General features: G+C 35.2%; 49 protein-coding genes (1 of these 49 cut by a window edge). 21 read left to right on the forward strand and 28 right to left on the reverse strand.

The genetic code is table 11. The features are described from left to right. From ACM55F_RS07255 to ACM55F_RS07265, 3 genes are all read left to right on the forward strand, one after another. Window positions 1-421: the 3' portion of an aminopeptidase P family protein gene (locus ACM55F_RS07255; protein ID WP_416853135.1), read on the forward strand. Its footprint begins 872 nt before the window's first position; only the last 421 of its 1,293 coding nucleotides appear in the window; the start codon falls outside the window, past its left edge; its stop codon occupies window positions 419-421. A gap of 458 nt (window positions 422-879) precedes the next feature. Further along, window positions 880-1,344 carry a 6-pyruvoyl trahydropterin synthase family protein gene (locus tag ACM55F_RS07260; RefSeq protein WP_314897899.1) on the forward strand — a complete coding sequence of 155 codons (465 nt, stop codon included), beginning with the start codon at window positions 880-882 and terminating at the stop codon, window positions 1,342-1,344. A gap of 4 nt (window positions 1,345-1,348) precedes the next feature. Beyond that, window positions 1,349-2,107 carry a UDP-2,3-diacylglucosamine diphosphatase gene (locus tag ACM55F_RS07265; protein WP_416853136.1) on the forward strand — a complete coding sequence of 253 codons (759 nt, stop codon included), beginning with the start codon at window positions 1,349-1,351 and terminating at the stop codon, window positions 2,105-2,107. On the opposite strand, the gene ACM55F_RS07270 is transcribed toward ACM55F_RS07265, so the two are convergent. The 6 genes from ACM55F_RS07270 to ACM55F_RS07295 all read right to left on the reverse strand — a co-directional run bounded on the left by ACM55F_RS07270 (window position 2,104) and on the right by ACM55F_RS07295 (window position 7,865). Further along, complete coding sequence (locus ACM55F_RS07270; protein WP_416853137.1) at window positions 2,104-2,460, reverse strand: hypothetical protein; 357 nt, start codon at window positions 2,458-2,460, stop codon at window positions 2,104-2,106. The two genes, ACM55F_RS07265 and ACM55F_RS07270, sit on opposite strands and share 4 nt — an antisense overlap. Window positions 2,461-2,602: 142 nt before the next feature. Beyond that, entirely contained in the window at window positions 2,603-3,871 is a 1,269-nt protein-coding gene (locus ACM55F_RS07275; RefSeq protein ID WP_416853139.1) for an MFS transporter, read from the reverse strand. A 14-nt stretch (window positions 3,872-3,885) separates the two neighbouring features. Continuing rightward, window positions 3,886-5,574, reverse strand: a complete 1,689-nt coding sequence (gene recJ / locus ACM55F_RS07280; RefSeq protein WP_416853141.1) for a single-stranded-DNA-specific exonuclease RecJ — start codon at window positions 5,572-5,574, stop codon at window positions 3,886-3,888. A 101-nt stretch (window positions 5,575-5,675) separates the two neighbouring features. After that, a complete protein-coding gene (locus ACM55F_RS07285; protein WP_416853142.1) occupies window positions 5,676-6,029 on the reverse strand; it encodes a HopJ type III effector protein in 354 nt (117 codons plus the stop codon). Between the two features lie 7 nt (window positions 6,030-6,036). Next, complete coding sequence (gene rsmI / locus ACM55F_RS07290) at window positions 6,037-6,750, reverse strand: 16S rRNA (cytidine(1402)-2'-O)-methyltransferase (protein WP_039108596.1); 714 nt, start codon at window positions 6,748-6,750, stop codon at window positions 6,037-6,039. Window positions 6,751-6,884: 134 nt separating this feature from the next. Beyond that, window positions 6,885-7,865 carry a hypothetical protein gene (locus ACM55F_RS07295; RefSeq protein ID WP_416853143.1) on the reverse strand — a complete coding sequence of 327 codons (981 nt, stop codon included), beginning with the start codon at window positions 7,863-7,865 and terminating at the stop codon, window positions 6,885-6,887. A gap of 246 nt (window positions 7,866-8,111) precedes the next feature. Between ACM55F_RS07295 and ACM55F_RS07300 the strand changes: the two genes are divergently transcribed. Further along, entirely contained in the window at window positions 8,112-8,702 is a 591-nt protein-coding gene (locus ACM55F_RS07300; protein WP_039108599.1) for a thymidine kinase, read from the forward strand. 138 nt (window positions 8,703-8,840) lie between these two features. Here ACM55F_RS07300 and ACM55F_RS07305 read toward each other — a convergent pair whose 3' ends face one another. The 5 genes from ACM55F_RS07305 to asnS all read right to left on the reverse strand — a co-directional run bounded on the left by ACM55F_RS07305 (window position 8,841) and on the right by asnS (window position 13,852). Beyond that, window positions 8,841-9,131 (reverse strand): helix-turn-helix domain-containing protein, encoded by a 291-nt coding sequence (locus ACM55F_RS07305; protein ID WP_416853144.1) that lies wholly within the window; start codon window positions 9,129-9,131, stop codon window positions 8,841-8,843. Further along, entirely contained in the window at window positions 9,121-9,474 is a 354-nt protein-coding gene (locus tag ACM55F_RS07310) for a type II toxin-antitoxin system RelE/ParE family toxin (protein WP_416853146.1), read from the reverse strand. Before ACM55F_RS07310 ends, ACM55F_RS07305 begins: the two co-directional genes overlap by 11 nt. Before the next feature lie 240 nt (window positions 9,475-9,714). Continuing rightward, window positions 9,715-11,181 carry an RNA polymerase factor sigma-54 gene (gene rpoN, locus ACM55F_RS07315; RefSeq protein ID WP_416853148.1) on the reverse strand — a complete coding sequence of 489 codons (1,467 nt, stop codon included), beginning with the start codon at window positions 11,179-11,181 and terminating at the stop codon, window positions 9,715-9,717. Between the two features lie 361 nt (window positions 11,182-11,542). After that, window positions 11,543-11,938: a GxxExxY protein gene (locus tag ACM55F_RS07320; protein ID WP_416853150.1), complete on the reverse strand. Its 396-nt coding sequence runs from the start codon at window positions 11,936-11,938 to the stop codon at window positions 11,543-11,545. A gap of 477 nt (window positions 11,939-12,415) precedes the next feature. Further along, window positions 12,416-13,852, reverse strand: a complete 1,437-nt coding sequence (gene asnS / locus ACM55F_RS07325; RefSeq protein ID WP_416853151.1) for an asparagine--tRNA ligase — start codon at window positions 13,850-13,852, stop codon at window positions 12,416-12,418. 397 nt (window positions 13,853-14,249) lie between these two features. On the opposite strand from asnS, the gene ACM55F_RS07330 reads away from it, so the two are divergent. From ACM55F_RS07330 to ACM55F_RS07350, 5 genes are all read left to right on the forward strand, one after another. Continuing rightward, window positions 14,250-14,471 carry a helix-turn-helix domain-containing protein gene (locus ACM55F_RS07330; RefSeq protein WP_314897909.1) on the forward strand — a complete coding sequence of 74 codons (222 nt, stop codon included), beginning with the start codon at window positions 14,250-14,252 and terminating at the stop codon, window positions 14,469-14,471. Then, window positions 14,468-15,709 carry a DNA (cytosine-5-)-methyltransferase gene (gene dcm, locus ACM55F_RS07335; RefSeq protein WP_416853152.1) on the forward strand — a complete coding sequence of 414 codons (1,242 nt, stop codon included), beginning with the start codon at window positions 14,468-14,470 and terminating at the stop codon, window positions 15,707-15,709. Before ACM55F_RS07330 ends, dcm begins: the two co-directional genes overlap by 4 nt. Next, entirely contained in the window at window positions 15,672-16,979 is a 1,308-nt protein-coding gene (locus ACM55F_RS07340; protein WP_416853153.1) for an MvaI/BcnI family restriction endonuclease, read from the forward strand. Before dcm ends, ACM55F_RS07340 begins: the two co-directional genes overlap by 38 nt. Before the next feature lie 10 nt (window positions 16,980-16,989). Next, window positions 16,990-17,424: a very short patch repair endonuclease gene (locus tag ACM55F_RS07345; RefSeq protein WP_416853154.1), complete on the forward strand. Its 435-nt coding sequence runs from the start codon at window positions 16,990-16,992 to the stop codon at window positions 17,422-17,424. Window positions 17,425-17,558: 134 nt separating this feature from the next. Further along, entirely contained in the window at window positions 17,559-17,873 is a 315-nt protein-coding gene (locus ACM55F_RS07350) for an HPF/RaiA family ribosome-associated protein (protein ID WP_416853155.1), read from the forward strand. Window positions 17,874-17,979: 106 nt separating this feature from the next. Here the strand turns inward: ACM55F_RS07350 and ACM55F_RS07355 are convergent, their stop codons facing one another. Continuing rightward, complete coding sequence (locus tag ACM55F_RS07355) at window positions 17,980-19,554, reverse strand: L,D-transpeptidase family protein (protein ID WP_416853157.1); 1,575 nt, start codon at window positions 19,552-19,554, stop codon at window positions 17,980-17,982. Window positions 19,555-19,797: 243 nt separating this feature from the next. Between ACM55F_RS07355 and ACM55F_RS07360 the strand changes: the two genes are divergently transcribed. From ACM55F_RS07360 to ACM55F_RS07370, 3 genes are all read left to right on the forward strand, one after another. After that, window positions 19,798-20,307 (forward strand): nuclear transport factor 2 family protein, encoded by a 510-nt coding sequence (locus ACM55F_RS07360; protein WP_416853158.1) that lies wholly within the window; start codon window positions 19,798-19,800, stop codon window positions 20,305-20,307. 224 nt (window positions 20,308-20,531) lie between these two features. Continuing rightward, on the forward strand, window positions 20,532-21,914 hold the full coding sequence (locus ACM55F_RS07365) for an ammonium transporter (protein ID WP_416853159.1): 1,383 nt from the start codon (window positions 20,532-20,534) through the stop codon (window positions 21,912-21,914). A gap of 153 nt (window positions 21,915-22,067) precedes the next feature. Then, on the forward strand, window positions 22,068-24,551 hold the full coding sequence (locus tag ACM55F_RS07370) for an AsmA family protein (RefSeq protein WP_416853160.1): 2,484 nt from the start codon (window positions 22,068-22,070) through the stop codon (window positions 24,549-24,551). Between the two features lie 36 nt (window positions 24,552-24,587). Here the strand turns inward: ACM55F_RS07370 and ACM55F_RS07375 are convergent, their stop codons facing one another. Beyond that, window positions 24,588-26,204, reverse strand: a complete 1,617-nt coding sequence (locus ACM55F_RS07375) for a L,D-transpeptidase family protein (RefSeq protein ID WP_416853161.1) — start codon at window positions 26,202-26,204, stop codon at window positions 24,588-24,590. Window positions 26,205-26,448: 244 nt separating this feature from the next. Here ACM55F_RS07375 and trmB point away from each other — a divergent pair, with 244 nt between their 5' ends. The 3 genes from trmB to ACM55F_RS07390 are packed head-to-tail and all read left to right on the forward strand — an operon-like array spanning window position 26,449 to window position 28,197. Next, window positions 26,449-27,126: a tRNA (guanosine(46)-N7)-methyltransferase TrmB gene (trmB, locus tag ACM55F_RS07380; protein WP_416853182.1), complete on the forward strand. Its 678-nt coding sequence runs from the start codon at window positions 26,449-26,451 to the stop codon at window positions 27,124-27,126. Between the two features lie 53 nt (window positions 27,127-27,179). After that, a complete protein-coding gene (locus tag ACM55F_RS07385; protein WP_416853162.1) occupies window positions 27,180-27,815 on the forward strand; it encodes a LysE family transporter in 636 nt (211 codons plus the stop codon). 52 nt (window positions 27,816-27,867) lie between these two features. After that, a complete protein-coding gene (locus ACM55F_RS07390; protein WP_416853164.1) occupies window positions 27,868-28,197 on the forward strand; it encodes an MGMT family protein in 330 nt (109 codons plus the stop codon). A gap of 37 nt (window positions 28,198-28,234) precedes the next feature. Here ACM55F_RS07390 and ACM55F_RS07395 read toward each other — a convergent pair whose 3' ends face one another. Beyond that, a complete protein-coding gene (locus ACM55F_RS07395; RefSeq protein WP_416853165.1) occupies window positions 28,235-28,768 on the reverse strand; it encodes a hypothetical protein in 534 nt (177 codons plus the stop codon). A gap of 527 nt (window positions 28,769-29,295) precedes the next feature. Here ACM55F_RS07395 and ACM55F_RS07400 point away from each other — a divergent pair. From ACM55F_RS07400 to ACM55F_RS07410, 3 genes are all read left to right on the forward strand, one after another. Beyond that, window positions 29,296-30,423: an Mrp/NBP35 family ATP-binding protein gene (locus ACM55F_RS07400; RefSeq protein WP_416853166.1), complete on the forward strand. Its 1,128-nt coding sequence runs from the start codon at window positions 29,296-29,298 to the stop codon at window positions 30,421-30,423. Window positions 30,424-30,481: 58 nt separating this feature from the next. Then, on the forward strand, window positions 30,482-30,721 hold the full coding sequence (locus ACM55F_RS07405; protein WP_035668624.1) for a NifU family protein: 240 nt from the start codon (window positions 30,482-30,484) through the stop codon (window positions 30,719-30,721). 220 nt (window positions 30,722-30,941) lie between these two features. Continuing rightward, window positions 30,942-31,259, forward strand: a complete 318-nt coding sequence (locus ACM55F_RS07410) for a 2Fe-2S iron-sulfur cluster-binding family protein (protein ID WP_035668621.1) — start codon at window positions 30,942-30,944, stop codon at window positions 31,257-31,259. A 31-nt stretch (window positions 31,260-31,290) separates the two neighbouring features. On the opposite strand, the gene ACM55F_RS07415 is transcribed toward ACM55F_RS07410, so the two are convergent. From ACM55F_RS07415 to ACM55F_RS07450, 8 genes are all read right to left on the reverse strand, one after another. Continuing rightward, window positions 31,291-32,187: a serine/threonine protein phosphatase gene (locus tag ACM55F_RS07415; RefSeq protein WP_416853167.1), complete on the reverse strand. Its 897-nt coding sequence runs from the start codon at window positions 32,185-32,187 to the stop codon at window positions 31,291-31,293. Between the two features lie 81 nt (window positions 32,188-32,268). Then, the gene (locus ACM55F_RS07420; protein ID WP_416853169.1) at window positions 32,269-33,042 is read right to left on the reverse strand and encodes an SGNH/GDSL hydrolase family protein; all 774 of its coding nucleotides are present in this window, start codon (window positions 33,040-33,042) and stop codon (window positions 32,269-32,271) included. Window positions 33,043-33,111: 69 nt separating this feature from the next. Beyond that, window positions 33,112-33,894: a DUF3050 domain-containing protein gene (locus ACM55F_RS07425; RefSeq protein ID WP_416853170.1), complete on the reverse strand. Its 783-nt coding sequence runs from the start codon at window positions 33,892-33,894 to the stop codon at window positions 33,112-33,114. Between the two features lie 91 nt (window positions 33,895-33,985). Continuing rightward, window positions 33,986-35,164: an acyl-CoA dehydrogenase family protein gene (locus ACM55F_RS07430; RefSeq protein WP_416847771.1), complete on the reverse strand. Its 1,179-nt coding sequence runs from the start codon at window positions 35,162-35,164 to the stop codon at window positions 33,986-33,988. A gap of 239 nt (window positions 35,165-35,403) precedes the next feature. Further along, window positions 35,404-36,111: a tRNA1(Val) (adenine(37)-N6)-methyltransferase gene (locus tag ACM55F_RS07435; RefSeq protein ID WP_416853171.1), complete on the reverse strand. Its 708-nt coding sequence runs from the start codon at window positions 36,109-36,111 to the stop codon at window positions 35,404-35,406. A 71-nt stretch (window positions 36,112-36,182) separates the two neighbouring features. Then, window positions 36,183-36,533, reverse strand: a complete 351-nt coding sequence (locus tag ACM55F_RS07440; protein ID WP_416853173.1) for a four helix bundle protein — start codon at window positions 36,531-36,533, stop codon at window positions 36,183-36,185. 197 nt (window positions 36,534-36,730) lie between these two features. Further along, on the reverse strand, window positions 36,731-37,255 hold the full coding sequence (gene rimM / locus ACM55F_RS07445; protein WP_143387899.1) for a ribosome maturation factor RimM: 525 nt from the start codon (window positions 37,253-37,255) through the stop codon (window positions 36,731-36,733). Between the two features lie 15 nt (window positions 37,256-37,270). Further along, window positions 37,271-37,831, reverse strand: a complete 561-nt coding sequence (locus tag ACM55F_RS07450) for a 30S ribosomal protein S16 (protein WP_416853174.1) — start codon at window positions 37,829-37,831, stop codon at window positions 37,271-37,273. Between the two features lie 199 nt (window positions 37,832-38,030). Between ACM55F_RS07450 and ACM55F_RS07455 the strand changes: the two genes are divergently transcribed. Together ACM55F_RS07455 and ACM55F_RS07460 are read left to right on the forward strand one after the other, a co-directional pair. After that, complete coding sequence (locus ACM55F_RS07455; RefSeq protein ID WP_416853175.1) at window positions 38,031-38,531, forward strand: DUF6252 domain-containing protein; 501 nt, start codon at window positions 38,031-38,033, stop codon at window positions 38,529-38,531. A 166-nt stretch (window positions 38,532-38,697) separates the two neighbouring features. Continuing rightward, a complete protein-coding gene (locus ACM55F_RS07460) occupies window positions 38,698-39,060 on the forward strand; it encodes an RNA recognition motif domain-containing protein (RefSeq protein WP_035668600.1) in 363 nt (120 codons plus the stop codon). A gap of 109 nt (window positions 39,061-39,169) precedes the next feature. Here the strand turns inward: ACM55F_RS07460 and leuB are convergent, their stop codons facing one another. The 6 genes from leuB to leuC all read right to left on the reverse strand — a co-directional run bounded on the left by leuB (window position 39,170) and on the right by leuC (window position 45,247). Beyond that, window positions 39,170-40,231 carry a 3-isopropylmalate dehydrogenase gene (gene leuB, locus ACM55F_RS07465; RefSeq protein ID WP_035668598.1) on the reverse strand — a complete coding sequence of 354 codons (1,062 nt, stop codon included), beginning with the start codon at window positions 40,229-40,231 and terminating at the stop codon, window positions 39,170-39,172. A gap of 35 nt (window positions 40,232-40,266) precedes the next feature. Continuing rightward, window positions 40,267-41,793, reverse strand: coding sequence for an alpha-isopropylmalate synthase regulatory domain-containing protein (locus tag ACM55F_RS07470; RefSeq protein ID WP_416853176.1), 1,527 nt, complete (start codon window positions 41,791-41,793; stop codon window positions 40,267-40,269). 129 nt (window positions 41,794-41,922) lie between these two features. After that, window positions 41,923-42,714, reverse strand: coding sequence for a methyltransferase domain-containing protein (locus tag ACM55F_RS07475; RefSeq protein ID WP_416853177.1), 792 nt, complete (start codon window positions 42,712-42,714; stop codon window positions 41,923-41,925). A 31-nt stretch (window positions 42,715-42,745) separates the two neighbouring features. After that, complete coding sequence (locus ACM55F_RS07480) at window positions 42,746-43,048, reverse strand: antibiotic biosynthesis monooxygenase family protein (protein ID WP_416853178.1); 303 nt, start codon at window positions 43,046-43,048, stop codon at window positions 42,746-42,748. 74 nt (window positions 43,049-43,122) lie between these two features. Next, window positions 43,123-43,719, reverse strand: a complete 597-nt coding sequence (leuD, locus tag ACM55F_RS07485; protein WP_039110349.1) for a 3-isopropylmalate dehydratase small subunit — start codon at window positions 43,717-43,719, stop codon at window positions 43,123-43,125. A 133-nt stretch (window positions 43,720-43,852) separates the two neighbouring features. Continuing rightward, a complete protein-coding gene (gene leuC, locus ACM55F_RS07490) occupies window positions 43,853-45,247 on the reverse strand; it encodes a 3-isopropylmalate dehydratase large subunit (RefSeq protein ID WP_416853179.1) in 1,395 nt (464 codons plus the stop codon). 665 nt (window positions 45,248-45,912) lie between these two features. Here leuC and dnaE point away from each other — a divergent pair. Then, complete coding sequence (gene dnaE / locus ACM55F_RS07495) at window positions 45,913-50,457, forward strand: DNA polymerase III subunit alpha (protein WP_416853180.1); 4,545 nt, start codon at window positions 45,913-45,915, stop codon at window positions 50,455-50,457. The last annotated feature ends 622 nt before the right edge of the window (window positions 50,458-51,079 follow it).

Below are 51,079 nucleotides of genomic sequence, written 5' to 3' on the forward strand. Positions count from 1 at the left end.
AGTGTACAACGCGGTATTGCGTGTTAAAAATGAAGCGACCAAAATGTTGACAACAGGAACACTTTGGAAACAATACCATATCGAAGTAGGGAAATTAATGACTTCAGAATTGCTAGGTTTGGGTCTTATTGACAAAGCCGATGTGCAAAACGAAAACCCGGAATGGCCCGCTTATAAAAAATATTTCATGCACGGAACATCGCACCACATGGGATTGGATACGCACGATTACGGAATCCTGACCGAGCCAATGCAAGCCAATATGGTGTTCACCGTGGAACCGGGAATTTACATTCCTGCTGAAGGTTTCGGGATCCGTCTGGAAGACAACATTATCGTTCAGGAAAGCGGCGAACCATTCAACATGATGCGCAACATCCCAATTGAAGTAGACGAAATCGAAGAATTAATGAACAGTTAATTTCTTTGAAACACATACAACCATAACGGCTTACAGTAATGTAGGCCGTTTTTTATTGGGGCGCAACCCAGCCTCCGTAAACTCCGGCAGCGTCGGGCTATCCGCTATATGTCCTCGCGCCGCAAAAAAAATGCGCCGCTGTGGGCTTTTCGCTGCTATCCCTTGCGCGCTTGAACCAGAAAATCTATAATTCCATAATGAAGCTGTAACTTTCCTGTTCCGCTTTCTTCTTATTTAAAAAGTTCATCATACTAAATGTTTTGTAACACATATTCTTCATATAATTTGAATCATTAAGAAATTAAGTTTAAATCTTAATGGTTAATTAATGAAATTTTTGTGCTTATTCCTATATCCTTTGTGAAACTTCGTGTAATAATTCCTTAAAAGCGTTTGACCGACATTTACATCTTATTTCTCATATCAATTTGCTAAATTTGCATTAAAATTAAACTCCGATGAGCAATATCAGAATTACAAAACAATTTGGTTTCGAAACAGGTCACGCCTTATACGGTTACGACGGGAAATGTAAAAATGTTCACGGGCATAGTTATAAATTGTCAGTAACCGTAATAGGGAAGCCAATCGAAAACCGTAACGACGTGAAGTTTGGAATGGTTATCGATTTTTCTGATTTGAAGAAAATTGTAAAAGAGGAAATTGTGGATCAATTTGACCACGCAACAGTTTTTAACGAAACGACTCCTCATATTGAATTGGCAAACGAATTAAAAAATCGTGGACATCACGTTATTTTGGTAGATTATCAGCCAACAAGCGAGAATATGGTAGTCGATTTTTCTCAAAGAATAATGAGAAGATTGCCAGAAGGAATTGCCCTTTTCTCCTTAAAATTGCAAGAAACAGAATCCTCTTTTGCCGAATGGTTTGCAAGTGATAATATGAAATCTATACTATAGCTTCATGCAATTACCCAATAACAAAAAAATATATTTCGCCTCCGATCAGCATTTTGGAGCGCCAACACCAGAATTGAGTTTTCCAAGAGAACAAAAATTTGTGGCTTGGCTCGATGAGGTAAAAAAAGACGCGGAAGCTATTTTTTTAGTAGGTGATTTATTTGATTTTTGGTTCGAATACAAAACAGTCGTTCCCAAAGGGTTTATTCGTGTTTTAGGCAAACTCGCCGAAATTCGCGACAGTGGAATCCCTATTTATTTCTTCGTAGGAAATCACGATTTATGGATGGATGATTATTTCCAGAAAGAATTGAATATCCCGGTGTACCACGACAATCAAGAATATACTTTTGGTGATAAAACGTTCCTAGTGGGTCATGGCGACGGAAAAGGCCCTGGCGACATGGGGTACAAACGAATGAAAAAAGTATTTACAAATCCATTCTCAAAATGGCTTTTCAGATGGCTTCATCCTGATATTGGAGTAGGTTTAGCACAATATCTTTCCGTGAAAAATAAATTGATTTCCGGTGATGAAGATGTGACTTTTCTTGGCGAAGATAAGGAATGGTTGATTCTCTATTCGAAAAGAAAACTAGAAACCAAACACTACAATTACCTTGTTTTTGGACACCGTCATTTGCCTATGAAAGTAACGGTGGGAGAAAATTCCGAATATGTGAATCTGGGAGACTGGATCACGTATTTCACGTATGGCGTTTTTGATGGCGATACATTCGAGATTAAAAAATATGGAAATTAATTCATCCCCACGCCATACAAATAATCATCCAAATTTAGTTTAAACAAAGTGCCTTCCACCAAGTCTTTTACGGCGTTTAATTCTTCCATGGAAACGGCCAAATCAATTTGGGAACAAGGTGTTTTTAGCAAGAATTTGTGGCATTTGTTTTTCAGTTCGCAATCGTCACAGCATTTGTTTAGTATGCTAGTTTCTTCAATGCAATATTTAAATAGTTGGAGTTCGTGCTTGGTAAAATAAAAACCTGTTTCTCTGAAAATCAATTGAACTTTGTCTGTCAATACTTCATCCTCTTTTTTCCAATAGAAAGAAGTTCCTGAATCATTGTAATATATTTGTTTTATTTCTTTCATATAGAATTTCTTTGAAACAAATATAATAATTATTTAGATTTGTTCTAAATAAAAAAATATAAAAGAGTCATAAAAAAAGTCGGTAACTAATCCTGAGATTATTTTACCGACTGGCTATATAAAGTGAAAAAAGACTCTATTGTTACTCGCCTTTTTCATGTTCGTCAATATCCTTTTGTAAGTCTAATTTTCTGAATGAAGGGGAAAATATTCCTGTTCCAAGCACAATTAAAAGCGTCATGCTTCCGCCAAAAACAACTGCAGTTACCGTTCCCATTAATTTTGCTGTTAATCCGCTTTCAAAAGCACCCAATTCATTGGAAGAGCCCACAAAGATTGAATTCACTGCTGAAACTCGGCCTCGCATATGATCCGGCGTTTTCAATTGCAAAATAGTTTGACGTATCACCACCGAAATTCCATCAACAGCACCGCTTAAAAATAATGCCAATACAGACAACCAGAAAATAGTGGAAAGTCCAAAGACAATGATACAGACTCCAAAAGCAAAAATCGCAGACAAAAGCTTTATTCCCGCGTTTTTATTCATTGGCACATAGGCTGAAATAATCAGTGTTAAGAAAGAACCAACAGCTGGAGCAGCTCGCAATACACCAAAACCTTCGGGTCCAACTTTTAAAATGTCTTGGGCAAAAATGGGTAACAACGCTACGGCTCCGCCAAAAAGAACTGCCGCCATATCCAGTGATAAAGCTCCCAAAACAGTTTTGTTGTTGAAAACAAATTTCACGCCCTCTTTCAAACTTTCCATAATAGGTTCCCCAATTTTTGGGTTCAAAATAGGCTTAGCGGCTATTTGGGACAAGGCGATTAAAGAAAAAACCGAACATAAAAAAACGGAACACATCGACCAGTGAACACCAATCAAAGTTATTGAAAAACCAGCAGTCGCTGGTCCTAAAACAGCACCTATTTGCCAAACAGAACTGCTCCATGTGGCAGCATTTGGATATACTTTTTTAGGAACAATCAACGATAAAAGGGAAAATATGGTTGGACCAAGAAAAGAGCGTACAATTCCCCCCAGAAAAACCAGGAAATAAATGCCATACAAAATTACTTTTGTAGAATATCCACTTACAATGGGCGGCCATGTTAACATAAACAACCCAAAGCTGATTGCCGAAAATCCTAATATACACTTGAAAAGAAGTCCTTTTTTTTCCTTTTGATCGACTATGTGTCCTGCGAATAAGGCCATGGCAATAGCAGGAATTATTTCCATTAATCCAATGATTCCTAGTGAAAGTGGATCTTTGGTGATGCTGTATACTTGCCATTCAATAACAATAAATTGCATGGACCAGGCAAAAACCATGGCGAAACGTAATAATAAAAAGGTGTTGAATTCTTTATAACGCAAGGCTGCGTAGGGATCGTGTTTTTTCATTTTATAAGTGCTAATTATTTAATGTCTCTTAATCGTAATTGTAAACTTACATTCCCTTTCCATTCGTTTTCATCAATAGAATAAACCATTTCAAAGGGTTGTCCGTTTCTAGTGGTTTCTAATTTGTTGCCTAAGCCAAAGCCTATCGCAGCAATGCCTTCGGAGTTGTTTTGTTTTACAAAAAGTTTCAAATGTTCGTCTTCTTGTCCCATTGGTTTTCCATAACCGGTATCTTTTACATTTTTGGTAAGGAAAACAGGTGTCATATTTTGGGGTCCAAAAGGCTCGAATTGTTTTAGAATCCGAGTCAGTTTTGGAGTGATATCTGCAAAATTAATTTCGGCATCAACCGAAATTTCAGGAGTCAGCATATCAGGATGGATGGTTTTTTCGACTTCTTTTTCGAAAGCATCTTTGAAAAGCTGATAATTTTCTTCCTTTAAAGTCATTCCGGCAGCATACATGTGACCACCAAACTGCTCCAAATGTTCGGCACAGGCTTCCAATGCATTATAGACATCAAATCCTTTTACAGAACGTGCCGAAGCGGCATATTTATCGCCACTTTTTGTAAAAACTAAAGTTGGACGATAATAGTTTTCTATCAATCGGGAAGCGACAATCCCAATGACGCCTTTGTGCCAATCCTCTTGAAAAACCACTGAGGTAAAACGTTCTTTTTCATTGTTTTCCTCAATTTGTTTTAACGCTTCTTTGGTGATTAATTTATCTAAATCCTTTCGCTCCGAATTGTATTTTTCGATTTCGGAGGCAAATTGTTGGGCTTGTTCAAAATTAAATTCGGTCAATAATTCCACCGCATGATTGCCGTGTTTGATACGTCCAGCAGCGTTGATCCTTGGTGCGATGATAAAAACGACATCGGTAATATCTAAAGTTTGTTTTTTTACTTGGTTAATCAAAGCTTTGATTCCGGGTCTCGGTTCAGCGTTGATGACTTGCAATCCAAAATAAGCCAACACCCTATTTTCCCCAGTCATCGGGACAATATCAGCCGCAATGGCAGCCGCAACCAAATCCAAATAAGGAAATAAGTCTTCGATAGTTTCGTCACGGTTTTGGCCTAAAGCCTGAATCAATTTGAAACCAATTCCACAGCCGCATAATTCGTCATACGGATAATTGCAATCATCCCGTTTTGGGTCGAGAACGGCAACAGCTTCAGGTAAAATTTTTCCGGGTCTGTGGTGGTCGCAAATGATAAAATCAATGTTTCGTTCTTTGGCATAAGCCACATGATCGATGGATTTTATACCACAATCTAAAGCAATGATAAGTGAAAATCCATTATCATCGGCAAAGTCAATTCCTTTAAAGGAAATCCCATATCCTTCATCATAACGATCCGGAATGTAAGTGGCAACATTAGGATAATAGCTTCTTAAATACGAAGAAACAAGCGAAACGGCTGTAGTTCCATCAACATCATAATCACCAAAAACAAGGATATTTTCCTGATTTTCAATTGCGTTTTCGATACGTTCCACTGCTTTTCCCATATCCTTCATCAAGTATGGATCGTGTAAATCATCTAAACTGGGACGAAAAAATCGTTTAGCATCTTCAAAAGTTTCAATGCCACGTTGCACTAATAATGTTGCCACAAAATCTTCCACATTCAAAGCTTGAGCGAGATGTTTCACGGTATCTTCGGAAGGTTTTGATTTGATGGTCCAACGCATAGTAATTTGGGATTATAAGATTTAGGATTTTAAGAATTCGAAAAAGGAATAACCGCTAATTCGCTAATTATGTCTGTCGATTTAATTTGCTAATTAGCGGTTTAACTATTTGATTTCAATACTAAAGCACTTCCGTAAAATGCAATTCCATCCCAACCAGTTTTCATGAAATTGCGAATGTTTTGATGATCTGTTCCGTTTGGATTTTTTAAAACATCATCATAATAAAACGCACCAAAACAGGATAACGTTTCCGCTTCTGATAAGTTTTGAATTTCGGCGAAAGCAAATAACTTGCAAGATCCTGAATTTTCTCCAGCCGCATTGTGTTGCAAACCGTTCTCAAATGCCGTTGGAGTAAAGTCGTAGTTTTCTTCAATGATAGCAATGGTTTCTGTAAATGCGATTGCTTCGGGAGTTTGTTTTAGTTTTTCTAAAAAAGATGCTGGACTCATATTTATATTATTCTTCTGATGAAAATTTTGATTTTTTAGGGTCTTTGGTAATTGTTTTTCCACTGACTACGACGACAATTTCGCCTCTTGGTGCTATTTTTTCAAAATGAGCTACGACTTCTTTGACTGTTCCACGAATATTTTCTTCGTGCATTTTTGATAGTTCGCGTGAAACCGATATTTGTCGGTCTTCGCCAAAATAGGTGATGAACTCCGCTAAAGTCTTCACTAATTTATGCGGTGAAACATACAAAATCATCGTGCGTGTTTCTTCTGCCAAAGCTAGATATCGGGTTTGGCGTCCTTTTTTGTCAGGCAAAAATCCTTCGAAAACAAATTTATCGTTGGGTAAACCGCTATTGACTAATGCAGGAACGAAAGCGGTTGCACCGGGTAAACATTCGACATCAATTCCATTTTCGACACAAGCTCGGGTTAGTAAAAACCCAGGATCCGAAATGGCAGGCGTTCCCGCATCCGAAATTAAGGCGATATTTTCTCCGGCTTTCAATCTAGAAATTAAATTTTCGATGGTTTTGTGTTCGTTGTGCATGTGATGGCTATACATGTGCGTGCCGATTTCGAAATGCTTTAACAATTTTCCGCTGGTTCGCGTGTCTTCGGCGAGAATCAAATCGACTTCTTTAAGAATTCGAATGGCTCGAAAAGTCATGTCTTCGAGATTGCCGATAGGCGTAGGAACGATATATAATTTTGACATAATTAAAAAATTAAACACATCCCGAATTTTCGAGATAAGAAGTAAAACGGAATGAATTTTAAAACTTAAAATCCATTCCGTTTTTTATTATTTTGTTTTTATTCAAAGGAACACTCAGGACAATTCAACCGGAATTACAAGAATTTCTTCTCTATAATATCCATAAAACGTTCCTCATAATCTTGTTTTCCTTCCCAGTTATTGTAATCTGGTTTTACCATTTCCTGAATAAAATCTCTGGTTTCGTAGAACGTATCAAATGTGATTAATTGATTTAAAACACGGTTGTAATCCTCACTGCTGTTCCCAAAAAGGTGTTTTGTAAATGCAATGCGATCATTCAAATCAATATTGATATTTTTTGCTAATTTTTCATTTAACGAAGCTATTTTTGGTTCCGCCGGTTCTGGTTTCACTTCTTCAATAGTATCCAATTGTTTTTCTTCGAAATCAATTGCAATGGCAGTAGGAATGTTTTCAAGCGGATGTACTTTTACAAACTGAGTATCACTATAATTTCCACCTAATAAATCTTCGAAAGAAATTTGGACAGCTTCCATTTTCTTTGGCGTTTCAATTTCAGCTACTTTTTCTTCTTCAACTTCTTCAACTTCCTCCTCTTTGGATAATTCGAAAGCGGGAATAAACGGAGCAGTTTCCGGTGCCGTTATTTCTTCTTCAATTGCGGCTTCCTCTTCGGCTATTATTTCTTCTTCAATTGCTGGTTCTTTCTCAGCAACTATTTCTTTTTTTTCCTCTAAATGCGTTTCGATAGTTTCCTCTGAAATTATTTCTTCGGCAGCTACAGGCGTTTCTTCGTTTTGTTCTGCTGGAGTTTCAACAATTTTGTCAGTTATCGTTTCTTCGACAGCTGTATTTGTTTCAGGTTGCGCAGTTTCTTTTTGGTCAAAAATTTTCTCAATTTTTTCCTCAATTTCAGCAATTCCAATAGTTGGTTTTGCCTCACTAAAGTGTTCGTCTACAAATCGCAAGACAGAAAGTTTTTCATACAATTTCTGCGTTTCCAGATATAATTGATTGATATCAGATTTATTTTTTAGTTGTAATATTCTGTGTGCAATGCTGATTAAATCGGCTTCCAATTTTTTTTTCATAACTTCGAAATTATAGTGTTTTAGGCGGGTCTTTTTTAATAAATTTCTTCCTGAGTTTTATTTAGCCTAAGGAAGATGTAACCTTTACTCACAATATTATTATTTTGCAAATAAGTGTTCGTGAATCTTCGATTTAATAAAAATGTTATACTTTTGAAACGACGTAAAAGTATAAAATTTTTAAGTCGGTTTTATCCGTTACAAAGTAATAAAAACTATTCATTTTTTAAGTCAGAAAAATACAAAATGTTTCTCGAAAATACAGTAAATCATAAAGAACAATTTGGTTGGATTGAAGTCATTTGTGGCTCCATGTTTTCGGGTAAAACCGAGGAATTGATCCGTCGTTTGAAAAGAGCGCAGTTTGCCAAGCAAAAAGTGGAGATTTTTAAACCAGAAATTGATACACGCTATCATGATGATATGGTAGTTTCGCATGATGCCAATGAAATCCGTTCCACGCCCGTTCCTGCTGCCGCAAATATTGCTATTTTGGCGCAAGGTTGTGATGTGGTGGGAATTGACGAAGCACAGTTTTTTGATGACGAAATTGTCAAGATTTGTAATGATTTGGCAAATCAGGGAATCCGAGTAATTGTTGCCGGATTGGATATGGATTTCAAGGGGAATCCTTTTGGTCCGATGCCCGCATTAATGGCGACTGCCGAATATGTCACCAAAGTTCACGCCGTGTGTACCCGCACCGGAAATCTCGCTAATTATAGTTTTCGAAAAACAGACAATGACAAACTCGTCATGTTAGGGGAAACCGAAGAATACGAACCGTTGAGCCGTGCCGCGTATTATCATGCGATGAGAAAAGATCAGGAGAAGTAAATCTTCTCCCCTCCCGACGCTTCGGGACTCTCCAAAGGAGAGGGAGCCGGAACTGGTTGAAATATATTAAGGATTGAAAATATAAAACCCTTTCGAGTTCTAAATTCTGAAAGGGTTTTTTAATTTTCTTGTGATAGACTATAATTCAATCTGAATTTTTACTTTTCCACCTAAACCTTTTTCTACAATATCATACAAGGTTTTTAGGGTAAGGTTACTTCCGTTATTTTCGATTTTTGAAATGTATTCTCTTTTTTTATCAACAAGTTCTGCAAGTTCATTTTGCGTTAAGTTTTTTTCTAAACGTGCTTTTTTTAATTGTAGCCCAATTTTAAATCCTTCAAAGTCTCTTTCTAGTTCATCACGTCTCTCCGTTCCTTTTTCTCCGTAAACACTATCTTTAATTTCTTTCCAGCTTTTAGTTTTCATTTTCATTTGATTTTTCTTGATAATATTGTTTCATTAAGCGCAGGGCTTTATCAATCTCATTTTTAGGCGTTTTTTGTGTTTTCTTTTGAAAGCCGTTTAACAAAATAACAAGTCTTCCATGGTCAAAAAAACAGAAAACTCTCCAAATGTTTGAAGCCAATTGTATTCTTGCTTCATAAAGTCCATTTGTTCCTTCCATTGATTTTAAATAATTGGATGGAACTCTTTCAAGAGTTTCTATAGCTTCAATAATTTTAAAGATTTTATCCTGAACTTTTTTTGGTTGTTCAAGAAGAAAATCTTCAAAGTAATTTTTGTACGCTATTACTTCTCGTATATTCATATCAAAGGTAATTTAAAAGTTACTAAAAACCAATTTTTTTAATGTGATTTAATTAGTATTACGTTAATGTCTTGTCTTTTTTAAAACTTCCAATCTGCAAGGTCAATCTATTTAACTCCCTGCACAATACCCACTTTTAGTGATATTTAACATCTTGTAAATCAGTAAATTTTCTCCATAAAAAAAAGGGGAAACTTGTCTTTAAACAAATTTCCCCTTTTTAGTATTTTAAATCCTAATTTACATCTTCTTTCTCATTCTCGCTACAGGAATGTCAAGTTGTTCTCTGTATTTTGCAATTGTTCTTCTCGCGATTGGATAGCCTTTTTCTTTTAGAATTTCGGCTAATTGATCGTCTGGAAGTGGTTTTTTCTTGTCTTCTTCCTCAATCGTATTCTTAAGGATTTTCTTGATTTCCAGCGTAGAAACATCTTCACCTTGATCATTTTTCATCGCTTCCGAGAAGAATTCTTTAATCAGTTTTGTACCATAAGGCGTTTCCACATATTTGCTGTTGGCCACACGTGAAATCGTCGAAATGTCAAGACCTACCATATCGGCAATGTCTTTCAGAATCATCGGTTTCAACTTGGTTTCATCACCATCTAGGAAATATTCTTCCTGATAATGCATAATCGCATTCATGGTTACAAAAAGTGTTTCCTGACGTTGGCGTATCGCATCGATAAACCATTTAGCCGAATCTAGTTTTTGCTTGATAAACTGTACCGCATCTTTTTGCTGCGCTGACTTATCACGGGAATCCTTGTAGGTTTGCATCATTTCCTGATAATCTTTGGAAACGTGCAGGGAAGGAGCATTTCGTCCGTTTAAGGTCAGTTCCAGTTCGCCGTCCACAATTCTGATGGCAAAATCAGGGACTACATTTTCGGTAACTTTGTTGTTTCCGGTAAACGATCCGCCAGGCTTTGGATTCAGTTTTTCTATTTCGTGAATGGCTTTTTTAAGTTGCTCATTTGAAACATTATATTTTTGTAAAAGTTTGTCGTAATGTTTTTTGGTAAACGCATCAAACTGATTTTCGATAATATCAGTGGCTAGTTCTACGTATTCCGTTGGTGTTTTGTGTTTCAACTGTAACAACAAACATTCCTGCAAATCTCGTGCTCCCACACCGGATGGTTCCAGTTCATGAATCACGTGTAACAATCTTTCAACAGTTTTCTCGTCGGTATAAATTCCTTGTGTAAAAGCTAAATCATCAACAATGTCAGAAATGCTTCTTCGGATATAACCCATATCATCGATACTTCCCACTAGAAATTCTGCAATTTCACGGTCGTCATCATTTAGGATGAACGTATTCAACTGATTGATTAAATCTTGGTGGAAACTTACTGGGGCGGCAAAGGGTGTTTCGCGCTCATCGTCATCATCACTGTAATTATTAGCTTGCGTTTTATAATCGGGTGTGTCGTCGTTGCTTAAATATTCGTCAATATTGATGTCTTCGGCATCGATTCGTTCTGATTCGGCATCATCATAATCATCATAATCTTCGTTTTCGAACTCGTCCTTTTCATACTCATCTTCTTCTTTTCCGGCTTCCAAAGCTGGATTTTCGTTCATTTCTTCCAATAAACGTTGTTCGAAAGCTTGCGTAGGCAATTGAATTAACTTCATCAACTGAATTTGTTGAGGAGATAATTTCTGTGATAACTTTAAATTTAAGAATTGCTTTAGCATAATAAGGCACTAATTTATTTTGTTTTTTTGCCACTAAGACGCAAAGGCGCAAAGTTTTTATTTTATTTTTTTGCCATTGAGGCACTAATTTATTTGTGTTTTTTACCACTAAGACGCAAAAGCGCAAAGTTTTTATTTTATTTTTTTTGCCAATGAGGCACTAATTTATTTTGTTTTTTGCCACTAAGACGCAAAGACGCAAAGTTTTTATTTTATTTTTTTTGCCATTGAGGCACTAATTTATTTGTGTTTTGCCACTAAGACACAAAGGCGCAAAGTTTTTTTATTTAACTGTTATAGCTACAAAGGCACTACGGCACCAATTTTTTCTTATATTTAGGTCACTAAGGCTTAAAATCTCTTAGTAATTCTTTTTTGTATTGATGAATCTTTTGATGCCACTTTTTATTAATGGAACATTAAAATTAATCAAAAATCCTAAATCTTTATTTAGCAATTTTAGATGGCTTATGATTTGAGCATCCCAAACAGGATTTACTTTTTCTACCGCTTTTACTTCTATAATTATACAATCTTCAACTAATAAATCCAGTCGTAAACCTTCGCTAAATTCAATACCATCGTAAACAATAGGAATGTCTATTTGTCTTTTTACATCAAGACCCGCTTTACTAATTTCATGAGCCAAACAAACTTCATAAACTCTTTCCAATAAACCTGGTCCAAGTTCTTTATGAACTTTAAAAGCCGAATTAACAACTATTTTAGCAATGGCTTCGGTTCTTTCTGTAATCATATTTTTATTTTTTTACCACGAACTCTTATTTTTTTCTTGCCACTAAGACGCAAAGGCGCAAAGTTTATATTTTTAAATGTTTTACTGCAAAAATACAGGTCAAACAATAGTTTTTTTGTTAAACTTTAATCGAGTCTTAGAGCCTTCGTGTCAAAACCTCTTTTCAGCTTTACAAAAGAACTTAGGGCCTTTGTGCCTTCGTGGCAAAAACACTTTCATTCTTCACGGTAAAAAGAACTTATCGGGTTCACGGCAAAACTTCTTTTCAACTTAAAAAAAACTTAGGGTCTTTGTGCCTTCGTGGCAAAAACACTTTCATTCTTCACGGTAAAAAGAACTTATCGGGTTCACGGCAAAACCTCTTTTCAAATTTAAAAAAACTTAGGGCCTTTGTGCCTTCGTGGCAGAAACACTTTCATTCTTCAAGGTAAAAAGAACTTAGCGCCTTCACAGCAAAAAGAACCTTCGTAGTAAAATCTAAAACTCGGCATTCATTGGCGTTCTTGGAAAAGGAATTACGTCACGAATATTCGTCATTCCCGTTACAAACAATACCAAACGTTCAAATCCAAGTCCAAAACCAGAGTGAACTGCTGAACCGAATCTTCGTGTATCAAGATACCACCACAATTCTTCTTCATCAATTCCTAAGGCTTTCATTTTTTCAACCAAAACATCAAAACGTTCTTCTCTTTGAGAACCTCCCACGATTTCTCCAATTCCTGGGAAAAGGATATCCATCGCGCGAACTGTTTTTCCGTCTTCGTTCAAACGCATGTAAAATGCTTTGATATTTGCCGGGTAATCAAACAAGATTACTGGACATTTAAAGTGTTTTTCCACCAAGTAACGTTCGTGTTCTGATTGTAAATCAGCACCCCATTCGTTGATGATATAGTTGAATTTTTTCTTTTTATTTGGCGTACAATCTCTTAAAATGTCAATTGCTTCCGTGTATGAAACACGTTTGAAATTGTTTTCCAAAACAAAGTTTAATTTGTCCAGTAAAGCCATTTCGCTTCTCTCCGCAACCGGTTTTGATTTCTCTTCATCCAATAATCGTGTTTCCAAGAATTTCAAATCCTCCGGACATTTGTCCATCGTGTATTTGATTACATACTGAATAAAATCTTCCGCCAAATCCATGTTGTCATTCAAATCATTGAACGCCACTTCTGGCTCAATCATCCAAAATTCCGCAAGGTGACGCGAAGTATTCGAGTTTTCGGCTCTAAATGTTGGTCCAAAAGTATAAATCTGACCCAAAGCCATTGCAAAAGTTTCTCCTTCCAGTTGTCCCGAAACCGTTAGGTTCGTTTCTTTCCCAAAGAAATCTTCTTTGTAATTCACTTTTCCGTCTTCGGTTCTTGGCGTTCCGTCAAATGGCAAAGCGGTTACTTTAAACATTTCACCGGCACCTTCAGCATCTGATCCGGTGATGATTGGCGTATTCACATATACAAAACCTTTCTCTTGAAAATAACTGTGAACCGCATACGATAATACCGAACGCACTCTCATAATCGCTCCAAACATATTGGTACGAACTCTTAAATGCGCATTTTCACGCAAGAAATCCAAACTCGGTTTATTTTTAGGTTGTATCGGGAATTTCTCCGCATCTGAATCTCCAAGGATTTCCAGTTTAGCTACCTGAATTTCAAATTTTTGTCCGGCACCTTTACTTTCCACCAAAATTCCAGTAACCGAAATCGCTGCTCCAGTCGTAATTCTCTTCAACGTTTCGTCTGGCGTGTTCTCAAAATCGACAACACATTGTATATTATCAATGGTTGAACCATCGTTTAAGGCAATAAATTGATTGTTTCTAAAAGTTCTCACCCATCCTTTTGCATTTACTTCATGAAGCGTCGTAGTACTGTTTAGTAAGTCTTTAACTTTTGTATGTCTCATTTTAATTATATAATTGATATTAAAAATTGTCTTCTAACCGAAATGCAAATATAAATGATTTGTTTCAAATGTCATTGCCACAAAGGAGTAATCAGGATTTATTTCAGGAGCTATTTCCTGCTTTCCACTGTATCCACGCAAAAAAGCGAGGGATGCCGTTGCAATCAGGGCTAGGGCACCCGATAATGGAACAACTATCTTTCAAATAATTTCATTCTTCCACTCATGACTTTGTTCTTTTGTATGAGGCAAAATCAAAAAAGGCTAATGGAGAAATTGTTTTTTTAAGCAATACTTCGTAAAACAACTTATAAACAATAACAATAAGTGACTCTTATGCCGTTGCACCAAAAGCAACATTCAGATAGTTTTGTTTCACTTCAATAATTAAAATTTAATGGATATCAATACCAAAATTGGCGACCGAATTAGAGAATTACGGAAAGAAAAAAGCCTTTCACAAGAAGCATTGGCAAATATCGCTGAAGTAGACAGAACCTATATGACTAAAGTAGAAACAGGAAAAAGAAATGTAACCGTAAAGATTTTAGAGAAAATAATCATTGCTCTTGATACTGATTTTATGACATTCTTCAACGATAATAATTTTAAGAAATGAAGAAGTTAAAAAAATATTCAGAAATAAGAGAAAGACTCAAAATTGAAGTTGATAAAAAAACGGATAATGGCCTTGCGCAACTAACTCATTATTTTCAAAATCATACAAATGGAGTTTCTCAATATTATAAAAGAGATGCTAAAGATTATTTGGCTGATTTACATGAAAAATTAAATATTGCTGAAGAACCTGATTTTCAATACTATTTGCCTATTAAATGGGATATTCCATTTCCTCCTCCTAAAAATCCAAGTTTTAAATTTATCGATTTATTTGCCGGAATTGGGGGTATTCGACTTGCATATCAAAATCTTGGCGGAAATTGTGTTTTCACTAGTGAATGGGATAGTTATTCAAAAAAAACTTACGAAGCAAATTTCGGGGAAGTACCGTTCGGAGATATTACTCAAATTAAAGAAACTGAAATTCCTGATCACGATGTTTTACTGGGAGGGTTTCCGTGTCAACCATTTTCAATTGCTGGAGTTTCAAAGAAAAATGCATTAGGAAGAAAACATGGTTTTTTAGATGAAACACAAGGGACTCTTTTCTTTGATATTGCCAGAATTATTAAACATAAAAGACCTAAGACTTTTATGTTAGAAAATGTGAAAAATCTCGTTTCTCATGATAAGGGGAATACTTTTAAAATTATTCAGAGCACATTAAAGGAATTAAATTATAACATTTATTTTAAGGTATTAGATGGAAAACATTTTGTTCCTCAACATAGAGAAAGAATAATTATTGTCGGATTTGATAATGAGTATTTCAAAGGAAAAGAAAACTTTAAATTTCCCGAAATGAGTGAGGTTAAATTTGCATTAAAAGATATTCTTTTACCTGAGGTTGACAGTAAATATACTCTATCGGATAAACTTTGGAATTATTTACAAGAGTATGCTAAAAAACACAAAGCAAAAGGAAATGGATTTGGATTCGGTCTTGCAGATTTAAATGGTATTTCGAGAACCATGAGTGCTAGATATTATAAAGATGGTGCTGAAATATTAATACCTCAAGAAGGCAAAAACCCAAGAAGGTTAGTGCCTAGAGAATGTGCTCGTCTTCAAGGGTTTCCAGATAAATTTGTAATACCTGTTTCTGATAACCAAGCTTATAAGCAGTTTGGTAATTCCGTAGTTTCTCCATTAATGCAAGCAGTTGGAAAAAATATTATTAAAGAATTAATCGCAATTAATGAATTTAACTCAATTAAAGACGATATTTTCAGCTAATGGCTGTCTAAAAATATACGTAAAAGTTTTATCGCCGAATGACAACTCAAAAAACCAAGTGTATTTTAGTGGTAGTTTTGATATTTTAAATATTTTACCAATTACGGAAATAACGAATGAAGTAGCCGGCGACTGGAACAAAGAAAGATTTAAAGCTAAAATAAATTTCTCTTGGGTAGGAGACGACGGGAATTTATATAAAGCGCCTAAATCGCAATTAATACTCTATCCTAAATATCCAGAAGTTAGGTTTTCAGGTTTTTTAATTGGTTGTAAAAATGCGCCTTCCAAATTAATGACGCAAAGAACGGCTAAAAGATTATTGTTTTTTAGTGTTTCGGATAAGGGCGAAGTTTTAGGATATGTAGCTGCTCCTGATTCAGAAATAGCAAGAGAATTAGATAACCTTACAGCATTTGAGATTTATGGTGTTTTCAAAGTAATAGAGTTGTTAATTGCTAAAAATAACAGACAGAAACTGATTTCTGAATTATTAAGAATTCATCAACTTGGCTGGATAAAATCAAAAAGGCTCGATAGGTTAGGAAACATATTGCCATGCGACGCTCCAAACTGTGGAGGTTATACTTTAGAAGCCGAGTTAGGAATAACCCCAAATGGATATTCTGAACCAGACTTTTTAGGATGGGAAGTCAAGCAGTTTGGTGTTACAAATTTTGCTAAAATTAACTCTAAAATAATAACACTCATGACTCCCGAACCCACACATGGGTTTTACAAGACTGACGGTGCAGAAGCTTTTATTAGAAAATATGGTTATCCTGATGTTAGTGGCAAACCTGACAGAATGAATTTTGGAGGTATTCATAAATCAGGAGCACTACACCCTAAAACAAATCTCACATTAGAACTAATTGGTTTTGATATAGAGTCTGGTAAAATCCGAAATACTGACGGACGAATTGCCTTATTAGATCAGAATCAAAATGAAACAGCCTCTTGGAGTTTTTCATCGATGTTGCTGCACTGGAATAGGAAACATGATAAAGCTTGTTATGTCCCTTCTTTATCTCAACCCGATGATGGAAGAAATTATAAATACGGGAATAATGTTATTTTAGGGACTGGTACAGATTTTCAATTGTTCTTAAAAGAAATGGCAAACGGTCATATTTATTATGATCCTGGAATTAAATTGGAGAATATGTCAACAAAACCTGCAATTAAAAAGAGAAGTCAGTTTCGTATAAAATCGGAGAATTTGGCGAATTTGTATAAGATAAATGAGATTGTTGATTTGACTGCCTAATTTAGATTATATGGATGTACACTCAGAAGGACAGCGTTCTAGAAACATGCGCGCCATTCGCAGTACTAATACCAAAGCTGAAATCCGTTTGGCAAAATCTTTATGGAATCTCGGCTACCGTTACCGTAAAAACAACAAAACTATTTTCGGCACACCGGATTTAACCTTCAAGAAACTTAAAATCGCCATTTTTGTTGACAGCGAATTCTTTCACGGCAAAGATTGGGAAAACCAAAAAGACCGTGTCAAAACCAATACGGAATTTTGGCAAAAGAAAATAGAACGAAACATGCAAAGAGACATTGAAGTCAACAACTACCTCGAATCACAAAACTGGAAAGTACTTCGTTTCTGGAGTGTGGAAATAGAAAAAAACCTGGAGGATTGTGTGGCTACAATCCAATCCGAAATTATTTCGAGACAAAATCAAAAAAGACAATCCTAAACTTGAAACTGGAATCTAATTCCTTCCTTAAATCCACTTTTTCTATCTTTTATTTTCACAATGTTTTATTAATTGGCTCGGTTTTTCATACTGCAATCGGTAAATTTGAAAGAGAACATTAAATAAATAAAAATATGATAGTACAGATCAACACAGACAACAATGTAGAAGGACACGCACGTTTGAAAGCGTATATTGCGGAGGAATTAGGAACAGCTTTGGCGCGTTTTGAAGATAAGGTAACCCGCTTAGAAGTGCATCTTGGAGACGAAAATAGTGATAAGTCCGGAGTTAACGACAAACGATGTCTTATTGAAGCTAGACCAGTAAATATGCAGCCTGTAGCGGTTACGAATCATGCAGATACTACGGAGAAAGCATTTCACGGGGCGTTGGACAAGATAAAAAAAGTGTTGGATACAACTTTCGAAAAACAGAAAACGTATTAAATAGTTGCCTTTTGGTAAACACGAATTAAACTAAAAATGACATTACCTTTTAAATAAGATAATGTCATTTTTTTTGCCAGTTATTTTTTTAGAAACGAACTACACTTTATTTGTTGAAAAGCAATGATGCCAATGCTTCGTCTCTTTTATATACATCTTCATAGAAATGAACAATTCCTTCATCATCAACCCAAGCGGTAAAATAACCAATATACACCGGGATTTTGTTTTTGAGCGTGTACCAGTATTCTTCTCCTTCATTCATGGCAGCTTCAATTTTTTGGGCATTCCATTTTTTATCATTTTTCATAATGATAGCAGCCAGCTCTTTCGGCTTAGCCACACGAATACATCCGTGACTGAAAGCACGATCTTCTTTACCGAATAAACTTTTGGATGGTGTGTCATGTAAATAAATGGCATTTGAATTAGGGAATAAAAATTTGACTAATCCCAATGAATTCTCAGGTCCGGGTTTTTGTCTGACGTTGCTGTCTTTCCATTCCATGTCGTGCTCTTCTAGGTAATTTGGGTTCTTCTCAATCGCTGGAAGAATTTCTTTTTTCAAAATACTTGTTGGTACATTCCAATACGGCCTAAATACGATATATTTCATGGGAGCACTGAAAATTACCGTTTTATGCAAGGCTTTGCCTACCACAACTTTAGATCTTAATTCCGGTTTCCCATCTCTAAAAAATGTTAATTCATAAGCAGGAATATTGACTACAATTAATTCTTTGGATTTGGTAATGTCATTTGAAATCCATCGACAGCGTTCCATATTGACCATGATGGTTTTAATACGTTGCGCTACGGGCACATTCATATAGTTGATGTGCTCCGGCAAAATAGTCTTATTGAGGGTATTGCCGCTTCTCTTTTTGAATTTCAAAATTCCGGTAGCCAACGCGTCGTCATAAACAGCACTTTTGGAATCGGATGTAATGTCACCGGTAATCAGTAAACGTTGTCTTATTTGTGCGATCACTGTAGCGCTGTCTCCGGGTTTGTAAGACGTAACATTTGGATCAAGGGTTATCGTTTTCCATCCCCCTTTTTTTTCTATTTCGCGGTATTCTTTCAATACATCTTTAAGGAGGTAATACTGTTTTAGTACGCCTTTTTCAGCTTTGTTGATTAACGAAGGGTCGATTAACAATGAATCTAAATAATTGACATACGATTTTTTTTTTCGAGGCAGAAACCATCCAAGATCTCTGCTTTTTTGAGCATCTATACCATCATATACTTTATCGGCATAAAAAAAGTAGAGCGCAGAACTTAACAGCTCGGTGTCAAGATTTGTTTTTTGATTGTCTTCCGGATTGTCATAAACGTCGTCTAATTTTTCTTTGTAAGGAATAACGGTCTGAATCCCTTCCGTTGTCAAATTATTAACTTTGTTGTACAATAAACCCGCAAACTCATTGAGTCCATCTTTATCATACCAGATATAATGAAATTGTTCTTTGCGATACAATTTCATTACATCAGCTTGATAGATTTTTAATTTTGGATACTTTTCGAAAAAAGTTTTAACCTGCGTACTGTCAAAAGTAACTGCAGCATTTGAATCCAACTTGTCTCCTGTAACATCTTTTTTGTTCTTATTACAGGCAATGGTGGTAAACAAAATTGTAAAAACAATTAGTATAATAGGGGAAAATAATTTTTTCATAGGTTAAGCTTTAATTAGTGCGTAGTATTTCATTTAAGGCAGTACAAAAATACGTCAAAACTAGTCCTATAGTACCAGTTTTGAACGAGTTGTATTTCTTGCCGTTAAAACAGTATCTTTACTTTAAGTCTATAATTCGAAGAAAAATAACAGCTAATTAACTGTTATTTAATGAGTTGTAGATTTGGTTTATTTTAAAATTGAAATTTTCAGTCAAATAAATTCAAGTAAAATCCAAAAATTATGAAAAAAATAGTTCTATTCTCTGTAAGCATTTTGCTGTTTTCAGCTTTTACCCCAAGGGATCAAGACACTAATAAAGAGAAGGATAAGATTAACACGATGCTTGACGCTTGGCACAAAGCCGCTGCCGAAGCAAACTACAACGCCTATTTCAATTTGATGGCCGAAGATGCTATTTTCATTGGTACGGATGCCACCGAAAATTGGAATAAAACAGCCTTTCAAACTTTTGCAAAACCTTATTTTGACAAAGGCAAGGCGTGGAGTTTTACTGCATTGGAACGCAACATCTATTTTGATAAAACAGGAAAACTGGCTTGGTTTGATGAATTGTTGAATACCCAAATGAAAATTTGTCGGGGTTCGGGAGTAGTAGTGAAAATAGGCAGGGAGTGGAAAATAAAGCATTACGTTTTGTCGATGACCGTTCCTAATGATAATGTTGATGCTGTCATCAAGATAAAAGCAACCCTAGAAGACAAGCTCCTAAAGAATTTACAAAATAAGTAGTAATTAGATTAAGTTTTTAATTCCTTTAAATAATTCATTATAATTTATTCTTCAATAAATGGCCAAAATGGGAGGTCTTAAATCAAATACTCTTAACAAAGTGCCTTTAAAATTATTAATTTGGCGATAATTCTTTGGTTGGTCCCTATTTTGAATTGTTTTATGACTCGAAATTAATTTTTTTTTAACTTTGACCCCTAATAAAATGGGGTTAAGTAAATAAAATGAAAATAGAGAAGCGCTGGGTCATATCCTTTATCATTATAAGTATTGTTTGTATTACTGGCGTATTTTGGCCAGCAGTCACAGAAACTGATGCTGTTCTTTCACAATTTGGAACTACCGACCAAATCGTCCCTGCCGATGTTGCATGGATGCTGACCTCTTGTTGTTTGGTGTTAATTATGACGCCGGGATTATCCTTTTTTTATGGTGGAATGGTAGGAAAGAAAAATGTAATCTCTACCATGTTGCAAAGTTTCGTCTGTTTGGGCGTAGTCACTTTATTGTGGGTGGTTGTAGGCTTTAGTTTGGCTTTTGGGGAACCATTAGGAATTAATATAGGTTCTGGTTTTTATAGTTTTGTGGGTGACCCAACGTCGTTCACATTTATGGACTATGTGGGAGTGTTGCCACATGAAAAAATAGCGAGTACGGTTCCCTTTATGTTGTTTGCTTTGTTCCAAATGAAATTTGCCGTTATTGCGCCTGCCATTATCACAGGATCCTTTGCGGAACGCGTTCGTTTTATTTCGTATTTGCTTTTTATTTGTTTGTTTACCTTGTTCATATATGCACCTTTGTGTCACGCGGTTTGGTATCCTACGGGAATTTTGGGGTCTTATTTTGGAGTTAAAGATTTCGCTGGAGGAACCGTAGTACATATGAGTGCAGGGTTTGCAGCCTTGGCGGGTGTTATTGTCTTAGGAAAAAGAAAAAACAGCCGACATGTTCCTACTAACATTCCTTTTGTTTTATTAGGAACCGGAATGCTTTGGTTTGGTTGGATTGGTTTTAATGCAGGTTCTTCATTGGAAGCCAATGGAGTTGCGGCCATGGCGTTTGCCACCACAACCACTGCATCAGCAGCGGCCATGCTTGCCTGGATTTTCTTTGATCGAATAAACGGCAGAAAAGTTTCGGCGCTTGGTGCTTGTATAGGCGCTGTTGTCGGATTAGTTTCTATTACACCTGCTGCGGGTTATGTGTCCGTTCCTGAAAGTATGTTTTTTGGTTTTATCGCCGCTCTTGTTTCAAATTGGGTTGTTAATGCTAAATTTTTAGAAGGAATTGATGATACTCTGGATGTTTTTGCGTGTCATGGCGTGGGTGGAATTATGGGAATGATTCTAACAGCAATTTTTGCTCATGGTGAAAATGCCAGCTTGCTTCATGGAGGCTGGGAAGTATTTGGTCATCACATGATGGCATTGGTTTTGGTTTCAATCTACACTTTTTTTGGAGCTTATATTTTATTTAAAATAACCAATAGAATTATCCCAATGCGCGTTTCAGAAGAAGCGGAAATTATGGGATTGGATTTATCTCAACATGATGAAACACTCTTCCCTATTGAGTGTGCAGATTTAGTTCTAGACGAACAATAGACTGATTTTTTGGGAAGCTTTTGCTCTCCAAGAGTAACAGAATAAACTGATGGTTGCAGAAATGAACTGCAGTTATTAGCGTTTGGCAATACAGTTTGTTTACTTATAGTGTTATGAAAGCGTATTTTTAAGTTATCTTTATTTTAAACGATAATGAAAATACGGATGAATCAGTTTTGGGAAACCATAAAAACATATTTTAAAACAGGAAATTTTAGAGGGATATTCAAGAAGATTGTTTTTTTCTTTGCGGGTTTTGTTGTCCTTGTTTTGTTATGTTCTGGGTTTTTAGCGATTTATTTTGATACTAATAAAACGGAAATCGTAGCTCAAATTAATGCCGAAATCAACGACAATATAAAAGGAACAATCCATATTGGCGATATCAAATACAAGTTCTTGAAAGGGTTTCCCAATATGACTTTGGCCTTAAATCAAGTAGAGTTAAAAGATAGTTTATGGGCCATTCATAAACGAACTTTACTTAAAGCAGAACAAATAGAGATTCGTATCGGTCTTTGGAGCTTGCTTATAAATGAGGTGAATATAGATAAAATAGAAATTCAGAAAGCAACCTTGTATTTGTTTAAAGGGAAAAATGGGATTGTAAATACCGATGTTTTCAGACCCAAACCTAAAGGCAATAAATCAGAAAGTGCTACCACATCCTCCATTAATGAAATCAGTTTAAGTCAAGTTCATTTTATCTCCGAAAATCAATTGGGAAATAAGTTGTTTGATTTTGATGTTATTTCTTTAAAAAGCAAAATAAAACACGAACAAGACAATTGGAATACTAATCTCCACGTGAAAACGCTTGCCAAAAGCATGGCTTTCAATACAAAAAGAGGGACTTTTATTAGGGATAAAATACTGGAAGGGATTTTGGTTGTTGACTTTTCCAATGAAAAAAACCAAATCAGCGTAAGGACTGAGAATCTCGAAATTGGAAATGATCTTTTTGATATTAAGGCTCACTTTAGCTTGGATAAAAATAAATCACCCTTTGATATTGCTATCAAAACTACCATTTTATGGCAGGATGCCTCCGCTTTAATGAGTGAAAATATTAGTTCCAGAATCAGTCGATTTGATTTGAAAAAACCAATAGAAGTGGGCTGTACAATTATAGGTGACATGAATGCAATTGGTGATCCTGAGATTGTTGTGAAAACAAAAATTAGCGATAATGAACTCCAAATACCGGATGGGATTATTACCAATTGTACTTTTGATGCCAGTTTTACAAATAATTATATAAAAGGGAACGGTTGTAATGATGTCAACTCCACGGTTACACTAGCTAATTTCTCGGGTGCTTATAAAACGATTCCTTTTACAATCCCGATGGGAATGATTTCTAATTTTGAAAAAACGATTGCCGCCGGAAGTTTTAAATCTGATTTTAATGTTGCTCTCTTGAATGAAATGATTAATAAAGATTTCATGCGTTTTTCTAATGGTCAAGCCAAAGTTAGTTTGGATTTTAAATTTGACATTGTGAATTTAGAAATACAAAAACCGCTTTTTACAGGAGATGTTACAGTCACAAATGCAACTGTGAATTATGGACCCCGGAATTTAACTTTTCTAAAAACCGACATTGAGCTTGATTTTACGGAGGAAGCGCTTTTAATCAAAAAAATCAATTTTAAAGACCGTCGGAACATAGTTTTTATGGAAGGTAAAATAGATAATTTCCTCACTTTGTTTTACGAAAATCCAGAAAAAATGTTAGTTAATTGGGATATTTATGCGCCTTATCTGGATGTTAAACAGTTTTTGGGAGTCATCACAAAATCCCGTCAAAAATCCCCAAAGAAAAAAAATAAAATAGATGATTTTTCAGATCGACTGTATTCCGTTATTGATAAATGCCAGGTAGTCCTGAATTTAAAAGCCGATAAAATGGTGTATAGTAAATTACAGGCTAATAATGCTAAAGCGACTGTTTTATTGGCTAATAATAAATTAATTGTAAAAAATGGTTGGGTGCAAAGTTCAGGAGGGACGATTTCTTTTGATGGACAGTTAGTGCCAAAAGCGGATGATTTCCTTTTGGAATCCAATGCAAAAATTAATCGCGTGGATATTGCGCGTTTTTTAACTTCATTAAACAATTTTGGGATTCAATCCTTTAAGCCAAAAAACATTAAAGGCTTTCTTTCTGCTTCAGCCTCGCTTACAGGAAAGCTGCTTTCAGGAGGTCAATTAAAAACAAATTCTCTTGCGGGTGTTGCGAAATTTGATGTAATAAAAGGGGCTTTAATTGATTTTGAGCCGATACAAAAAGTAGGTAAGTTTGCTTTTCCTTTCAGAGATGTTGACAATATCATGTTCAGGGATTTGTCAGGAAACTTTAAAATAAATGGTGATTTAATAAATGTCAGTAATTTAAAAGTCAGCTCCAGTGTTCTGAACTTAGATGTAAACGGAGTGTATTCATTTAATAGAGGTACTAATTTGGCATTGACCATTCCGCTAAGAAATCCGAAAAGGGATGAAAAAATAACGAATAAAATCGAAAGAGCCGAGCGACGAAATAATGGAATCGTATTACATTTATTGGCTGTTGACGAAGCAGGAAAAATAAAAATTAAATGGGATAAAAACCATGAAAAAGCAGATTTGCAATAGAAAATGCAGAGGTGAGGAATGGTGCATTTGAAAGAATCAATTTATTTTAGAATCCTCAGAAAATAATAACTCGATTAAGCTTTCATCTCTTAAGTATAGATCATTATAAAAGCTAATTTCACCAGAATCGTCTACCCAAGTGGTCAGATATCCAATGTGAACAGGTATTTTCTTTTTTAGGACACAGGTGGTTTCCTTGCCGCCTTCCATGGCTTCATTGATGCGTTCTAGTGGCCAGTCAGGGTCATCTTTTAAAATCAAAATAGCCAATTCTTTAGCCCTTTTTACATTTATACAGCCGTGACTAAATGCTTTGTACTCGTATTCAAATAAATTTTTGGATGGCGTATCGTGTAAATAGATACTATTGGAATTTGGAAAGATAAACTTAACCTGTCCCATGGGGTTTTTTGGTCCCGGTTTTTGTATGACTTTCCCATTGTTCCATTCCATATTATTGGAGGCCAAATAATTTTTGTCTCGTTCCATCGCTTCCTTCAATTCATTTTCAACGATGCTTTGGGGTACGATCCAATAAGGACTAAAGACGAGGTGACTCATATTACTGCTAAAAACTACCGTTTCAGTCATATTATTCCCTACAAGTACACTCGACTCCAATTCAATTTTGCCATTTCTTTTGAAGATTAGTTTGAAGGCTGGAATATTTATAATGATGTATTCTTCCGCTTTTGTTAATTCTGGAGCAATCCATCGGCAACGTTCCATGTTTACTATAATGGTTTTGATGTATTTATCAATGGGTATGTTCATTCGTCGAATATGAATCGATGTGATTATATAATCTTTTTTATAGCCATTTCTTTTTTTGTAATTCAATATGCCGGCCATTAATTCATCGTCATAAATATTGCTTTTGGAATCCTGTTTCAAATCTCCGATAACGGCTAGGCGCCGTCTGATTTGACCAATGGTTTTCGAGCTGTCGTTTGGTTTATATTCTTTTACTAAAGAATCTGCAACTATAGGATTCCAATCACCGTTTTTTTCTATTTGGCGGTATTTTTTTAAAATATCACGCAGTTTGTAATATTGTCCAAATAGCTGATTTTCATTTTTATTTAATAGTTTGGGATCAATTAATAAAGAGTCCAATAGATTCTCATAAGACAGGTTTTTCCTTGGTAAAAACCACCCAACTTCCCTGATTTTATTAGTATCAATTCCATGAAATACTTTTTTTGCATAAAATACATACATAGATGTTAAGAGGAGTTCTATGTCGGTTTGTGATAAATTATCAGCAGATTCGTCGTTAAAAATACCGTCAATTTTATCTTTGTAGGCTAAGCTGGACTGAATGCCTTCTTCGTCCAATTGGTTTGCTTTAGCGTATAATAAATGGGCAAATTCTATAAGCCCTTTATAGTCATACCAAATAGAATTATAGTTTCGTTTTTTGTATAAAGCACTTACGTCCGATTGATATTTTTTTAAATTGGGGTATTTCTTGAAAAAACTTGCGATGATAGCGCTGTTAATATGGATTAAGGAATTTTTGGATTTAGATTCTTGAAGAGCTTGGACAAGAGAAGTTTTATTAACCGTTATGTTTTTGTTCCTATTACGGTCAACAGAGGCAAGTGAAAAGCCAAATAATATAATTGCAATGGCTAAAACAAAGTTTTTCATGGCATAATTATTTATATAAAGGTAGAAAAAAAATAGCGATTTTTTGTAAAATCGAATGTCAATGCCGTTTCCAGTCAGAGATTTCTTGTTGTAAATCATAGTGATTTCTAGGTTTTGTTTCATTCAAGCTCAAAAAAAATCTTGCGACTGTAATGATTCTCAAAATGATTTTTTTTTCATTTTTTCACTACTAGACCTTTCAGTCTTATATATTTCCTTAATTTTGCCGAAATATTCTGAAAAAGTGGGAAGTAAAAATAAATTAAAAAGGTTCAAGGAAAACGAAACATTTAACAATGTTTTTCAACCAACAAGGGAGGAAGTTGTAGGTGATTTGTTTCCGCTTAAAGGAAAATGGAACTCGGAATTCTTCAAAAATGATAATCCATTGGTGTTGGAATTAGGCTGTGGAAAAGGAGAATATTCAGTAGGTTTAGCCGAAAGGTATCCCAATAAAAACTTTATTGGAATCGACATCAAAGGAGCCCGTTTCTGGCGTGGTGCAAAAACTGCTGTGGATACAGGACTGCATAATGTGGCTTTTATCAGAACCCAGATCGAATTAATCAATCATATTTTTGCCGAAAACGAAGTCGACGAAATTTGGATTACATTCCCGGATCCACAAATCAAATACAAACGCACGAAACATAGAATGACCAATTCGGAGTTTTTGCAGTTGTATAAAAAAATCCTCAAAAAAGACGGTGTTGTAAACTTAAAAACCGACAGTGAATTCATGCATGGTTATACGTTAGGATTATTGCATGGTGAAGGACATGAGGTTTTGTATGCAAACCATAATGTATATGTAAATGAAGGAAGTCCCGAGGAAGTGACTGCTTTTCAAACTTTTTACGAGAAACAATATTTGGAAATTAATAAAGCAATTACGTATATTAGATTCAAAATTAAAGAATAGCACTACATTTAAACTCGAATAGTTTATTTTTTTTGAATGCAAAAACCTTGCGTATGAATTTAATCACATCTTTGCTTTTGGGTTTCGTTACCGCTTTTATTGGAATTACGCCGCCAGGCTTAATCAATATGACAGCAGCCAAAGTGAATCTAAAAGAAGGTAAGAGAAGCGCTTTATGGTTTGTTTTAGGTGCTGTTATTATTATATTTTTCCAAGCCTATCTTGCTATATTGTTTGCCCGTTTTATTGATAAACGTCCTGATGTTTTAATCCTGATGCGTGAGGCAGGATTTGGTATTTTTGTTACTTTGACCATTTATTTTCTTTGGATTGCCAAAAAACCAAAGATTAGAAAAGGGAAAATGAAAAAGTACAGCAGTACAAAACGATTTTTTCTTGGGATGTTGCTCTCAGCACTTAATTTTTTTCCTATTCCTTATTATGTTTTTGTAAGTGTAACTTTGGCGTCCTACAATCTTTTTTCTTTTGATATGACCTCAGTCTTTATTTTTGTGACTGGTGTGGTATTGGGTTCTTCTTTAGTTTTTTATTGTTATATCACTTTCTTCCAAAAAATACAGGACAAAACAGATTACATTATGCGGAATATGAATACTATCATAGGAAGTATAACCGGATTGATATCGTTAATCACTTTAATCAATATCATTAGGTATTATTTGAAGTAGTTTTTAAAGACTAGACATAAAATAAAATACCGTTTTTATCAGATTCAAAACTATGTCAGACGACAATTTTTTCGAAAGAGTCTACGCTATTGCCAGGCAAATTCCATATGGAAAAGTCACTTCCTATGGCGCTATTGCAAAAGCTTTAGGAACTGCGCGCTCTGCCCGAATGGTAGGTTGGGCGATGAATGCTTCCCATAATCTGGAGGATGTTCCGGCACATCGAGTGGTCAACAGAAAAGGGTTGCTTACGGGAAAACTTCATTTTGATGGAACGAATCTCATGCAACAATTATTGGAAAACGAAGGAATAGAAGTTGTGGATAACCAAATTGTGGATTTCGAAAAACATTTTTGGCAGCCAGAAGTTAGGCAGGAATAATTTTTACAATTTTTGAAGTTTACTTTCGTAATTTTTTTTACCCTTCATTTTTATCGTTCTTTTTATGAGCTATTTCGGCTATTCGTATTAAATATTCTTCGATGGTTTCACGCTCTCCAATTGGAATGTTGTCTAGTAAACTATCAAATCCATTAATTAAATTGGTGTATTTCTTAAATGTATCTTTGAGTAATTGGTCGTTTTTTGTTTCCCAATAATTTCCCTCATCAGTAAGATCAAAATTTTCAAAATATTTTTTATTTATATAATCGAAAATATTAATAAGTTGTTTGTGAATTTCAGGGCCTGCAAATTGTGTTTTTACAGATAAATAATTGTCGTCTGGCTCATTTATGGAAACCTTCGAAGGTTCGAAATTATAGAAAGCGCACATTTTTCCGTTGGATAAAAAAGTCAAGCAAACAACTTCGCAATTGGGCGGGCTAAAACAAATTCCGTAAATAGAATCAGTATAAGAATCAACGGTAAAAGCATGACTTGGAAACGTTTCTTCAAAAACATGAAATTTCCATTGGTTTGCCTGTGAGATGTCACTCACCTCTTCAATCATTTTTTTTAAAAGGGTGGGGTTTCTCAGTGCTCCCTTGTAATGAAAACTTAATCCCATATTTTTTTCTTATAAATTTAGATTATAAATTTTGTTTTATCAGGTTTAATGATGCTGTTTTTTAATTAAATTATACGCTTGTTCATAATGTTTTTTAGCCACAAATTACTCGATTTTTATTAATTCCTTTTTGCTCTCTTCAAAAATTCGTGTAAATCCGTTTTTATCTGTGTCATCCGTGTGCTATTTCAAAATTTAGGTGGTTATCAGGATATGCGTATTAAATTATTAAAGATAAAATTAATATCGGTTTCGGCTTGTTCTCTTTTGGATAGACCTGAGGCTTCGGGAGTGGGAGGAAATTATAACTTTAAAAAATCGCCCATAACCGCCCTTAATTTCCACATCAATAAATGCAATACAAAACCTTTATAATAAGAACTTTTCATAGTATCTTTGCAATCTGAAATCAGTTTAAATAAAGATAATATTCTGGCGCTAAAATGCCAATAGAAAACAATAAACTAAAAATGAAATTAGATAGGAAAGATATTCTTAAAGCTTTAGAAACGATTACTATAGCTGGAGAAGGAAAAAACATGGTTGAAAGTGGTGCAATAGCAAACGTAATTACTTTTGGTGATGAGGTTGTAGTTGATTTAGTATTACACACACCGGCAATGCACATTAAAAAGCGTGCTGAAGACGATATCAAAAAAACAATTCTTGAATTAGTGTCTCCGGATGCTAAAATCAAAATCAATAGTAAAGTTGAGGTTCCGGATAAACCAGAAATTAAAGGAAAATCAATCCCAGGAATAAAAAATATTATCGGAGTTGCCTCTGGTAAAGGTGGGGTAGGAAAGTCTACCGTTACTGCAAATCTAGCAGTATCATTGGCTAAAATGGGTTTCTCGGTAGGAATTCTTGACGCTGATATTTACGGACCATCGATGCCAATCATGTTTGACGTAGAAAGTGAAAAACCAATCTCTGTAATGGTGGATGGAAAATCAAAAATGAAACCAGTTGAAAGCTACGAAGTAAAAATTCTTTCTATAGGTTTTTTCACGGCACCAAGTCAAGCGGTAATTTGGAGAGGACCTATGGCTTCCAAAGCATTAAATCAAATGATTTTTGATGCAGACTGGGGAGAATTAGATTTTATGTTGGTTGATTTACCACCGGGAACAGGTGATATTCACCTTTCAATTGTACAATCATTACCTATTACAGGTGTTGTAATTGTAAGCACACCACAAGCAGTAGCTTTGGCCGATGCTAAAAAAGGAGTTTCTATGTTTATGTCTGAAGCAATAAATGTTCCTGTTTTAGGAATTATTGAAAACATGGCCTACTTCACACCGGAAGAATTACCTGAAAATAAATATTATATCTTTGGAAAAGAAGGTGCCAGAAATCTTGCAGAAGATTTAGAGGTTCCATTCCTTGGAGAAGTGCCAATTGTACAATCAATCCGTGAAGCGGGGGATTATGGTCGTCCTGCAGCTATGCAAACAGGTTCAATTATTGAAACTGTTTTCGAAGAAATCACGAGAAATGTTGTGCGAGAAGTAGTAAGCAGAAACGAAAGTTTGCCCGCTACCGAAGCGGTAAAAATTACAACTATGGCAGGTTGTTCAGCAGTAAAAAAATAAATTGAAATTTAGTCTGTTTGGAAAAACAACAACAGCCTAATAATCCAATAATATAATTATGACAACAGAAGAATTAACACTAGAAGTTCAAAAAGCACTCGAGGAAATCAGACCTTTCTTGAACTCTGATGGCGGAGATATTACGCTTATTTCCATCGAGGACGACAAACACGTAAAAGTGCGTCTTGAAGGAGCATGTACCAGTTGCAGTGTAAACCAAATGACATTGAGAGCCGGCGTGGAAACCACCATCAAAAAGTTTGCTCCCCAAATAGAAACTGTTGTAAATATCCTATAAATGATTAGGGCGTGTCCCTTTTAATAAAAAAGGCTACTCGATGGGTAACAGCCTTTTTTATTAAAATGGTCGTTTTTTTTTGAGAGTTATGTGTAGGTGGTAATTTGTGTATTATTAAAATACCTGACAGCCACTGGCTGTCCTCCTCTTAATCTCAAATCTCACGCAATAAATCCGAAAAGATACAATTGATTAACCAACCAATTCCAAATAGTAAAAAATGGATGTATTAATAAAAATTAAAGACAGAGAAGGAGTAGTGCATGAATTACAGGCTCCTACAGATATGGCCATGAACATCATGGAATTATGTAAAGCGTATGAACTTCCTGTAGAGGGAACTTGTGGTGGAATGGCCATGTGTGCTTCTTGTCAATGCTATGTTCTGAATGATGTTGCATTGCCTGAAATGGGCGACGATGAAGAAGCGATGCTCTCTGAAGCGTTCTACGTGAAATCAAACAGTCGTTTGGGCTGTCAAATCCCAATCACCGAAAGCCTCGAAGGATTAGAGCTGGAATTGGCTCCGGAAAATTAATAAAAAAGCGTTTGCCTAGGCAAACGCTTTTTTATTTATAATCTTTTAGATTTGTCGGGCCTTCAAGTACTTCTCTTACAACTTGAAGAATACCATTCTCCTTTGTGTCGATAAACCATTTTATAAGTGTTATCGTTCCATTTACAATTTCAATTCCGGTAATACTTCTAGGATGCACGCAACTTCCGTCGTTGAAGTAAGGTGTCGCGTTCTGACTTGGGTAAGAAAAACTAGGACGGTGTGTATGGCCTACAATGGTAATTTTGCGATTGTTGTTCTCAATCCATTTTTTGATTCGCAGTTCGATTTTTATCCGTTCCACATAATTTTTAGCGGGGCTTGTAGGATCTGATATCCCCCAAATTTGTAACGGTTTCCATAAGATGCGCACCATAAATCTGTTGATTTTCCAGCCTACATAATTCATGAAATCGGCTTGATGACCATGGGTTAAAAATAGTTCCTGCTTGGTCTCCTGATGAACTAAAACGATGGCTTCGTGGCATTGTATACCAGTAAACAAGGGTTCAATTCTGTCGTTTTGTGTGTTTGTATACGTAGTAAGCGTTTTTTCTACATGATCTTTATCTCGAAAAGTCATTTCATGATTACCCCAAATTTTGTGGTATCTATTGGAATCGTGAAATTTCTTTAGCAAAAGATACACGTTTTTGTGTGCTTCGAAAATAGTTTTAAAGAAAATATTCTCCCATAATTCATCCCCGTCACCTAACTCACAATACGCAAAACCATCGTTGTAATATTGGGTCATTGCATGAAAATAGACGTTTCGGTTGCTTGCAAAATCATCAGCAAAACTGTTGTCGCTTCTGTGGCAGTCACTAAAAAGGATAAATTTTGATTGGTCGTCAAAAGGAATTCTTTTGGCTTCTTTGTAAGCTCTTGTTAATCGTTCTTGGGAAGACATTTATTTATTTTAAAAATAAAGATAAAAAAAATAGCCAAGAAAGCTGTTTTTTCCATTGATACTTCCTTTACGGAATTGTTTTTATTTTTGTATGGCTATAGCCGCTTTTGGCAAAATCCGTTTTGCAAATAAAGAATACGCTAATTCCGAAGGGTGCAATCCGTCCTGAGCGACAAGATTGGTATTTGTCAAACCTTCTCTGGTGATATCAGTAATGCTTATAAATTCAATAGTGATATCGCTGCAATATTTTTTTGCGAAAGCGTTATATCCATCAATTTCCATCGAAATCTTCGATTGAATTCCTGATCCTTGACCATAAGGAGTATAGGCATAATCTGGAATAGAAATTACAATGACATTAGCCTTATCTCCTTTTGCAAGAGCAATAGCTTTTGTTACTAATTCAGGAAACTCTTTCTCATATAAAGAAAAAGATCTGTTTTGATATTGATTATTTACCCCAATTAATAACGTGACCAAATCATAATCTGATGCTGGATTTTGTAAATCAATTACCGAGATTAAGTTAGTGGTTGTCCAGCCAGTTTGCGCAATAACTTTTAAAGGATAGGTATTGTTTGGATTTAAATGACTCAGGCTTTTCTTGAGTTGTTCCGGAAATTTGCAGGTTTCACATAAACTTTGTCCAATTGTATAACTGTCCCCAAGAGCTAAATAACTAAAGGTTTGATTTTGTGTTTGTGGGACTGTTATCACTACAGGATTAGTAGTGGTTGCAGGATTTGTAACTATTGGTGCGGAAGTTGTTTTAGGGATTGGACTTTCGCTGCTGCAACTCACGATAAAAAGTAGTAAAAAGAACGCAACTATTATTTTGAATTGATTTTTCATTATTTTGAAATTTGGGATAGGTCATTTCTAAATAATAGTTACGTTTATTGGATGATATTGGTTTTGCGTTTAAGCTAATTCCACATTCATCATTATGGTTTCTTCGATTGCATCCCAAAGTCCGATGCGTTTTTCTAAAGCTAATATCGAAATCTCTTCTACATCTGACCATTTTTGTGCATCAGTTCCACAAAGTTCTGTTATCATTTTCATCGCCATAGGACCATGATCATCAGCGTCTAATTCGATATGTCTTTCGAAATAATAAATTAGCTTGCTCAAATCTTTTTTAGGAAAATTAGTTTGAAAATTTTTCAAAATCTCAGTGAACATACTCGGAATTAAATCCTCTCTTCCAAAGGTAAAAGCAGCAGCTATTTCATGTGATTTTCCTTCTTCGATCACTCTGAAAGTAAAATCTAAAAAGGCTTTGATATTAGGATGTAAGTTGCTTTTTTTAATAGCTACAAATATATTTTTAAGTGAATTTACTTCTAATAAAAATTGTTCAATTCCGGCGGTGTTTGCGCCACAGGCTTTCATAGCTTCAATGTACATTTCATAATGACTTTGACGACGACCATCAATAGTCAAATCTGATTCTTCAGCAAGGACTATTTCGTTTATCAAATATCTGGTTTCCGGATTTTCTGTGGCGAACCAAGGAGTTGTTGTACAAGTTAGTTTGGATTGTAATGCTTTTAATAATGACATAAAGTCCCAAACCGCATACACGTGACTCTCCAGAAAACACTGTAAGTCTTCAATTGTTTTTACTTTTTTGTATAAAGGATGTTGTAACAATAGTTCTTTTTGGGGCTGTATCCTATTGTTGATTGTTTCAATATTCATCGGTGGTATTTTTATGTAAATATAAAAAAGCTTCTTGTTTCCAAGAAGCTTTTTCTATCAATTTTATAAATACTTTAATAGTTGTTTATTACTATTTGAAAGCTGAAATTCCAGTAATGTCCATTCCTGTGATTAGTAAATGAATGTCGTGCGTTCCTTCATACGTGATTACGGATTCCAGATTCATCATGTGACGCATAATGGAATATTCTCCGGTAATTCCCATTCCACCTAGCATTTGTCTGGCTTCGCGAGCAATATGTATTGCCATATCTACATTATTTCTTTTGGCCATAGAGATTTGAGCCGTTGTTGCTCTACCTTCATTTCTTAAAACTCCTAATCTCCAGGTCAATAGTTGTGCTTTGGTGATTTCAGTTATCATTTCTGCTAATTTCTTTTGTTGCAATTGAGTTCCTGCAATAGGTTTGTCAAACTGGATTCTTTCTTTGGCATAACGCAAAGCGGTATCGTAACAGTCCATTGCGGCACCAATAGCACCCCAGGCAATTCCGTAACGTGCTGAATCAAGGCATCCCAGCGGGGCTCCTAATCCAGATTTATTTGGCAATAAATTTTCTTTAGGTACTTTAACATTATCAAAAATCAACTCTCCTGTTGAAGAGGCACGAAGGGACCATTTGTTATGCGTTTCCGGAGTGGTAAAACCGTCCATTCCTCTTTCCACAATTAAACCATGAATCCTTCCTTCTTCATTTTTTGCCCAAACAATAGCAATATCAGCAAATGGTGCATTTGAAATCCACATTTTGGCGCCGTTCAATAGATAATGATCGCCCATGTCTTTAAAGTTTGTAATCATACTTCCTGGATCAGAACCGTAATTGGGTTCCGTTAGTCCAAAGCAACCCATAAACTCACCAGTAGCTAGTTTTGGTAAGTATTTCATGCGTTGTTCTTCGTTTCCGTATTTCCAAATAGGATACATCACTAGAGAAGATTGTACAGATGAGGTAGAACGAACACCAGAATCGCCACGCTCAATTTCCTGCATTATTAAACCATACGAAATTTGGTCTAAACCGGCACCACCATATTCTTCTGGAATATAAGGACCAAAACCACCAATTTCACCCAAACCTTTAATGATTTGTTTTGGGAATTCTGCCTTTTGTGCATATTCTTCTATAATAGGAGAGACTTCACGTTTTACCCATGCACGGGCAGAATCACGTACTAATTTGTGTTCTTCTGTTAGTAAATCGTCTAAATTATAATAATCTGGAGCTTGAAATAAGTCTGGTTTCATGGTTTGGTAATTTTATATGCGACAAATTTACATAAAGAAATATAACAAAAGCATTAACAAATGTTATATTTTTTCATTTTAATTGAAAATGATGAAATTTGCAATCAAATAAGCAGTTTTTCAAAGTGTGATTTTAATGAAAAAATAGCATTGCCTACTAATTTACAATAAAATTGCTAATTGCCGTTTGAAATTTATTTTAAATTAAGGAAGTTGACATATTTGGATAAAATTCAGAATTACATTTTCAGATAAAACGCATTGGTCAATGAAATGTATTCGGGCGTGTAGATATGTCTTGAAGTTTCTATAATTAATTCATCAATAGTAACGATAGCGTTTTCATTTCGGCTAAAAGCCAATAAACTACGTTTGATTTCGGTAATTGGAGTTCCTTTTACACGAGTGATTTTCAAAGGAAATAATTCGTATTCTTTGGCAAGAGCCAAAAAATGTTCTTCTTCTTTAAAAGGAATTATGACAGAAAATATGCCGTTTTCAGAGAGTAGTAAAGCGGCAGCTTCGATTAAATCTTCAAATGGCATCGCATCGGTAAAACGAGCTAAATCGCGCTGTTCATTTTCGGATTTGTAATCTTCAGTATAAAATGGAGGATTCGAAACAATTAAATCATACTCATCTTCTGGTTCTTCTACAAATTCATCCAAGCCGGCATGAAAACAAAATAATCGATCGCTCCAAGGGGAGTTTTCAAAATTGTCTACAGATTGTTCGTACGCTTCTTCGTCGATTTCCAAAGCGTCAATTTGTTGCGCGTTGCTTCTTTGCGCAAGCATTAAAGCGATAACACCTGTTCCGGCTCCAATATCTAAAATACTAAATGGATTGTTTTCAATTGTTGTCCAAGCGCCAAGTAAAACACCGTCGGTCCCAATTTTCATGGCACAACGGTCCTGCTTTACTACAAATTTTTTAAATGAAAACATAATTTAGGATTTAAGGAGATAATGAAAATTCCAAATTCCAACAAAAGGGAGAATTTCAATTTTTGGAATTTCTATTTTGTTGTTTTTGTTATTATTGCAGATAAAATCTTTCTTAATTCTTCGACTTCAAACAGTAAATTTTCTGAATTTTCTTTTAATTCTGGATTTAATTCTTGTAATAACCGAAGCCAATATTTAGATTCTTTAGCTTCTTTTCTGGCTATTTTCAAACGAAATGATAAATCCTTTTCTCCTAGTTTTTCGTTGGCTTCAATGTAATTTGCGCCAACAGAGCCCGAAGATCTTACTAATTGTTTACTATCTTCAATATTTGAAATAGTTTTCGGCAGCTTTTGAACATATATTCTACATTCTCTAGCAAACAAAAAAGTTCGTTCTTCTAAATCGTATGGTTTTTCCATAATAATATCAAATTCCAAAAATAAATAAATTCCAAATTCCAATACTCTAATAAGAAGATAGATTCTTCTAGTTGATTTTGAATTTCAAATTTAGATTAAAATATTCGAATTTCCATTCCTAATATTGGAATTTGGAATTTCAGTATTGGGATTTCCTCTTTGGTTGGAATTTGGAATTTAAAATATTGGAATTTTTCCTAAAGGTACATTTCAATAAGTCCTTCTGGTAAATCCATGATGACTTTTTTGTTTTCTCTGTCAATTTTTACAAGGAAATGGTCGATCATAGGGATAAGGATTTCTACATCACCGTTTAAAACTTCAAAAAGAGGTTGGGCAGTAGTATCATTTATGGATTGAATTTTTCCAACAACACCAAGGCGTTTGTCTTCAACTTCAAAACCAATTACTTCATGGAAGTAAAATTTATTGCCGGTAAGTTTTGGCAACATATTTAAGGGAAGATATATTGCGTTACCTATAATGGCATCGGCATCTTCTTCAGTATTCATATCTTCAAAACGAATTCTAAGAAAATCATTTTTGTGTAGTGAGCTACTTTCAATAAAAAAAGGAACCAAGTGTTTGTTGCATTCAACAAACACTGATTCCAAGTTTTCGTATAACTCAGGTTCGTCCGTATCTAAATAGGCAAGAACTTCCCCTTTGAAACTAAATTTTTTAGCGATTTTACCTAAGTAGAAACAATCTTCTTTACGCATCTTCGCCTTCTAAAATTATGCTTCAGTTGTTTCGTTATTTTCTTCTGCAGCAGGAGCTTCTTCAGCTTCAACTTCAGCAACTTCTTCTTCAACAGCTGGAGTTGCAGCAGCGATAGCGTCAGCTTCTGCTTGAGCAGCTGCAGCTAAACGTTTAGCATTAACATCTTGTTCTGCTTTGAAAGCTTTAGCTTTAGCATCAGCTTGCGCTTTTGTTAAACCTTCTTTTTTAGCATCAACTTTTCCAGATTTTGCTTCTAACCAAGTAGCTAATTTTGCGTCAGCTTGTTCTTGAGTTAAAGCTCCTTTACGGATACCACCGTCAAGGTGATGTTTCAATAAAGCTCCTTTGTAAGAAAGAATTGCTTTTGCAGTATCAGTTGGTTGTGCACCATTGTGCAACCATTTTACTGCACTATCAAGGTTCAAGTCGATAGTTGCTGGGTTTGTATTTGGATTGTAAGTACCGATTTTTTCTAAGTATTTACCATCTCTTTTTGAGCGAGCATCTGCTGCTACAACCCAGTAAAAAGGTTTTCCTTTTTTACCGTGTCTTTGTAATCTAATTTTTACTGACATAATCTTGTGATTAAATTTTGAGGTACTCGACCTCGATTAATTAAGGGTGCAAAGATACATCTTTTATTGATAAATGCTAATCCGAATAGTATTTTAATGATTGGTAATGCGTTAGGATTTATTTGACATGTATTTTTTACTTCTATTTTATATTTTTTAGGTATAATATCATACTTTTGTTTGTTTAAAAGATGCATTTATGAAAAAATATTTTCTTTTTATTGTCGTGATTTTTTCTTTAGTTTCTTGTGAGGAAGATGTTAGGTTTAATAGCCCTTCTTTACAAGGGATGAAAGACAATGTGTTTTGGAGGGCGGTAGAATCTAAAGCAACAATAACTTCGGCTAATGTTTTGTCTATTGAGGCCTACACCAGAGACGAAACACTAACTTTGAAAATTTCGGTACCCACTACTGCAGTTGATCCAGATATCAAAAGTAGTTATATTACTTATTTTTTAGGAACTAGTGAATCTAAAAAAGTGACTTACGCTATTACCGATGCAGCAGGTGTTATAGTTACTTTTTCTACAGGTTTTGGTATAGGAGATGGTCAAATTGTAATCACTGAATATGATACTGTGAATAATACGGTTAGCGGAACGTTTAAATTTAATGCAGAAAATACTGACAATAATCCATTAGCTGGAGCTGTTGTGAATTTTCAGCAAGGTGTTTTTTATAAAGTACCCATAAGGTAATCTGTTCAGTAAATTAAGGTAATGTATAATCTTGAAAATGTTCTGGAAGTTACTTTGAAGTTTTTTTTATATTCTTTTAAAAAAAATAAAAATCATAAATAAGCTAATATATAGTAGATTAGAATAAAATAAGATTACATTTGTTCTATTATTTAAATAAGTACATATGAATATTTTTGTTGGAAGTCTTCCATTCAGTATTGAGGAAGCAGATTTAAGAGAGTCTTTCGAGGCTTACGGAGCAGTTGATTCAGTTAAAATCATCACTGATAAATTTACTGGAAGAAGTAAAGGATTCGGTTTTGTTGAAATGACAAATGATGACGAAGCTCAAAAAGCAATTGATGAATTGAACGGAGCTACTGTTCAAGGACGTGCAATTGTAGTAAACAAATCTGAGCCAAAACCAGAAGGTGAAAGAAGAAGTTTTAACAATAACAGTCGTGGTGGAGATTCACGCGGTGGTTATGGTGGTGGAAACAGCCGTGGTGGAGATAACCGTGGTGGTGGAAACAGAGGAGGATATTAATATTTTTTTCTACAATATAAAAAAAGGTGTCAATTTATTGACACCTTTTTTGTTTGGTAGATATTCTGTAGAAATGCAACGCATTGCATTTCTACAGAATTATATTGTTTTACAAATTTGCAACTAACCAGTCGCCAACTTCACTAGTTTTATACGCTTTTGCATCTTTTCCAGCTAAATCCTCTGTTACAATTCCTTGTTCCAATGATTTGTTTACTACTGCTCTAATCGCTTCTGCTTCTTCTTTTAATCCAAAAGCATCTTCAAACATCATTGCAGCAGATAATACTGTCGCTAATGGATTGGCAATATTTAAACCTGTCGCCTGTGGGTAAGAACCATGAATAGGTTCGTACAATGAAGTATGTTCTCCTACTGATGCTGATGGCATTAATCCCATAGAACCAGAAATTACAGAAGCTTCATCCGTTAATATATCTCCAAATAAGTTTTCGGTAATCAAGACGTCATAAGAATTTGGCCATTGAACTAAACGCATCGCTACGGCATCAACGAATTCATAACTTACCGTTACTTCAGGATATTCTTTTTCCATAGCTTGTACAGTTTCTCTCCATAAACGAGAAGTTTCCAATACGTTTGCTTTATCAACACAACATAATTTTTTTGAACGTGTCATGGCAAGTTCAAAACCTTTTTTAGCTAAACGTTTTACTTCAGCTCTTGTGTACGTACAAGTGTCAAAAGCAGTTTCGCCATCGTCTTTTCTTCCTTTTTCACCAAAATAGATTCCTCCAGTAAGTTCTCTAAGGAAAATTAAGTCAGTTCCTTCAATACGTTCTCTTTTTAAAGGAGAGTTGTCAATCAAAGAAGGGAAAGTAAATGTAGGACGTACATTAGCAAATAAGCCTAATTTTTTGCGCATCAACAATAAACCTTGTTCTGGTCTAACTGGAGCACTTGGGTCATTGTCGTATTTTGGGTGTCCGATAGCTCCGAATAGAACCGCATCAGCAGCCATACAAATTTCATGCGTTTCATCAGGATAAGGAACTCCAACAGCATCAATAGCACAAGCTCCTGTAAGAGCTGGAGTCCAATTGATTTCGTGGTTAAATTTTTTTGCAATAGCATCAGAAACTTTTACGGCTTCATTGATTACTTCTGGTCCAATTCCGTCTCCGGCTAAAAGAGCTATGTTAAATTTCATTAGGTAAGTTTTATATTAATATTGTTTTTTATTTGTTATTGGGCTGTAACCACATTCAACATCTTTTGCGTAGCAATGATTGCGGCAACTGTTTGGTCTGAATCTAATCCTCTTGTTTTAAATTCTTTTCCATGATTAGTCCATGTAATTATGGTTTCGCATAATGCATCAGAGCTGCTTCCTGGAGGAATTCGCACAGCATAGTCAATCAATTTAGGCAATTCCATTTTTTTACTTTTATAAATTTTTGCTAAAGCATTCATAAAAGCATCAAATTGTCCATCACCTTGAGCATGCTCTTCGATTACTTCTCCATCTATTTTTAAACAGATCGTAGTAGAAGGTCGCATTCCTTTGGCATGAACCAATACATAGGATTCCACTACAATTTTCTCTTCATAAGTCTGGCTGTCTAAAACATCAGAAATAATATAAGGTAAGTCTTCTTTGGTAACGGTCTCTTTTTTGTCGCCTAATTCAATAATGCGTTGGGTAACTAATTTTAGATCTTCGGGATTTAATTTCAACCCTAATTCCTGAAGGTTTTTTTCAATATTGGCTTTGCCTGATGTTTTTCCTAATGCATATTTTCGTTTTCTTCCAAAGCGTTCCGGGAGCAAATCATTAAAATATAAATTATTTTTGTTGTCTCCATCGGCATGTATACCTGCTGTTTGGGTGAACACATTGTCTCCAACAATAGGTTTGTTAGCAGGGATTCTATATCCTGTGAAAGTTTCTACCAATTTACTCACAGAATACAATGAAGATTCTTTTACACTGATTTTTATTTCTGGTAAAAAGTCATTGATTACAGCAACGGTGCTTTCAAGCGGTGCATTTCCAGCACGTTCTCCCATTCCGTTTACCGTTACGTGAAGTCCTTGAATGCCTGCTTTTACAGCCTCCATTACATTAGCGATACTTAAATCGTAGTCGTTGTGTGCATGAAAATCAAAATGGGTATTTGGGTAGCGCGCTATGATTTTCGAAATGAATTCAAAAGTTTCAGAAGGGATTAAAACGCCTAAAGTGTCTGGTAATAAGACTCTTTTGATCGGTTGTTTGGTCAAAAAGTCTAAATATTGAAACACATATTCGGGTGAGTTACGCATTCCGTTACTCCAATCTTCAAGATAGACATTGGTTTCAATATTATTTTCTTGAGCTAATGCAATGGCTTGAGCAATTTCGGTGAAATGTTGTTCAGGAGTTTTCTTTAGTTGATGCGTTAAATGGTTGAGGGATCCTTTGGTTAGTAAATTCTGGACTTTAGCTCCAGTCTTTTTCATCCAGTCTATTGAAAGTCCACCGTCAACAAATGTTAAAACTTCGATTCGGTTAGAATACTCTTTCTCATTTGCCCAAGTCATTATGCCTTTTACTCCTTGAAATTCGCCTTCGCTTACGCGTGCCGAAGCAATTTCGATTCTATCAATATTTAATTCTTCCAGCAACAATTGTGCAATGGTTAGTTTTTCTGCAGCAGAAAATGATACTCCCGAGGTTTGTTCACCATCACGGAGCGTCGTATCCATTATTTCAATTTTTCTTTTTGTCATATCGATTAAAATAAGTTGTAACAGTTTAAACTGTTGGTATTATTAAAAAACAAATTGCAAATACTAATTCAGGTATTGGCACTGTTTTATTTTTACTATTTGTAAATGTCTGTATAGAAAGAAATGTTGTTATATTTTCCCTCGTACTTCATTTAATTTCATTGTCATAGAAATTGCTAAAGTTCCAATCCAATTATCGTATTCTTCAATTGCTTTTAATCGCAATTCGTTATTTAAATAACCTTCCTCAACCATTTGTTTTGAGCCAGCTACTTTCGACCAAATTCCCATTTTAGATTTATAATCCGATATTTCTTGATTATAATGTTCATCTGAATTTATTTTTTCAATAGAATGAAATCCTACTTCTTCTAATAAATTAGGTAAGTCATCTGCAATTTCATTGTTCATTCCAGCATCTTGTCTCCATTTCAAAAAGGTTTTGTAAAACTCTTGCATGCTTTCTGGTGGCAACGGATTCCAATTTAGATTGGTATGATTGTAATCAAGAATTGAAATTTGACCATCAGGTTTTAACATTGATTTCATTTTAATCAAAGCCTCTTTTGGATTACTCAACCATTGTAAAGTTCTCGCTGAAACAATTAAATCATATTTTTCGTCTGAATTATATTCGAATAAATCAACTGAGATTAGTTCTAAATTGACAACGGACCGGTACGTTTCTTGACCACTTAAAATAAAATTTTCAGTATTGTCAATTCCGGTAACTTTTCCGTTTTCTCCAACAATATTGGCAATATCTTTCGAGATAGCACCAGTTCCACAACCAACATCCAAAATATTCATTCCGGGCTTCAATATTTGAGTTAGATGTCTGTAGTCATTTGCCAGGCTTCTATTGTCAAATATCTTTGAGGCTTGTTGTCCGTCTCTTTGAATGTGTTTGTTAATTGCCATTATATAAATAAATTGTGTTACTTGGAAATTATTATTTTTTATTTTCCAATATCATCTCAAAATGTTCTACAACCGGGAAAGGGTCATAATAATGGTGAAGTAATTTTTTCCATTCTAAATACTGCTTGGATTCTCTGAAACCAATTGTATGATCTTCGATTTTTTCCCAATCAACAAGCAGGATGTATTTATTTTCCTGTTCAATACATTTTCTTAAACTATGGCCAACATATCCATTTATTGAGCTTATATGTTGTCCTGCAATTTCAAAATCTTTCTCAAACAGTAATTCTTCTCCTTTTTTTACATAAAGAATGGCAACTTCTAAAATCATATCTAATTTTTATTTATAGACCCGACAGGTTTTTTAAAATCTGTCGGGTCTCTTAACTAAATGGGATTTGATTTCTAGTAAGGAAGCTTATTGGCAAACCCAACAATTTCTTCTTTGATGTTTTGTAAATAATCAATATCATCAAAACCGTTAACCATATTGTCTTTTTTGTATCCGGAGATATCAAAAGATTCTTTTTGACCAGTTGCTTTTAGCGTAATGGTTTGTTCCGGAAGATTTATTTCCAATTCTGTTTTTGGATCAGCTTCAATAGCATTGAAGATTGTTTCAGCAAATTCCGGACTAACTTGTACGGGTAAAACACCAATGTTTAAGCAATTTCCTTTGAAGATGTCTGCGAAGAAACTGGAAACAACAGCACGGAATCCGTAATCGTAAACTGCCCAAGCTGCGTGCTCTCTTGAAGAACCCGAACCAAAGTTTTTCCCGCCTACTAATATTTTTCCACTGTAAGTTGCGTCATTCAATACGAAATCTGCTTTTGGAGTATTATCTCCATTGTATCTCCAGTCTCTGAAAAGATTGTCTCCAAAAGCTTCCCGTTTGGTAGCTTTCAAGAAACGCGCTGGGATAATTTGATCGGTATCCACATTTTCTATTGGTAGTGGCACTGCACTACTCGTAAGGATGTTAAATTTATCGTATGCCATTGTGATTTATGATTTTAGATTTAGGATTTTAGATTTCAGATTTTCCCTTTGAAAAATTGAATTTTAAAATCCTAAAACCTTTTTATTTTAATTTTCTTTTGATATTGTTATTGCCATTGAAATTGACATTCAACTAGAATAAATCTCTAGGATCTGTTAGTTTTCCTGTAACTGCTGCTGCAGCGGCCATAATTGGACTTGCCAATAATGTTCTTGAACCAGGACCTTGACGACCTTCGAAGTTTCTGTTTGAAGTACTTACTGCATATTTTCCTGCAGGTACTTTGTCATCATTCATCGCTAAACAAGCGGAACAACCTGGCTGACGCAATACAAAACCAGCTTCAGTAAGAATGTCCAAAAGACCTTCTTCTTTAATCTGAGCTTCTACTACGTGAGAACCTGGAACTAACCAAGCCGTAACATTATCTGCTTTTTTTCTTCCTTTTACAATTGCTGTAAAAGCTCTGAAATCTTCAATTCTACCATTAGTACAGCTTCCAAGGAAAACAAAATCAATTGGTTTACCAATCATTACGTCGTTTTCTTCAAAGCCCATGTAAGCCAAAGATTTTTTATACGTTTCCTCGCCACCTTCTACTTGGTTGGCATTTGGAATATTTTTTGAGATACCAATTCCCATTCCAGGATTCGTACCATAAGTAATCATTGGTTCAATATCTGCAGCATTGATGTTTAATTCTGCATCAAAAATTGCATCAGCATCTGTTTTTAACGTTTTCCAATATTCAACTGCTTTTGTCCAAGCTTCACCTTTTGGAGCGTATAATCTTCCTTCTAAGAAATCAAATGTTTTTTGGTCAGGAGCAATCATACCACCACGAGCACCCATTTCGATACTCAAGTTACAAACGGTCATACGGCCTTCCATAGACATGTTTTCAAAAACATCTCCAGCATATTCTGCAAAATATCCCGTACCTCCAGAAGTAGTTAATTGAGAAATAATATAAAGTGCAACGTCTTTTGGACCAACACCTTTGCTCAATTCACCATTTACGTTGATACGCATTTTCTTTGGTTTCGGTTGCATGATACATTGAGTAGCCATGACCATTTCAACCTCAGAAGTTCCGATACCAAAAGCAATAGCACCAAAAGCACCATGCGTAGAAGTGTGTGAATCTCCACAAACAATAGTTGCACCAGGTAAAGTAATTCCGTTTTCAGGACCTACTACGTGTACGATTCCATTTTTTTGGTGACCTAATCCCCAGTGAGAAATACCATATTCTGCTGCGTTGTCTTCCAATGCTTTTAGTTGATTGGCAGATAAAGCATCAGCAACAGGCAAGTGTTGGTTTATTGTTGGTGTATTGTGATCGGCAGTTGCAAAAGTGCGTTCTGGGTATAAAACCGAAATCCCTCTTTCTTTTAAACCTAAAAAAGCTACAGGACTAGTAACTTCATGGATGAAATGACGGTCAATAAAAAACACATCTGGTCCATCTTCAATTTTACGCACAACATGCGAATCCCATACTTTGTCAAATAATGTAGTACTCATTTTAAATATTTTTTAAGTGTATTTCTTTTTTTACAACCAAATTTTTTACATAAAGTTGTAACAATGGGAACAAATTTAAAAAAAGAAATAAGGTTGTCAATTTTAATATTTCATTATATACGATACCCAAACTGTTTTTACAACACCTTACCTCTTCTGTTATAGGTTTGTAGTTTGAATGTCTTCTTTTTATTTTGATATTAAATTTCTTTTTAAAGCTATTTTTATTTTAAATAGGTCCAATTTGATAATTTGCAAATTTATCGCTATTTTGGTGTAAATGAGGGTTTTTTGATTCAAAAAATATAACAAAACGAATTAAAATAGTAATAATTAACAAAATTAGCCCCGTGTTTTATTTTCTGTAGAGTGCTTTTTTTGTGCTTTTTACATAAGTAAAGCAGTATTTTTTTTGGACTTTTATTTAAATTTGTTTTGGCGAAATACTACGACATCCAAAAAACACACAGTGCGTTTATTTTTCTTTTTAATGAGGCATTATGGAGTGATTTTGTCCTAAAAGATGAAGTAATTCGTAGGGTGATTCTTAACGATTATTTTGAATTTTTTTGTTCTGATTTAGGTGTTATTCTAGCTAAAAAAATCCTAAATTTGAAATTCATTTTTTGTGATTTTAAAGAATTACAAACACTTCAATTCCAGCTATGTACTTAATATTCGATACGGAAACTACAGGATTACCAAAGCGTTGGGGCGCTCCCATTTCAGATACGGATAACTGGCCACGTTGCATTCAGATCGCTTGGCAGCTGCATGACGATATGGGTAAACTCGTCGAGCATCAGGATTATTTGGTAAAGCCCGAAGGTTTTAATATCCCGTATGATGCGGAACGAATTCACGGTATTTCTACAGAATTGGCGGAAGCCGATGGAATCTCCTTGGCAGAAGTTTTAGAAAAATTCAATATCGCTTTAGGCAAAGCCAAATTTATTGTAGGTCAGAATTTAGGTTTTGATATCAATATCATGGGTTGTGAATTTTATAGAATGGGGGTCGAAAGCCAAATGAGTTCCATGCCTATTCTAGATACGTGTACTGAAGTTACCGCTTCCTTATTGCGGTTGCCGGGTGGTCGAGGAGGGAAATTCAAATTACCAACTTTAACCGAATTACACTCTTATCTTTTTAATAAACCCTTCGGTGAAGCGCACAATGCCACTGCCGATGTGGAGGCAACCACGCGTTGTTTCTTGGAATTAATTCGTCGTGATGTTTTCACTAAAGAAGAACTCGATGTTGAAATTGGCTATTTTAAAGATTTTCAAAATAAGAATCCACATGAGATTCAGCTTATAGGATTAAAGCATATCAATCTTAAAGAAGCGTCTGATAAAATTCGCCAGCAGTTTGGAGAAAAACAAGCACCGGCAGTTTCAAGAGAAGAGCTTTCTGAGAATAAAAAGGTACTTGTCGATACGCCTTTCGTGCATTTGCACAATCATACCCAATTTTCAGTGTTGCAATCTACCATAAGTATTGCAGCATTAGTAAAAGCGGCGGCACAACAAAAAATGCCTGCAGTTGCCATGACGGATCATGCAAATTTGATGGGTGCTTTTCATTTTGTTCGCGATATTTTATACCATAATAAAGCCGCTGAAACGAAGAATAAAGTCGCTGTCGCAAATGGGGAAGAACCTACCGAAGTTCCGATGAAGCCGATTGTAGGTTGCGAGTTTTTTGTTTGTGAAGACCATAACAATAAGTCAGTAAAAGACAATGGGTACCAAATAGTGCTTTTGGCGAAGACCAAAAAAGGGTATCATAATTTGGCTAAAATGTCTTCCATCGCTTATACCGAAGGATTTTATTATGTGCCAAGAATCGACAGGAAAGTCATTCAGGAATTCAAAGAAGATATTATTGTTTTGTCTGGAAACTTGTATGGTGAAATCCCAAATAAGATTTTAAATATTGGTGAAAACCAAGCTGAGGAGGCCTTACTTTGGTGGAAAAACGAGTTCAAGGAAGATTTTTATATTGAGGTGATGCGCCACAATCAGGAAGATGAGAATCGGGTGAATGCATCTTTGATTTCATTGGCAAGAAAGCATGATGTCAAGATTATAGCGACGAACAATACCTTTTATATAGACAAGGAAAATTCGAATGCACACGATATTTTACTTTGTGTGCGTGACGGTGAAAAACAAACTACGCCTATAGGTCGTGGTCGTGGGTATCGTTATGGATTGCCCAATCAGGAATACTATTTCAAGTCGGGAGACGAAATGAAACAGCTTTTTGCAAATTTACCGGAAGCGATTTCGAATATTTCTGAGATTGTGGATAAAATTGAAATTTTTGATTTGGCTCGTGAAGTTTTACTTCCAAAATTTGAGATTCCTGTTGAATTTAATAATCCCGAAGATGCAGTTGATGGTGGAGTACGAGGTGAAAATGCGTATTTAAGGCATTTGACTTTTGAAGGAGCTAATCGAAGATATCCTGAAATTACCGAAGAAATTCAGGAACGACTGGATTTTGAATTATTGACGATTTCCAATTCCGGTTATCCGGGATATTTTCTGATTGTACAGGATTTAATTGCCGAGGCAAGAAGTATGGGCGTTTCTGTAGGTCCTGGTCGGGGATCTGCGGCGGGATCTGTGGTGGCGTATTGTTTGAAAATTACCAATATTGACCCGTTAATGTACAACCTGCTTTTTGAGCGTTTCTTGAATCCGGATCGTGTGTCACTACCCGATATTGATATCGATTTTGATGATGAGGGACGAAGCAGCGTAATGGATTATGTGATTCGAAAATACGGTTCGAAACAAGTAGCACAAATTATCACCTATGGTAAAATGGCGACAAAATCAGCCATTCGAGATACCGCCCGTGTTTTGGATTTACCTTTATTCGAAGCCGATAAAATTGCGAAATTGATTCCGGGTATGATGCCGTCCAAGTGGAATTTAGCACGTTTCTTGAATGAAAAAGAAGATGTAATTAAGAAGGCCGTTCGTCCAGAGGAATACGATAAAATAAAAGAATTAATAGGTCTTGCTAATGAAAGCGATTTGGGAGGGGAAACCATTCAGCAAGCTAAAGTTTTAGAAGGAAATCTAAGGAATACTGGGATTCACGCTTGTGGAGTGATTATTACGCCAAGTGATATTACGAATTTTGTTCCTGTGGCTACCGCCAAAGATTCCGATTTGTATGTTACCCAATTTGATAACTCGGTAGTAGAAAGTGCCGGTTTGTTGAAGATGGACTTCTTGGGTTTGAAAACCCTGACTCTGATAAAAGATACCGTAAAATTAGTAAAATACAGAACTGGAATTGACCTCAATCCCGATGAATTCCCAATTGATGATTTGAAGACGTATGAGCTTTTTCAGAGAGGAGAAACGGTAGGGATTTTTCAATATGAGAGTCCCGGAATGCAGAAATATATGAAGGAATTAAAACCGACAGTGTTTCCCGATTTGATTGCCATGAATGCCTTGTATCGTCCGGGACCAATTGCCTATATCCCGAGTTTCGTCAAGCGAAAAAATGGTGAGGAGGAAATTATTTATGACCTTGATGCGTGTGAAGAATTACTAAAAGATACGTACGGAATTACTGTTTACCAAGAACAAGTAATGCTTTTGTCCCAAAAACTGGCGGATTTCTCCAAAGGTGATGCCGACGTTTTGCGTAAAGCGATGGGAAAAAAACAAAAAGATGTTTTGGATAAAATGAAACCCAAATTTATCAATCAGGCTGTCGCCAAAGGTCATGCCGAAGATAAACTGGAGAAAATCTGGAAAGACTGGGAAGCCTTTGCAGAATACGCGTTTAATAAATCGCACTCGACTTGCTATGCTTGGATTGCCTATCAAACAGCTTATTTGAAAGCCAATTATCCAGCAGAATATATGGCGGCTGTGCTTTCGAATAACATGAGCGATATCAAGCAGGTTTCTTTCTTTATGGAAGAATGCAAGCGTATGGGATTGCAGGTTTTAGGGCCCGATGTGAATGAGTCGTTTTATAAATTTACCGTGAATGATAATTATGCGGTGCGTTTTGGAATGGGGGCTGTAAAAGGTGTTGGTTCTGGTGCTGTGGCTACGATTGTTGAGAATAGAAAAGACGGAAGATATAAATCGATTTTTGATTTGACTAAACGTATCGATTTACGTGCAGCGAATAAAAAAGCATTAGAGAATTTGGTTTTGGCTGGAGGTTTTGATTCGTTTTTAGGAACAACGAGAGCACAATATTTTCATGATGATGGTGATGGAATTACCTTTTATGAGAAAGCGATTCGCTATGGATCGAAGTTTCAGGAAAATGAAAATTCGTCGCAAGTGAGTTTGTTTGGCGATACCAGCGAAGTACAAATTGCAGAACCGATTGTGCCTCCTTGTGAGGATTGGAGTACGATGGAAAAACTCGCCAAAGAGAAGGAGGTTGTTGGGATCTACATCTCGGGACATCCGCTCGACGATTACAAATTTGAAATGAAACATTTTTGTAATGCCAAGTTAGAAGCATTAAAGAATATGGAACTTCATGTTAGTAAAAGTCTAACTTTTGGGGGAATTATTAATAATGTACAGCACCGTGTGGCTAAAAATGGAAAAGGTTGGGGCATGTTTACATTAGAAGGGTATGATGAAAGTTATGAGTTTCGAATTTTTGGGGAGGAGTATTTAAAGTTCCGCCATTTCTTTATTCAAAATAATTTCACTTTTATGAAAGTAATGGTGAAAGAAGGCTGGACAGACCGGGATACCGGGAAAAAAGGAGAGCCAAGATTACAATTTGTGGAGGTAAAGCAATTGCAAGATGTGTTAGAAACCTTCGCTAAAAAATTAGTTTTGCTATTAAATATTAAGGATTTAGAAAATGATTTTATCCATAAATTAAGCCATCTTTTTCAAGAGAATAAAGGAGATAATACGGTGTCTTTTGAAATTATGGAATTGGAAAAAACGAAACGACTCGTTGCTGTTGCTCCTGTTGAAATAGAAAATGAAGAGGTAGCTTTTAACGATGAAAATGAAGATTTTGAAATGGAAGCTCTCGAAATTCCAGAGACAAATTCCGAAGCTAAAGTAGAAGAAGTCGAAGAAATTAAGGTTGTGACCAAGTTAACGATGCCGAGCAGAAAATTGAAAATTAAAATCTCAAATGAATTGCTGTTGGAGTTAGAGAAAATGCAGATTAACTTTAAGTTGAATTAAGATTTAAAGCAATTAATGATTCAATTGATATGAATTTATTTATGTCAGTACGTTCGTTTTTAGTATAACAATTTTTCGATTCTTTGGAAAGATTTGAATTAATAACAACTCAAACAGATGTTTGATATGTTGTTGTTTAAAGTGGCTATCACTAAACATTATGGGAATTCTACTAAAGTTATCATGAAGAATTAGGCTATAAAAAATAATTGAGATGATGAAGATAAAGATTCTGTAATTCCATATCGAAACAGAAAATTTTATGAGAAATTAACAAAAGTTATATATTTTTATGTAATTTTGCATCAATAATACCAGCCACGCTTCCCATTTGAACAGCGCACCCGGGCTGGTTTTCGATTTTATAAACTTGTTATATGAAATATAATAAACTGCCAGTTGCTATTCCTGACCAGATTGAAATGCTTAAAAAACGAGGATTGATTTTTAATAATGAGAGTAAGGCAGCGCATTATTTGTCTAATATAAGTTATTATAGGTTAAGAACCCGTTGGGTGTAATTATTTGAAGTAAAATAAACGGATTAGATATTGGTCAAGATACTGAATTTCAGTATCTTGATGTCGCCAAACAAACCAATATCTATGTCAAATATAGTGAA

This window comes from Flavobacterium melibiosi (assembly GCF_048158545.1).
GTDB lineage: Bacteria > Bacteroidota > Bacteroidia > Flavobacteriales > Flavobacteriaceae > Flavobacterium > Flavobacterium melibiosi.

Coding starts and splice junctions, on each gene's coding strand:
- ACM55F_RS07330 (WP_314897909.1), top strand. CDS start 14,250: ATGGATATCAATACCAAAATTGGCGACCGAATTAGAGAATTACGGAAA.
- ACM55F_RS07450 (WP_416853174.1), bottom strand. CDS start 37,831: ATGTCAGTAAAAATTAGATTACAAAGACACGGTAAAAAAGGAAAACCT.
- ACM55F_RS07435 (WP_416853171.1), bottom strand. CDS start 36,111: ATGTTTTCATTTAAAAAATTTGTAGTAAAGCAGGACCGTTGTGCCATG.
- ACM55F_RS07455 (WP_416853175.1), top strand. CDS start 38,031: ATGAAAAAATATTTTCTTTTTATTGTCGTGATTTTTTCTTTAGTTTCT.
- dnaE (WP_416853180.1), top strand. CDS start 45,913: ATGTACTTAATATTCGATACGGAAACTACAGGATTACCAAAGCGTTGG.
- ACM55F_RS07415 (WP_416853167.1), bottom strand. CDS start 32,187: ATGTCTTCCCAAGAACGATTAACAAGAGCTTACAAAGAAGCCAAAAGA.
- ACM55F_RS07475 (WP_416853177.1), bottom strand. CDS start 42,714: ATGGCAATTAACAAACACATTCAAAGAGACGGACAACAAGCCTCAAAG.
- ACM55F_RS07265 (WP_416853136.1), top strand. CDS start 1,349: ATGCAATTACCCAATAACAAAAAAATATATTTCGCCTCCGATCAGCAT.
- ACM55F_RS07355 (WP_416853157.1), bottom strand. CDS start 19,554: ATGAAAAAATTATTTTCCCCTATTATACTAATTGTTTTTACAATTTTG.
- ACM55F_RS07395 (WP_416853165.1), bottom strand. CDS start 28,768: ATGATTGAAGAGGTGAGTGACATCTCACAGGCAAACCAATGGAAATTT.
- ACM55F_RS07260 (WP_314897899.1), top strand. CDS start 880: ATGAGCAATATCAGAATTACAAAACAATTTGGTTTCGAAACAGGTCAC.
- leuD (WP_039110349.1), bottom strand. CDS start 43,719: ATGGCATACGATAAATTTAACATCCTTACGAGTAGTGCAGTGCCACTA.
- ACM55F_RS07305 (WP_416853144.1), bottom strand. CDS start 9,131: ATGAAAACTAAAAGCTGGAAAGAAATTAAAGATAGTGTTTACGGAGAA.
- ACM55F_RS07430 (WP_416847771.1), bottom strand. CDS start 35,164: ATGAAACCAGACTTATTTCAAGCTCCAGATTATTATAATTTAGACGAT.
- ACM55F_RS07400 (WP_416853166.1), top strand. CDS start 29,296: ATGAAATTAGATAGGAAAGATATTCTTAAAGCTTTAGAAACGATTACT.
- ACM55F_RS07365 (WP_416853159.1), top strand. CDS start 20,532: ATGAAAATAGAGAAGCGCTGGGTCATATCCTTTATCATTATAAGTATT.
- leuB (WP_035668598.1), bottom strand. CDS start 40,231: ATGAAATTTAACATAGCTCTTTTAGCCGGAGACGGAATTGGACCAGAA.
- ACM55F_RS07300 (WP_039108599.1), top strand. CDS start 8,112: ATGTTTCTCGAAAATACAGTAAATCATAAAGAACAATTTGGTTGGATT.
- ACM55F_RS07480 (WP_416853178.1), bottom strand. CDS start 43,048: ATGATTTTAGAAGTTGCCATTCTTTATGTAAAAAAAGGAGAAGAATTA.
- asnS (WP_416853151.1), bottom strand. CDS start 13,852: ATGAGACATACAAAAGTTAAAGACTTACTAAACAGTACTACGACGCTT.
- ACM55F_RS07270 (WP_416853137.1), bottom strand. CDS start 2,460: ATGAAAGAAATAAAACAAATATATTACAATGATTCAGGAACTTCTTTC.
- ACM55F_RS07350 (WP_416853155.1), top strand. CDS start 17,559: ATGATAGTACAGATCAACACAGACAACAATGTAGAAGGACACGCACGT.
- ACM55F_RS07425 (WP_416853170.1), bottom strand. CDS start 33,894: ATGAATATTGAAACAATCAACAATAGGATACAGCCCCAAAAAGAACTA.
- recJ (WP_416853141.1), bottom strand. CDS start 5,574: ATGCGTTGGACCATCAAATCAAAACCTTCCGAAGATACCGTGAAACAT.
- ACM55F_RS07470 (WP_416853176.1), bottom strand. CDS start 41,793: ATGACAAAAAGAAAAATTGAAATAATGGATACGACGCTCCGTGATGGT.
- ACM55F_RS07410 (WP_035668621.1), top strand. CDS start 30,942: ATGGATGTATTAATAAAAATTAAAGACAGAGAAGGAGTAGTGCATGAA.
- ACM55F_RS07385 (WP_416853162.1), top strand. CDS start 27,180: ATGAATTTAATCACATCTTTGCTTTTGGGTTTCGTTACCGCTTTTATT.
- ACM55F_RS07320 (WP_416853150.1), bottom strand. CDS start 11,938: ATGATTACAGAAAGAACCGAAGCCATTGCTAAAATAGTTGTTAATTCG.
- ACM55F_RS07360 (WP_416853158.1), top strand. CDS start 19,798: ATGAAAAAAATAGTTCTATTCTCTGTAAGCATTTTGCTGTTTTCAGCT.
- ACM55F_RS07405 (WP_035668624.1), top strand. CDS start 30,482: ATGACAACAGAAGAATTAACACTAGAAGTTCAAAAAGCACTCGAGGAA.
- ACM55F_RS07340 (WP_416853153.1), top strand. CDS start 15,672: ATGAATTTAACTCAATTAAAGACGATATTTTCAGCTAATGGCTGTCTA.
- ACM55F_RS07420 (WP_416853169.1), bottom strand. CDS start 33,042: ATGAAAAATCAATTCAAAATAATAGTTGCGTTCTTTTTACTACTTTTT.
- dcm (WP_416853152.1), top strand. CDS start 14,468: ATGAAGAAGTTAAAAAAATATTCAGAAATAAGAGAAAGACTCAAAATT.
- ACM55F_RS07345 (WP_416853154.1), top strand. CDS start 16,990: ATGGATGTACACTCAGAAGGACAGCGTTCTAGAAACATGCGCGCCATT.
- ACM55F_RS07370 (WP_416853160.1), top strand. CDS start 22,068: ATGAAAATACGGATGAATCAGTTTTGGGAAACCATAAAAACATATTTT.
- leuC (WP_416853179.1), bottom strand. CDS start 45,247: ATGAGTACTACATTATTTGACAAAGTATGGGATTCGCATGTTGTGCGT.
- rsmI (WP_039108596.1), bottom strand. CDS start 6,750: ATGTCAAAATTATATATCGTTCCTACGCCTATCGGCAATCTCGAAGAC.
- ACM55F_RS07275 (WP_416853139.1), bottom strand. CDS start 3,871: ATGAAAAAACACGATCCCTACGCAGCCTTGCGTTATAAAGAATTCAAC.
- rimM (WP_143387899.1), bottom strand. CDS start 37,255: ATGCGTAAAGAAGATTGTTTCTACTTAGGTAAAATCGCTAAAAAATTT.
- ACM55F_RS07285 (WP_416853142.1), bottom strand. CDS start 6,029: ATGAGTCCAGCATCTTTTTTAGAAAAACTAAAACAAACTCCCGAAGCA.
- ACM55F_RS07440 (WP_416853173.1), bottom strand. CDS start 36,533: ATGGAAAAACCATACGATTTAGAAGAACGAACTTTTTTGTTTGCTAGA.
- rpoN (WP_416853148.1), bottom strand. CDS start 11,181: ATGCTAAAGCAATTCTTAAATTTAAAGTTATCACAGAAATTATCTCCT.
- ACM55F_RS07375 (WP_416853161.1), bottom strand. CDS start 26,204: ATGAAAAACTTTGTTTTAGCCATTGCAATTATATTATTTGGCTTTTCA.
- ACM55F_RS07390 (WP_416853164.1), top strand. CDS start 27,868: ATGTCAGACGACAATTTTTTCGAAAGAGTCTACGCTATTGCCAGGCAA.
- ACM55F_RS07460 (WP_035668600.1), top strand. CDS start 38,698: ATGAATATTTTTGTTGGAAGTCTTCCATTCAGTATTGAGGAAGCAGAT.
- ACM55F_RS07310 (WP_416853146.1), bottom strand. CDS start 9,474: ATGAATATACGAGAAGTAATAGCGTACAAAAATTACTTTGAAGATTTT.
- ACM55F_RS07295 (WP_416853143.1), bottom strand. CDS start 7,865: ATGAAAAAAAAATTGGAAGCCGATTTAATCAGCATTGCACACAGAATA.